The organism is Methanoregula sp., assembly GCF_050010295.1.
Lineage (GTDB): Archaea > Halobacteriota > Methanomicrobia > Methanomicrobiales > Methanospirillaceae > Methanoregula.
In genome coordinates this window covers 1-52,493 of sequence record NZ_JBEKLH010000012.1, presented here as the reverse complement: position 1 = coordinate 52,493, position 52,493 = coordinate 1, and the positions used below count along the sequence as shown (strand labels likewise).

General features: G+C 55.6%; 53 protein-coding genes, 2 tRNA genes and 1 pseudogene. 24 read left to right on the top strand and 32 right to left on the bottom strand.

Annotated features, from left to right (window positions below; translation table 11 throughout):
- Together ABSB80_RS12510 and glnA are read right to left on the bottom strand one after the other, a co-directional pair.
- A pseudogene (locus ABSB80_RS12510) lies at positions 1–131 on the bottom strand (ammonium transporter); the annotation flags it as partial.
- A gap of 172 nt (positions 132–303) precedes the next feature.
- Positions 304–1,629 carry a type I glutamate--ammonia ligase gene (gene glnA / locus ABSB80_RS12505; RefSeq protein ID WP_428370963.1) on the bottom strand — a complete coding sequence of 442 codons (1,326 nt, stop codon included), beginning with the start codon at positions 1,627–1,629 and terminating at the stop codon, positions 304–306.
- 118 nt (positions 1,630–1,747) lie between these two features.
- On the opposite strand from glnA, the gene ABSB80_RS12500 reads away from it, so the two are divergent.
- The 5 genes from ABSB80_RS12500 to ABSB80_RS12480 all read left to right on the top strand — a co-directional run bounded on the left by ABSB80_RS12500 (position 1,748) and on the right by ABSB80_RS12480 (position 8,476).
- Positions 1,748–2,797 (top strand): class II glutamine amidotransferase, encoded by a 1,050-nt coding sequence (locus ABSB80_RS12500; RefSeq protein WP_428370962.1) that lies wholly within the window; start codon positions 1,748–1,750, stop codon positions 2,795–2,797.
- Entirely contained in the window at positions 2,794–4,305 is a 1,512-nt protein-coding gene (locus ABSB80_RS12495) for a glutamate synthase-related protein (RefSeq protein WP_428370961.1), read from the top strand. The genes ABSB80_RS12500 and ABSB80_RS12495 overlap by 4 nt, the downstream gene beginning before the upstream one ends.
- Before the next feature lie 2 nt (positions 4,306–4,307).
- Entirely contained in the window at positions 4,308–5,051 is a 744-nt protein-coding gene (locus ABSB80_RS12490; RefSeq protein ID WP_428370960.1) for a GltB/FmdC/FwdC-like GXGXG domain-containing protein, read from the top strand.
- A 5-nt stretch (positions 5,052–5,056) separates the two neighbouring features.
- A complete protein-coding gene (locus ABSB80_RS12485; protein ID WP_428370959.1) occupies positions 5,057–6,079 on the top strand; it encodes a Coenzyme F420 hydrogenase/dehydrogenase, beta subunit C-terminal domain in 1,023 nt (340 codons plus the stop codon).
- A gap of 126 nt (positions 6,080–6,205) precedes the next feature.
- Entirely contained in the window at positions 6,206–8,476 is a 2,271-nt protein-coding gene (locus ABSB80_RS12480) for a PAS domain-containing protein (RefSeq protein WP_428370958.1), read from the top strand.
- A 58-nt stretch (positions 8,477–8,534) separates the two neighbouring features.
- Here ABSB80_RS12480 and cca read toward each other — a convergent pair whose 3' ends face one another.
- Together cca and thpR are read right to left on the bottom strand one after the other, a co-directional pair.
- On the bottom strand, positions 8,535–9,902 hold the full coding sequence (gene cca, locus ABSB80_RS12475) for a CCA tRNA nucleotidyltransferase (RefSeq protein ID WP_428370957.1): 1,368 nt from the start codon (positions 9,900–9,902) through the stop codon (positions 8,535–8,537).
- Positions 9,896–10,435, bottom strand: coding sequence for an RNA 2',3'-cyclic phosphodiesterase (gene thpR, locus ABSB80_RS12470; RefSeq protein ID WP_428370956.1), 540 nt, complete (start codon positions 10,433–10,435; stop codon positions 9,896–9,898). Before thpR ends, cca begins: the two co-directional genes overlap by 7 nt.
- Before the next feature lie 130 nt (positions 10,436–10,565).
- On the opposite strand from thpR, the gene ABSB80_RS12465 reads away from it, so the two are divergent.
- A complete protein-coding gene (locus ABSB80_RS12465; protein ID WP_428370955.1) occupies positions 10,566–10,835 on the top strand; it encodes a glutaredoxin family protein in 270 nt (89 codons plus the stop codon).
- Positions 10,835–13,018, top strand: a complete 2,184-nt coding sequence (gene nrdD / locus ABSB80_RS12460; RefSeq protein ID WP_428370954.1) for an anaerobic ribonucleoside-triphosphate reductase — start codon at positions 10,835–10,837, stop codon at positions 13,016–13,018. Before ABSB80_RS12465 ends, nrdD begins: the two co-directional genes overlap by 1 nt.
- Before the next feature lie 311 nt (positions 13,019–13,329).
- On the opposite strand, the gene ABSB80_RS12455 is transcribed toward nrdD, so the two are convergent.
- Both ABSB80_RS12455 and ABSB80_RS12450 read right to left on the bottom strand, forming a co-directional pair.
- Positions 13,330–13,749, bottom strand: a complete 420-nt coding sequence (locus ABSB80_RS12455) for a hypothetical protein (protein WP_428370953.1) — start codon at positions 13,747–13,749, stop codon at positions 13,330–13,332.
- The gene (locus tag ABSB80_RS12450; RefSeq protein ID WP_428370952.1) at positions 13,739–14,365 is read right to left on the bottom strand and encodes an ArsR/SmtB family transcription factor; all 627 of its coding nucleotides are present in this window, start codon (positions 14,363–14,365) and stop codon (positions 13,739–13,741) included. Before ABSB80_RS12450 ends, ABSB80_RS12455 begins: the two co-directional genes overlap by 11 nt.
- 135 nt (positions 14,366–14,500) lie before the next feature.
- Between ABSB80_RS12450 and ABSB80_RS12445 the strand changes: the two genes are divergently transcribed.
- Positions 14,501–15,460 carry a hypothetical protein gene (locus ABSB80_RS12445; protein WP_428370951.1) on the top strand — a complete coding sequence of 320 codons (960 nt, stop codon included), beginning with the start codon at positions 14,501–14,503 and terminating at the stop codon, positions 15,458–15,460.
- 188 nt (positions 15,461–15,648) lie between these two features.
- Here ABSB80_RS12445 and ABSB80_RS12440 read toward each other — a convergent pair whose 3' ends face one another.
- The 3 genes from ABSB80_RS12440 to ABSB80_RS12430 form a co-directional block, all read right to left on the bottom strand.
- Positions 15,649–17,799, bottom strand: coding sequence for a PAS domain-containing protein (locus ABSB80_RS12440; RefSeq protein WP_428370950.1), 2,151 nt, complete (start codon positions 17,797–17,799; stop codon positions 15,649–15,651).
- 124 nt (positions 17,800–17,923) lie between these two features.
- On the bottom strand, positions 17,924–19,162 hold the full coding sequence (locus ABSB80_RS12435) for an ankyrin repeat domain-containing protein (RefSeq protein WP_428370949.1): 1,239 nt from the start codon (positions 19,160–19,162) through the stop codon (positions 17,924–17,926).
- A gap of 137 nt (positions 19,163–19,299) precedes the next feature.
- Positions 19,300–19,902, bottom strand: a complete 603-nt coding sequence (locus tag ABSB80_RS12430; protein WP_428370948.1) for a HEAT repeat domain-containing protein — start codon at positions 19,900–19,902, stop codon at positions 19,300–19,302.
- A gap of 250 nt (positions 19,903–20,152) precedes the next feature.
- Between ABSB80_RS12430 and ABSB80_RS12425 the strand changes: the two genes are divergently transcribed.
- Positions 20,153–21,091: a DUF4349 domain-containing protein gene (locus tag ABSB80_RS12425; RefSeq protein WP_428370947.1), complete on the top strand. Its 939-nt coding sequence runs from the start codon at positions 20,153–20,155 to the stop codon at positions 21,089–21,091.
- Positions 21,092–21,098: 7 nt separating this feature from the next.
- On the opposite strand, the gene ABSB80_RS12420 is transcribed toward ABSB80_RS12425, so the two are convergent.
- The 4 genes from ABSB80_RS12420 to ABSB80_RS12405 form a co-directional block, all read right to left on the bottom strand.
- Positions 21,099–21,728: a PH domain-containing protein gene (locus tag ABSB80_RS12420; RefSeq protein ID WP_428370946.1), complete on the bottom strand. Its 630-nt coding sequence runs from the start codon at positions 21,726–21,728 to the stop codon at positions 21,099–21,101.
- A gap of 53 nt (positions 21,729–21,781) precedes the next feature.
- Positions 21,782–22,126 (bottom strand): hypothetical protein, encoded by a 345-nt coding sequence (locus ABSB80_RS12415; RefSeq protein WP_428370945.1) that lies wholly within the window; start codon positions 22,124–22,126, stop codon positions 21,782–21,784.
- 63 nt (positions 22,127–22,189) lie between these two features.
- On the bottom strand, positions 22,190–22,339 hold the full coding sequence (locus ABSB80_RS12410) for a hypothetical protein (protein ID WP_428370944.1): 150 nt from the start codon (positions 22,337–22,339) through the stop codon (positions 22,190–22,192).
- 300 nt (positions 22,340–22,639) lie between these two features.
- The gene (locus tag ABSB80_RS12405; RefSeq protein WP_428370943.1) at positions 22,640–23,089 is read right to left on the bottom strand and encodes a hypothetical protein; all 450 of its coding nucleotides are present in this window, start codon (positions 23,087–23,089) and stop codon (positions 22,640–22,642) included.
- 115 nt (positions 23,090–23,204) lie between these two features.
- Here ABSB80_RS12405 and ABSB80_RS12400 point away from each other — a divergent pair, with 115 nt between their 5' ends.
- Both ABSB80_RS12400 and ABSB80_RS12395 read left to right on the top strand, forming a co-directional pair.
- A complete protein-coding gene (locus ABSB80_RS12400; protein ID WP_428370942.1) occupies positions 23,205–23,834 on the top strand; it encodes a hypothetical protein in 630 nt (209 codons plus the stop codon).
- A 66-nt stretch (positions 23,835–23,900) separates the two neighbouring features.
- Positions 23,901–24,371 carry a hypothetical protein gene (locus ABSB80_RS12395; protein WP_428370941.1) on the top strand — a complete coding sequence of 157 codons (471 nt, stop codon included), beginning with the start codon at positions 23,901–23,903 and terminating at the stop codon, positions 24,369–24,371.
- Between the two features lie 51 nt (positions 24,372–24,422).
- Here the strand turns inward: ABSB80_RS12395 and ABSB80_RS12390 are convergent, their stop codons facing one another.
- Positions 24,423–25,124, bottom strand: coding sequence for an ABC transporter ATP-binding protein (locus ABSB80_RS12390; RefSeq protein ID WP_428370940.1), 702 nt, complete (start codon positions 25,122–25,124; stop codon positions 24,423–24,425).
- Between the two features lie 8 nt (positions 25,125–25,132).
- Entirely contained in the window at positions 25,133–25,843 is a 711-nt protein-coding gene (locus ABSB80_RS12385; protein WP_428370939.1) for an ABC transporter ATP-binding protein, read from the bottom strand.
- A gap of 246 nt (positions 25,844–26,089) precedes the next feature.
- On the opposite strand from ABSB80_RS12385, the gene ABSB80_RS12380 reads away from it, so the two are divergent.
- The 4 genes from ABSB80_RS12380 to ABSB80_RS12365 all read left to right on the top strand — a co-directional run bounded on the left by ABSB80_RS12380 (position 26,090) and on the right by ABSB80_RS12365 (position 29,941).
- On the top strand, positions 26,090–27,406 hold the full coding sequence (locus ABSB80_RS12380; RefSeq protein WP_428370938.1) for an ABC transporter substrate-binding protein: 1,317 nt from the start codon (positions 26,090–26,092) through the stop codon (positions 27,404–27,406).
- A gap of 48 nt (positions 27,407–27,454) precedes the next feature.
- Entirely contained in the window at positions 27,455–28,333 is an 879-nt protein-coding gene (locus ABSB80_RS12375; RefSeq protein WP_428370937.1) for a branched-chain amino acid ABC transporter permease, read from the top strand.
- A gap of 4 nt (positions 28,334–28,337) precedes the next feature.
- Entirely contained in the window at positions 28,338–29,333 is a 996-nt protein-coding gene (locus tag ABSB80_RS12370) for a branched-chain amino acid ABC transporter permease (RefSeq protein ID WP_428370936.1), read from the top strand.
- A 110-nt stretch (positions 29,334–29,443) separates the two neighbouring features.
- Complete coding sequence (locus ABSB80_RS12365) at positions 29,444–29,941, top strand: adenosine-specific kinase (RefSeq protein WP_428370935.1); 498 nt, start codon at positions 29,444–29,446, stop codon at positions 29,939–29,941.
- Between the two features lie 28 nt (positions 29,942–29,969).
- Here the strand turns inward: ABSB80_RS12365 and ABSB80_RS12360 are convergent, their stop codons facing one another.
- A complete protein-coding gene (locus ABSB80_RS12360) occupies positions 29,970–30,677 on the bottom strand; it encodes a lactate utilization protein (RefSeq protein WP_428370934.1) in 708 nt (235 codons plus the stop codon).
- Positions 30,678–30,765: 88 nt separating this feature from the next.
- The gene (locus ABSB80_RS12355; protein WP_428370933.1) at positions 30,766–33,915 is read right to left on the bottom strand and encodes a PAS domain S-box protein; all 3,150 of its coding nucleotides are present in this window, start codon (positions 33,913–33,915) and stop codon (positions 30,766–30,768) included.
- 209 nt (positions 33,916–34,124) lie between these two features.
- On the opposite strand from ABSB80_RS12355, the gene ABSB80_RS12350 reads away from it, so the two are divergent.
- Complete coding sequence (locus tag ABSB80_RS12350) at positions 34,125–34,409, top strand: hypothetical protein (protein ID WP_428370932.1); 285 nt, start codon at positions 34,125–34,127, stop codon at positions 34,407–34,409.
- Between the two features lie 272 nt (positions 34,410–34,681).
- The gene (locus tag ABSB80_RS12345) at positions 34,682–35,380 is read left to right on the top strand and encodes a DUF4352 domain-containing protein (protein WP_428370931.1); all 699 of its coding nucleotides are present in this window, start codon (positions 34,682–34,684) and stop codon (positions 35,378–35,380) included.
- 764 nt (positions 35,381–36,144) lie between these two features.
- Here ABSB80_RS12345 and ABSB80_RS12340 read toward each other — a convergent pair.
- Both ABSB80_RS12340 and ABSB80_RS12335 read right to left on the bottom strand, forming a co-directional pair.
- Positions 36,145–36,217 (bottom strand) — tRNA-Asp (locus ABSB80_RS12340).
- 13 nt (positions 36,218–36,230) lie between these two features.
- Positions 36,231–36,336 (bottom strand) — tRNA-Tyr (locus tag ABSB80_RS12335).
- Positions 36,337–36,553: 217 nt separating this feature from the next.
- On the opposite strand from ABSB80_RS12335, the gene ABSB80_RS12330 reads away from it, so the two are divergent.
- Positions 36,554–38,074, top strand: a complete 1,521-nt coding sequence (locus tag ABSB80_RS12330; protein ID WP_428370930.1) for a 2-isopropylmalate synthase — start codon at positions 36,554–36,556, stop codon at positions 38,072–38,074.
- A gap of 14 nt (positions 38,075–38,088) precedes the next feature.
- On the opposite strand, the gene ABSB80_RS12325 is transcribed toward ABSB80_RS12330, so the two are convergent.
- From ABSB80_RS12325 to ABSB80_RS12270, 12 genes are all read right to left on the bottom strand, one after another.
- Positions 38,089–38,685 (bottom strand): HD domain-containing protein, encoded by a 597-nt coding sequence (locus ABSB80_RS12325; RefSeq protein ID WP_428370929.1) that lies wholly within the window; start codon positions 38,683–38,685, stop codon positions 38,089–38,091.
- A gap of 469 nt (positions 38,686–39,154) precedes the next feature.
- Entirely contained in the window at positions 39,155–39,517 is a 363-nt protein-coding gene (locus tag ABSB80_RS12320) for a prefoldin subunit beta (RefSeq protein WP_428370928.1), read from the bottom strand.
- Between the two features lie 112 nt (positions 39,518–39,629).
- Positions 39,630–39,872, bottom strand: coding sequence for a KEOPS complex subunit Pcc1 (locus ABSB80_RS12315; protein WP_428370927.1), 243 nt, complete (start codon positions 39,870–39,872; stop codon positions 39,630–39,632).
- Positions 39,873–39,952: 80 nt separating this feature from the next.
- A complete protein-coding gene (locus ABSB80_RS12310) occupies positions 39,953–40,087 on the bottom strand; it encodes a DNA-directed RNA polymerase subunit P (protein WP_012107386.1) in 135 nt (44 codons plus the stop codon).
- A gap of 12 nt (positions 40,088–40,099) precedes the next feature.
- Complete coding sequence (locus ABSB80_RS12305) at positions 40,100–40,393, bottom strand: 50S ribosomal protein L37ae (RefSeq protein WP_428370926.1); 294 nt, start codon at positions 40,391–40,393, stop codon at positions 40,100–40,102.
- 43 nt (positions 40,394–40,436) lie between these two features.
- Positions 40,437–41,141 (bottom strand): ribosome assembly factor SBDS, encoded by a 705-nt coding sequence (locus ABSB80_RS12300; protein ID WP_428370925.1) that lies wholly within the window; start codon positions 41,139–41,141, stop codon positions 40,437–40,439.
- Positions 41,142–41,147: 6 nt separating this feature from the next.
- A complete protein-coding gene (gene psmA, locus ABSB80_RS12295) occupies positions 41,148–41,870 on the bottom strand; it encodes an archaeal proteasome endopeptidase complex subunit alpha (RefSeq protein ID WP_428370924.1) in 723 nt (240 codons plus the stop codon).
- Positions 41,870–42,364, bottom strand: a complete 495-nt coding sequence (locus ABSB80_RS12290) for an Rpp14/Pop5 family protein (RefSeq protein WP_428370923.1) — start codon at positions 42,362–42,364, stop codon at positions 41,870–41,872. Before ABSB80_RS12290 ends, psmA begins: the two co-directional genes overlap by 1 nt.
- On the bottom strand, positions 42,364–43,005 hold the full coding sequence (locus ABSB80_RS12285) for an RNase P subunit p30 family protein (RefSeq protein WP_428370922.1): 642 nt from the start codon (positions 43,003–43,005) through the stop codon (positions 42,364–42,366). The genes ABSB80_RS12290 and ABSB80_RS12285 overlap by 1 nt, the downstream gene beginning before the upstream one ends.
- 29 nt (positions 43,006–43,034) lie before the next feature.
- A complete protein-coding gene (locus ABSB80_RS12280; RefSeq protein WP_428370921.1) occupies positions 43,035–43,625 on the bottom strand; it encodes a 50S ribosomal protein L15e in 591 nt (196 codons plus the stop codon).
- A gap of 393 nt (positions 43,626–44,018) precedes the next feature.
- Positions 44,019–44,486 (bottom strand): cyclic pyranopterin monophosphate synthase MoaC, encoded by a 468-nt coding sequence (gene moaC, locus ABSB80_RS12275; protein ID WP_428370920.1) that lies wholly within the window; start codon positions 44,484–44,486, stop codon positions 44,019–44,021.
- Positions 44,487–45,896 carry an NAD(P)H-hydrate dehydratase gene (locus ABSB80_RS12270; RefSeq protein ID WP_428370919.1) on the bottom strand — a complete coding sequence of 470 codons (1,410 nt, stop codon included), beginning with the start codon at positions 45,894–45,896 and terminating at the stop codon, positions 44,487–44,489.
- A gap of 42 nt (positions 45,897–45,938) precedes the next feature.
- On the opposite strand from ABSB80_RS12270, the gene recJ reads away from it, so the two are divergent.
- From recJ to ABSB80_RS12240, 6 genes are all read left to right on the top strand, one after another.
- Positions 45,939–47,339: a RecJ family nuclease gene (gene recJ / locus ABSB80_RS12265; protein ID WP_428370918.1), complete on the top strand. Its 1,401-nt coding sequence runs from the start codon at positions 45,939–45,941 to the stop codon at positions 47,337–47,339.
- Positions 47,284–47,838, top strand: a complete 555-nt coding sequence (locus ABSB80_RS12260; protein WP_428370917.1) for a PUA domain-containing protein — start codon at positions 47,284–47,286, stop codon at positions 47,836–47,838. The genes recJ and ABSB80_RS12260 overlap by 56 nt, the downstream gene beginning before the upstream one ends.
- On the top strand, positions 47,762–48,103 hold the full coding sequence (locus tag ABSB80_RS12255; protein WP_428370916.1) for a nascent polypeptide-associated complex protein: 342 nt from the start codon (positions 47,762–47,764) through the stop codon (positions 48,101–48,103). The genes ABSB80_RS12260 and ABSB80_RS12255 overlap by 77 nt, the downstream gene beginning before the upstream one ends.
- On the top strand, positions 48,100–48,825 hold the full coding sequence (locus tag ABSB80_RS12250; RefSeq protein ID WP_428370915.1) for an rRNA adenine N-6-methyltransferase family protein: 726 nt from the start codon (positions 48,100–48,102) through the stop codon (positions 48,823–48,825). The genes ABSB80_RS12255 and ABSB80_RS12250 overlap by 4 nt, the downstream gene beginning before the upstream one ends.
- Positions 48,826–49,428: 603 nt before the next feature.
- Positions 49,429–51,078, top strand: coding sequence for a dihydroxy-acid dehydratase (gene ilvD, locus ABSB80_RS12245; RefSeq protein ID WP_428370914.1), 1,650 nt, complete (start codon positions 49,429–49,431; stop codon positions 51,076–51,078).
- A 15-nt stretch (positions 51,079–51,093) separates the two neighbouring features.
- Entirely contained in the window at positions 51,094–51,228 is a 135-nt protein-coding gene (locus ABSB80_RS12240; protein WP_428370913.1) for a hypothetical protein, read from the top strand.
- A gap of 181 nt (positions 51,229–51,409) precedes the next feature.
- Here the strand turns inward: ABSB80_RS12240 and ABSB80_RS12235 are convergent, their stop codons facing one another.
- Entirely contained in the window at positions 51,410–52,051 is a 642-nt protein-coding gene (locus ABSB80_RS12235) for a hypothetical protein (RefSeq protein WP_428370912.1), read from the bottom strand.
- Between the last annotated feature and the right edge of the window lie 442 nt (positions 52,052–52,493).

Genomic DNA, 52,493 nt, shown 5'->3' with positions numbered 1-52,493 from the left:
AGGGTGATCATGTCGATGAAGTTCTTTTTTCGTACAAGGCCGCCGTAAAATAATCCAACCCCCGGCGTCATGATCATCACGAGCGCCGTTGAGGCAAGGATCCATGCTGTTGCTCCAGAATCCAACGCCATTTAAATCACCTGTGAGAATTATCCATGATTTATGGGTATAGATTTTAAAGAAATTTCCTGTGAACACGGTGATCTTTTAGCTGGATTGTGAGCAAGAATCATTGATGATACTCACGTCCACCGATACCGTACGACAGGTCGAGGAATTGATGGCTGGGTAAAAAATTAATAATTAGTAGGTTGCCAGGTACCGGTCGAGTTCCCACGGGTGGACTGCAAGACGGAACGCATCAGTCTCCGCCTCTGAGATACGTGCGAGGTTCTCTACGATATGGCCGCCGAGTGCATCGCAGAGCACGTTATCCTTCATAAGGTATGCCTGTGACTCCGCGAGGCTTCCGGGCAGCATCTCAATCTTCATCTTCTTGCGCTCCTTGTCGCTCAAATGGTAGATGTTGACGTCAGTGCTATCCGGTGGCATGATCTTGTTCTTGATACCATCGAGACCTGCTGCCAGCATGCAGGCAAACGTCAGGTACGGGTTGCACATCGGATCAGGGCTCCGGAATTCTGTGCGGGTACCGTTGCCCCGGGCGGCGGGGACCCGGATTAAGGCAGAGCGGTTGGTGGTGCTCCATGAGATGTAACATGGAGCTTCGTAGCCAGGGACGAGGCGCTTGTACGAGTTGATGGTGGGATTTGCCACGCGTGTAATCGCCTTTGCGTGCTTCAGAAGACCGCCGATGTAGTAAAGGGCGGTCTGGCTGAGCCCTTTCTCCGAATCCGCGTCGAAGAAGGCGTTCTTGCCACCTTTTGACAGGGAGCAGTGCGTGTGCATGCCACTGCCGTTGATTCCGGCAACGGGTTTTGCCATGAACGATGCATGGAGGCCGTACTTCAGGGCGATCGCCTTTGTCGCGAACTTCTGGGTGATGACCCGGTCGGCGGTGGTGACGGCATCTGTGTACTTGAAGTTGATCTCGTGCTGACTCGCCGCGACTTCGTGGTGGGACATCTCGATCTCAAACCCCATCTGGGTCAGCGAGAGCACGATCTCTCTTCTGACATTCTCAGAAGCATCATTCGGCGCGAGATCGAAATACGCCCCGGTATCCGAGAACTGTGTCGTCGGTTTTCCATCGACACGGTTAAACAGGAAAAATTCGAGTTCGGGGCCGGTATTGAAGGTGTACCCCATCTTCGCGGCTTCCGCCATGGTCTTTTTGAGGGCATACCGGGGATCGCCTTCAAACGGCTTGTTGCCATAGGTGTAAACATCACAAACAAACCGCGCAACTTTTCCTTCGGATGGTCTCCATGGCAAAACCGCGTACGAGGCCGGGTCTGCCTTGAGAAGCATATCTGATTCTTCAATCCGAGTAAACCCATCGATGGAGGAGCCGTCGAACCATGTCCCCTCGGTTAGTGATTTTTCAGCCTGCGCTACGGGTACCGCCGCATTTTTCGGCATTCCCAGAACATCTATAAACTGAAGACGGACGAATTTTACATCATCGGCCTCAATTTTTTTGAGCAACTTGGATACGTCTGTTGACATAAGAAAAAAAGTTCCACCCAATCACATTTATATTTTCTGAACTAACTTCAATAAAGAATGCTCACATTCAATTTCCATGACGTTTTAGTACTATAGATCATTCCGATTTGTGATTACAATGTGCGGTATAATTGGTGTCATCGATAAACGCCGTCAGTGCATGGATGGCAGCAGCATACGGAACTCGCTCGCCATGATGGACGAGCGTGGCAATGGCGAAGGGGCCGGCTATGTAGCCTACGGGATTTATCCGGACTTTGCAGATTCCTATGCCCTTCACGTATTTTTTGACGATGTCCAGGAAAATAAACCGGTACTCGATAAAGAGCTCGAGAGATGGGGCAGCGTGATCCACGATGAAGAGATCCCGACGTATGATTCACGAATAAAAAAGGTGCACATACCGTGGAGATATTTTTTTAAACCTGACCCCGGACTTGCGCCAGAAAGAGATACATCAGCCGACGACCTCGTCATGCACATTGTAATGAGTGTCAACTCGGCACCCAACGGTATCCTCATTTTTTCATCCGGTAAGAATCTTGGGGTATTCAAGGCATCCGGGTGGCCGGAAGAAGTGGCTGACCTGTACCGCATCCAGGACTACAAAGGATATCTCTGGCTCGGTCACAACCGTTACCCTACCAACACCGCAGGCTGGTGGGGCGGCGCACACCCGTTCAATCTTCTCGGGTGGAGTGTTGTTCACAACGGTGAGATCACATCTTATGGCACCAACCAGCGCTATATCGAGAGTTACGGGTACAAGTGCACCATGTTTACCGATACCGAAGTAGTTGCGTATCTCGTTGACCTGCTCGTGCGCAAACACGGGCTTTCAGAAAAGATGGCAGTGCGTGCACTTGCACCCCCATTCTGGAATGAGATCGACCGGATGCCGGCAAAAGAACAGGAGTTGAACCGGGCAATCCGGCTGACCTATGGATCTGCGCTCATGAACGGCCCGTTTGCGATCTGCGTTGCCAGCGAGCATGCCCTTTTAGGTTTTACCGATCGCATCAAGCTGCGACCACTTGTCTCCGGGGAACACGGCGACCGGCTCTACATCTCCAGCGAAGAAGCGGCAATCCGCCGGATCGAACCGCACATCCGGGATGTCCACATGCCAAAGGCGGGCGAGCCGGTGATTGGGAGGGTCATTGCATGACCATCGGTAGTATCCCCCTCAGGTTCAAGGTGGAAATCGATCCCGAGCTCTGTATGCTCTGCGGGCGTTGCGTGGAGAACTGTTCGTACGGAGTGTACCGGATGGAGGGAGATAAAATACGGGTTAATTCACGCAATTGTGTTGCCTGTCACCGATGCACGGCTTTCTGCCCCCGGGACGCCATCAGCATCTACGAAAAACCCACGGACTACCGGAGCCACCCGGTCTGGACGAGGGAGATCCGGGAAGCGGTCTTCAACCAGGCCAAGACCGGTAAGATCATCCTTGCCGGTATGGGAAATGTCCTGCCATATCCCATGATCTTCGACCGGCTCCTCCTTGATGCCTGCCAGGTCACCAATCCGAGCATCGATCCACTCCGGGAGCCGATGGAGCTCCGCACCTATATCGGAAAAAAACCGATTGCGCTCTCCCTTAAGGAATATCCCAACGGTGATGCAGACCTCCTTACAAAGCTCTCCCCCAATCTCCAGATCGAGACCCCGATAATGATCGGGCACATGAGCTATGGCGCGATCAGTCTGCCTGCCCAGCAGGCACTGGCAAAAGCGGTCAGCCGCATCGGTACCTTCATGGGAACCGGGGAAGGAGGGCTTCACGAATCCCTCTACCCTTACCAGAAAAATATCATCGTCCAGGTTGCCTCGGGACGATTCGGGGTCGACATCAATTATCTTGAACGCGGTGCTGCCATCGAGATCAAGATTGGGCAGGGAGCAAAACCGGGTATTGGGGGGCACCTCCCAGGAGAAAAAGTCTGTGCTGACGTTTCCTGTACGCGGATGATTCCTGAAGGCAGCGATGCTATCAGCCCGGCACCCCACCACGATATTTACAGCATAGAGGACCTCAAGCAGCTCGTCCGCAGCCTGAAGGAAGCGACCGAATGGAAAAAGCCGGTCTTCGTAAAGATCGCAGCGGTCCACAACGCGGCCGCAATAGCTGCCGGAATTGCACGCTCGTCTGCAGATGCAGTTGTCATTGACGGGTTCCGCGGGGGTACAGGAGCTGCACCTGTTGTTTTCCGGGACCATGTGGGAATCCCGATCGAGGCAGCAGTTGCCAGTGTGGATGCCAAGCTCCGTCAGCAGGGGATACGGAACGAGGTCTCGATCATCGCAAGCGGCGGTATCCGGCAGAGCGCAGATGTGGCAAAGGTCATCTGCCTCGGTGCCGACGCGGTTTATATCGGGACATCCGCTCTCGTAGCCATGGGATGCCGGGTATGCGGGACCTGCAACCGAGGACAGTGCGCATGGGGTATTGCCACCCAGAAACCTGAACTGACAAAACGGCTCGACCCGGAGACCAACTCAGTCCAAGTCGAGAATCTTATCCACGGGTGGACGCTGGAACTCGCGGAACTTATGGGTGCAGCGGGCATCAACAGCATCGAGAGCCTGCGCGGAAACCGCGATCGTCTCCGTGGGTATATGCTGGACGAGGGCCTCCTGAATGTCCTTGACGTCAAGACCATGGGGGCGTGAAGGTGACCACGGTAACTATTGATGCGAAAGACCTGCATTACACCCCTCTGAACCAGAGGGTACGGAAGGCCATTGCTGAAGGGGCAACGAAGATTGTAATCAACAATGTCCTCGGCCAGAGATTTATTGGTGACGGGCTGAGAGGGGACGGGGTCGAAATTACCGTGAACGGTGTACCGGGAGGGGACCTTGCGATGTTCATGAGCGGCCCAACAATCATCGTTCATGGCAACGCAGACCATGCACCGGGAAATACGATGGACAAGGGCAGGGTCATCATCCATGGCAGTGCCGGTGATGCGGTAGCCCACAGCATGAGGGGGGGATGCATTTATGTACGCGATAATATCGGGTACCGGGGGGGTATCCACATGAAACAGTACATGGAGAAGCGCCCGATCGTGGTGGTTGGCGGATCAGCCCGGGCATTCCTTGGTGAATACATGGCAGGAGGGCTCCTCATTGTCCTGGGATTGGGGGGGGCCACGCCAATCTCGGAACAGGGAGTCGGGAGCGGTATCCATGGAGGGGAGATCTTTGTTCGGGGGAAGGTCGACGGCCTCTGCCTCGGTGTTGGTGCAAAACAGATGCCAGTCACTGACGAACAGAGGGCGATGATAAAACCGATCATTGAAGATTTTGCAAAATGCTATGGAATCGACCCGGCTCCCCTGATCGCATCAGAATTCACGCGCATTGCGGCCGCGAGTGCACGGCCGTTTGCAAGCAAATATACATGGGAGTGAGGGCTATGGCAGCAAAGAGTTATCTCGATTTGAAAAACGAGGTCTGGGATACCGGCAGGTGCTCGGGATGCGGTGCATGCGTGGCGGTCTGCCCTGCGGATGCATTGTATTTTGAAGAAGGGGAGATGGTGACTTCTCCAAAGAGCAACGGCTACTGCAAACAGGCAACTGACAGTGTCAGTTGCGGGGCATGTTACTCGGTCTGCCCCCGCATTGGAGACCAGCCTGCCGAAACGCTTGGAAAATACCTCGAACTGGTGAGCGCAAAAGCGTCTATCGACATTCCGCACCGGCAGAGCGGCGGTGCAGTCACCGCCATCCTTGCCAACGCACTCGATGAGGGACTGATCGATGCCGTTGTCACGGTCACCGAAGATCGCTGGACCCTCAGACCCGCTTCAGTAATTATCACAAAATCCGATGTTCTCGTGCAACAGGCCGGCAGCAGGTACAGCTGGTGGGTACCGCTCCTCGCCGCACTGAAACACGCAGTGGTTGAACGAAAGTTCAAAAAGATTGCAGTCATCGGTGTACCCTGCGCCGTACAGGCTGTTGCACGGATGCGGGAGAGCGACAACGATCTCCTGAAGCCCTACGCCCGGTCGATCCGGCTCATCATCGGGCTGTTCTGTACCGAGGCCTTCGATTATACAGCGCTTGTACAGGGAAAATTAAGAACACATTACAAGCTTGAACCCCACGAGATCCGGAAACTTGATGTGAAGGGCAAACTCGAGGTCCTCAAACAGGACAACAGCACGCTTGTCGTACCGCTCGCTGAACTGGAGACCTGTATCAGGAAAGGCTGCCATTTCTGTATAGATCTTACCGCGGTCCTCTCGGACATTTCTGCGGGTGCTGTCGGAAGCCCGGGCGGTTCAACCACACTTGTCGTTCGTACCCATACCGGTAAGGGATTCGTCGACAGCGCGATCCGGAACAAGAAACTCTCTCGCACCGGTTCTCCTGATATGGCTGCCATCGTAAAACTGGCTGAGGCCAAGATCAGGAAAAACACCCAAAAATAGTTTCATTGAACCGGTTTGCATCAACCTCGTTCTCTCATTTTCTTGCAGGTAACGGGATTCATATACTTTTATAATTGTATATTGTAGTTATACACCCTTGTCCCTGAAAATAAGGAAGATATCTCCATGATAAAGATACTGTATGTCGACGACGAACCGGTGTTGCTCGATGCATGCAGACGGTTTCTCGAACGTACCGGGCTGTTCCTTGTTGAGACTGCACTGAGCGGGGAGGAAGCCCTGCAAAAAGTGCGTACAGGGGCCTATGATGCCATCATTTCGGATTACCAGATGGCTGATATCGACGGGCTCGCTCTGTTAAAAATTATCCGTGATAAGATTCCGGATCTGCCATTTTTAATCTTCACGGGCAAAGGGCGCGAGGAGGTGGCAGTAGAGGCATTCGAGCACGGTGTAGATTTTTATGTCCAGAAGGGCGGGGACCCGAAGACCCAGTTTGCCGAACTGGCCCATAAAGTGCAAAAAGCGGTTGAGAGCCATACGATCAAACGGGAACTCTCCGCGACTGAAGAAAAGTTCCAGAATTTTGTCCGGAATTTTGAGGGAATCGCTTTTCAGATGAAAACGGATGGGACTTGCCTGTTTCTCGAGGGTAAAATACCGGATATTATCGGGTATACCCATGAAGATATTCTTTCTGGAGCAATTCCCGTCATTTCCATCATTCATCCTGATGATGAAACTGAGTTCCAGAAAGAGGTAAAACAACTCGGTATTGTTCCGGGATTCATTATTGATTCCCTTATCCGGATTGTCAGGAAAGACCGTGGCATCCGCTGGCTCCATGCTATCATCCACAATATCTGCGATAATACCGGGACCATCCTCTATATCCAGGGTGCATTGTATGATATCACCGAGCTTAAGACTGCGCAGGACGAAATTGCAAAAACCGAAGCGAAATGGCGCTCCATTCTCACAAAAGCACCCGCCACCATATCCGTTCTGGACAGGAAAGGGAACGTGTTGTTCCTCAATAAATCGCATCCTCCCAAAAAAGTGTCTGATATGGTCGGCACCACCGCTCACGAATTTCTTGCGCCCGATCAGGAACAGGTCCTGCAATCGGTACTTGACAGGGCTTTCAGTCTAGGTGAGGTTGTGCGGTTTGAGTCTTCCGTGAAACTCGGGGACACGGTCACAGAGTTGCTGTCCCACCAGGTCAGCCGGATTTTGTGGGACGGGGAACCCGCCGCTCTCGTTGTTTCAATGGTCACCACCGAACGAAAGTGGCTGGAGCAGAACCTCCGGGAGAGTGAAGAGATCTATCGTGCTATTGTAAGCGCCTCCGGAGATGGTATTGCCATTCTCGATAAATCAGGGCTCATCACCTTCGGATCTCCGAAGATATACGATATTTTTGATATTCCTCGGGAGAAGATGATGACCGGGGTTTCTGCCCTGAACTTTGTGGACCCGGCCTTCCGCCGGATGGCAACGCAGAGAATTACCAAGAATTTTTCCGGGGATTCCGGACCAGAAACATATGAATACCTGCTGAGGAAGGATGACGGGACCCCGTTCTGGGGTGAACTGATAGCTAGTCCACTGCTTGATGACGCTGGAAACGTTACCGGCCTGCTCGTACTCATCCGGGATATCACAAAACGGAAGAACTACGAGAAAGCAATAGCCGACAGCGAAAAAAAATACCGTACAATCATCGAGAACATGCAGGATATGTTCTACCGGACAGACCTCGACGGGAACATCCTGATGATAAGCCCGCACGGCGCAAAACTTGCCGGTTATGATTCGCCAGACGAGATGATTGGCCTGAATACAGCCCGGGATATTTATATGGACCCTGATGAAAGAGAACGCTTCGTCGCATTGCTTGAAGAGAAAGGATCCGTAACGAATTATATTACCACTCTTAAAACGAAGAATGGGAGACCTGTTGTAGTCTCGGCAAGCAGCCAGTTTTGCTTTGACGATTCGGGAAAAATCGTGGGTGTGGAGGGAATTCTTCATGACATCACCGACCTCAAGAGAACGGAGGACCGGCTCAGGGAGAGCGAGAGCAGGTTCAGGGCGATCTTTGAATCTGCAGAAGATGCAATTTTCATCAAGGATGCACAGAGCAGGTACACACTCGTCAACCCCACCATGGAGCATCTCTTTTCAAAAACTGCAGACCAGCTGCTGAACATGACAGATACGGATCTCTTCGGTCCCGGTATTGCGCCCGAACTCCGCGTTGAAGACCAGCGCGTCCTGCGGGGCGAGGTCATCCGGCAGGTGAACACCCTCCCAATCAACGGGGAGAAGCGGAAATTCCATATTGTGAAGGTCCCGATACTCGATGATAGTGGCATTATCACCGGTATCTGCGGGATCTCCCGTGAAATCAACGGGACCAGAGTATCCGAGTGAGAAAAACTCCGGAGAATCGTCCCCACAATCCTGCAGCTCTGCATGCAGGAAAACCCGGTTATTTTTTCTGCTGGATCCGGACGAGCGGGGAACACCGACTGAAAAACCCGGCAATAAACGAAGTGAATTCCGGGCTCCAGCAGTTCCTTCCCTCCGATACTTCCCAGTTGTTCTCCAGGGACTGGCGCACGTGGCGCCCGAGGCTCAACTGGAGAAGGGAGGGGGATACGAGCAGGTCCTTGGCTTTCGTGTATTCCCTGGGGATTTCGGTCTCATACCTTCCCTGCACAATATAGGGGCCTGGCAGAGCCGAGGTGATATGCTTTGACCGGAATTTTTCCGCATTGATGCGGTTCCAGACCGGTGGACCGATATGGGCACGGATGAGAGGCAACTGTGAGACCATCAGTTCGAAGAGCAGCATGCACTTCTCCTGCTGCATGGCAAAATGGGCATGGTGCACGCAGAACCCGTTACGTTCGAGATGTTCGTGGATCGTAACCATACTGCGTTTCAGCTGCGGAACAACAACTTCCTCGATGTAGGGTGGTGTTTCAAACGTGATCGCGTAAAGATGCGTCCCACGCTGTTCTAGCAGGGCTTCAAGCTCTCCGGCCGAGATCATCTGTTCATCCGGGATCGTAAAAAACAGGTCGGAGGGGGACTCAAGATACCCCCGGGCGAGCTCCACGAATTCAACCATCCGGTCAAGTGATACGGCAGCTGCCACGTTCCGTCTCGGGTCGACCGGATCAATCACGACAAGAGGTTCGCCAAACTCCTTAGCACCATGCTTTTCGAGATCTATGATCATATGTGGCCGCCATTCCGCGGCAGCTTCGAGGAGTTGCGTGAAGCCGCCGTACTGGAGTACCAGCAGCTCGCAGAGATAGCCGGAGAACCCCTCGGTCATCTGGTCAGAACCGTAGATCCCGCCGGCTTTGGTGAACTGCTTGAGCAGCAGCACGTCATCGATCAGGCCGTTGATCTTCTCAGTGATATACCGGGTATGAAACGGCGTGCGGTCGACAGCACTCTGGATCTTCGTGGCGCTGTCCACAGCGTAACAGGGCACAAGGTCAACATCCTCGTTGTCGATTGAGGCGCTGATGTACGGGTGCTCGGCATACTTCTCATGGAACCGGTCGGTGAAAGAGGCCGCGATGCTCCTCGCGAGGGTGAGACCTTCCGTCTCGAGCTGCTCACGCGAAAGACCTGGGTCAAAGAGCAGGAAGACGTCGAGGTCCCGGTCACCCCGTACCCACGTATCGCGTGCTACCGAACCCACAACCATTCCCTTCGCTTTCCCGCTCCGTTCGATGGCGGCCAGGAGTTGCTGTGCAAGATCGCGCACATGCTCGCGTTCCTTGCAGGTCGGGCGCAGAGATGCCAGGACTGCTTCTTCGTGGGGAAGCCGTTTCACCATATAACCTCCAGCAGGTCTTCGTAGACAGGCCCCCGGGGGGTGAGCGTGCTCTTCTTGAGTTTCATGCCACTGATGGTGCAGCTGCCATAGGTAGTATCGTATATACAACGGATCTCTGATACCAGGGAGGGGTCTGGCGATTTCACCCGCGCCACGGTTGCATGGGGGGTATACCTGCGGGTTTCACGTTCAAAGCCGAACGGGGCGAGGGCGTCCTCGATCTGCCTGAGGAACTCCCCGCCATGTCCGGCATCATCGATAACGCACCAGACCGTCCGGGGCTGCCTTGGGTTGTTCAGTTCCACCCGCCCTGCATTGACCGAGAAAGTATGGAAGTTAATCTTCTTCAGGGCGTCCATGACTGCAGGAAGGATCTTTTCATCGACTTCTCCTAGGAATTTTACCGTGATATGGATGTTCTTCGGCTCTACGAAGGTGAGGCGGGCGGAACACCCGCGGAGCTGCTCCTGTGCACGTTCAAGCCGTTCCCTGATCCCGCCGGAAAGTTCCAGCGCGACAAACACCCTGACCATTATGGTACTATTATTTCATTCCTCTACAAATGGTAATCGCTCCACGGGCAGCCAGCCATGGATGCACAAACCATGATTTTTTTATTCACGTACTTCCAAATGGATAGACAACAGAGTAAAGGGTGTTTTTGTGCCGAAAAATCCGCAACTCATTGTCTATACGCTGGAACATTGTCCGAACTGCGAACTTCTGAAGGGTTTTCTGAAAAAGAGCGGGTGCCCGTTCACGGAGCGCGATCTCTCGACCGCCGAATCACTGACCGAACTCCGGATAAACGGGGTCTTTGTCAACGAGGCCCCTGTACTCCAGAAGAGTTCGGACTTCTACACTTCCGCTGACATTTTTCCAGCGGGCAAGCTGGACGGAGACCATATATCCAGGCTGATATCAGGTGAATAATGGCACGCCGGGAGACCAAGCAGCTGACCTTCGACGGACTTGCCGTCCCGGCCCTCCCGTTCGTCAGGACCACAGACGGACACATTATCGAATGGAACCGCGATCGCATCGTCCGCCAGATCGTTGAAGAGACCAGGCTCGTCGAGACTTTCTACGGCTACGAAGGGGCGACGGAAGAAGTTGCGCAGGAAATTGCGCTCGATGTGGAGACCAGAATAAAGAACATGGGCCTGAAGTCACTTTCCGGCCCGCTTATCCGGGAGATTGTAAACATCACTCTTCTCGAGAAAGGGATGATCCAGTACCGCAACGTCTCGACTCGGGTCGGTACCCCGGTCTATGACGCGCACCAAATCGATGTGGGCAGGGGATTCGAAGCCCACGATAACGCCAACCTGCAGGAGAATGCCGAGACGTCCCACAAGAAAAAGGCGGACAAGATCTCAAAAGAGCAGTACCTTCTCCAGCTCCCTCCGGACCTTGCCGACCACCACCTCTCCGGCGAGATGCACATCCACGACCTGGAATATTTCGGCACCCGCCCGTTCTGCCAGGACTGGGACCTGAGGTATTTCTTCTATTACGGGCTGATGCCGGACGGAAACGGGACCAAGGCATCGGTTGCAGGCCCAGCCAAACGTGCGGAAGTCGCCATCCTCCACGCGGTCAAGGCCCTCGGCTCCGCCCAGACCAATTTTGCCGGCGGACAGGGGTATTACAACTTCCTGACGTTTCTTGCACCTTACGTCGAAGGAATGGCCTACGACGAGATCAAGCAGATGGTGCAGATGTTCGTCTACGAGATGACACAGATGATGGTGGCCCGGGGCGGCCAGCTCGTCTTCTCCTCGATCCAGCTCTCTCCCGGTGTCCCATCGCTCTGGCAGGACAAACCCTGCGTGTACAAGGGAAAGGTCTGGGACGGGAAATCTGCGCCGAAACGGACCTATGGGGAATTCGAGCGGGAGGTGAGACTCCTTTTCAAGGCGATCATGGAAGTGATGCTAGAAGGGGACTACTGGGGCAAGCCGTTCAACTTCCCCAAGCCTGAGATCTCCATCGAGCCGGATTTCATGACAGAACGAGAAGAGTTCAACAGGAATAACCCTGACCTCCCGACCTATCAGGAACTTTACCTGATGACCTTTGAACTTGCGTCCAAGTTTGGCACTCCCTATTATGACAACCAGCTCCCTGCGTACCGGGGGGCGGGTAAAGGCATCTCCTGCTACCAGTGCTGTGCCTACCAGTTTTCGGCCGTGGCAGACGAGGATTCCGATTTCGACAGGAAACTGGTCTTTGAGGACGGGCGGCACTTTTCCATGGGGTCGTGGCAGGTGGTCTCGGTAAACTGCCCGCGGGCAGCGTATAATGCCGATGGCGATGATGCACGTCTCTTTGCCGAACTGAAAAAACTGATGGATGTGGCTGTCGAGATCTTCAAGATCAAGCGCCGCTGGATGGAGCTGATCCGGGCCAACAGCCGGATGCCGTTTGCCATGCAGCGCCCAAAGGACCCGAACACTGCCGAACGCGGGGCGATTGCAGTCGACCTTGAAGGACTAGTCTACACTATCGGTGTCGTCGGTGTTAACGAGATGGTACAGCACCATACCGGCAAACAGCTCCACGAATCCAAAGAGGCGTTCAGACTTGCGATCCGCGCGATGACCGAGATGGAGATCTATGGCCGTGAACTGTCGAGGAAGAACAACATGACCATCGCCCTTGCGCGGACTCCGGCCGAGACTACCGGGCAGCGGTTTGCCGTCGCAGACCTTCTCGACCGCCGCTACCATGAGTTTGCAAAGAAGGTGATCAAAGGTGACCTCCAGGAGGGACTTGAGAGGCTCGGCACGAGCCGTGACCTCCCGATCTATTATACGAACGGTACCCATGTCGCACCCGGTGCGGATGTCCCGCTCACCAAGCGGATGGAGATTGAGCATGTATTCTTCCCAATCGTGGACGGCGGCAATATCTTCCATATCTGGCTCGGCGAGGCCCGTCCCGATCCCCGCGGCCTTATGGACATGGCAATGAAGCTCTGCCGGACTACCCAGATCGGGTACTTTGCCTTCACCCGGGACATCACCATCTCGCTCCGGCAGTTCCACGAGATGAAACCTGGGAAAAAATCCATCAACCAGTGGACCCCGTCGGATCTTCCGGCCAGAGCATAATTTTTCCTGTCCCGGGTCTTCTGCCGGGTCCGGGCATTGATCTCTGTAACCTCTGCCCGGAACCATACATACTTAACCCGGAAAAAGTGGTAGTGAAATGGACCGGGCAGCAGGAGACTCGCGTACCTCCTTGCATGATAGCGGAGGAAGGTTTTGAGGGAACGTTTTTGGATTTTTTGGCGCTGTAGAAATCCTGTTTTCCAATAAATTAACTTATAATTCGGAAAGTGGTGTCCCCCCCCCCAAGAGCGTCTATAACGAATACTGATAATTTCTACAAAACCGATTTTTTACCCGTTTTATAAAAAAAATCAGACCTTTTTCGCTTTTTTTAAGGAAATATCCATTACACCGCGATGAAGACGGTAATAGCTGTGGATCCGGTCAATGGGATGGTCAAGCATTATTGTTGTGGTGCGATCATCGACACAGATACGCACGCAGTTAATATCGATATCGGCAACCGGGATGTTCCGGGGATCCGCAGGCATCGTGGCAGTAATGAAAACCTGATCTTCAGACTCCATCACTTCGTACGGGATTTCCCCGTCATCTTCCGGCGCGCCGGCCCGGTAAATCTCAGGATCTCCTCCGGACGGGTGCCGGGTAATGATTGTGTATCCAACGATACGCGCGTGCTGGCTTTCCGGCATGTTTCTGACAATGTCCTCGACAATTTTTGCAAGGTTGCTGAACACATCATCATAGGGACCGTTCGGGTTATTCTGCATGAACACCTCGGAGTATATATTGTTCCTTCTCCCTTTTCACAATCCCCTGATGCTCGAATCGTTTGAGTATATCCGTAAGGGGGTCACTGGGAATGCCGGTGACATCCTTCAGCTCCGCAAGGGTCAGGGAGTCGTGCGAGAGCGCTATGATTACAGTAATCTCTCGTTCGCTCCTGAATAAATCCTTATGGTTGAGGGCAATGTCACTGATCTTTATCTCGATATCATGGTTGATCTGTTCGAGGTTCGCAAGGATCTTATCGTGTGCCTTGATCATGCGCCCGAGCATGGCGACAGAGTTTTTCAGTCTCTCGTTCTTTTCGTCGTCCTCGCTTGAGACTGCGGAAACGATACGCACTTCTTTGAGGCTGACGTCGATGAGGATGTCATTTGCCAGGTAATAGTATTTCCGGCGGCGTTCATCGATCTGGAAGGAGAGAATGGCTTCACGCTCCATCATCTGGAGATGGTCGATCACCGCTTTTGGCGAGAGCATGAGGGTATCGGATATCTCCGTAACAAAACAGGGCTTCTGCCGAAGCAGTTCAATGATCCGCCTCCGGTTGCGATTCCCAAGAATGTCGAGAAGGCGGGCAACCTCGCCAGTTTCGTTCATCTTTACGTAATGTTAGTATGAAAATATTTAGGGTTTGTTCTCATTGGTTCTGATGCGTTGTCTGGACTTGGAACGATTTTGGATAAGGTGTTGCATGGCGGGACTTTTTAGATAGTTTGTAAATCCGAAAGTAACATGAATAAGGGGCGACATTTCAATTTAATGGATTTAAATTTAATTGAAAACTTTGCTGCGGCGATAGGCACAATAGCTATGGCAATAGGAACGTTGGCACTAGCGTACTTCTCATATAAAAATATAAGACAATCAAATAAACAACTTAAATTTCTAAAAGAAGAGCTCAATCTTTTTCTCTTACAACAACAACCAGACATTCAGATTTCCCAATGTTCATTCGAAGGAAACAAACTAAATTTGCGTTTACATAATTCCGGTAACGGTTGTGCATATGATATTGCTATTTTATCTTCATTCAGCGTAGTAAAACCGTTATATCCTCAAAGATCATTATGGGGGTTGAGAGAACACTTGATCTCTCCTGAAATATCTGAATTAAGAGTACCCCAACTAATAGAAGCGATCAGGAATAGAAGAAATCTGCTTTTCAATATACTATCTAAGCCGAAAGACAAGAATATTCTGAAGGTTGGAGAATTAATCATATTTCTAAGAAATGATGAATTTTCCAATTCTTTACCAGCAGGGTATAGTAGAAATTTCCAATGTGAGCCGATTTTTAATCTAAAAACAAAAAATACACTATGGAACAAGATTTCCCAAGATATGACTTATTTGAGTGAGGGAATTAAATTTAATGACCTTAGAACACTGTTACTAAAGAATAATATAAAAGAGATTTCCGTAATATTTCACTTATTCAGCAAGGATAAACTCCAAAACCCATTATCTCATGGAAGAATATGTGATTTCGTTATTATCCTATTAGACGACGAGAATCTGGAAGTTGCTTATAAAAGAGGCAGACGGGGTCCATACCCAATAGATAGAACCGAGATCAAAACCATACTTAATTGGTTAGATCCCCACGATTATTTATATGGAAAATATATAGGATTTGACGACGTTGAAAAGGAGGATTCTGTTGCGTGGGGAGGACTTATCAGATTGAAATAAAAACTTATTTTTCTGTTGCCGACAGCCCGATCATCGTTTCCCATCGGTTCCCCATCAGATTGATTGGAATATTTGCCATCTCAGCGGGTGTCAATCCACCAATGCCCTGATGAGGTCGGATGTAGTTGTAATACGTCTGCATCCCCGCCGCGAATTCCGTTGCACTGAGGGGATTTGTACCGGGAAAATCATTTAATGAACCGGAACCTTCCCGGAGGAACGAGAATCTCAAACCGTTCACCCTTTCCCGGTTCTCCGGTTTCGGTTATTTTGATACCGGTGAAACTGAGAAGCTCCCGGATCAGGAAGAGGTCATGGGAAATACCCGTAGTATATCCCGGATCGAAAATCTTCTCTTTTTCTTCCGCGGGGGACCCGTTGCTCTCATCCTGATACACCAGGCTGAGGGCATCGTCGTCCATTTCTGCAGAGAGGCGGATCTTTGCATGGCGTGTGCCTCCCCGCTTCAGGGAATGTTCCAGGAGGTTGTAAAAGACACGGGGGAGGAGAGGGTCTGCAAAAATCTCGATATTTTCCATATCTGCAGAGATATCCAGGTTATTTCCAGGAAGCAGTTCTGCCATCTCGTAAAACGTCCGGGAGACTGATTGCCATTTCGGAGAGATGAGGCCGACTTCCTGGAGTGCCCGCATGAACGCGATCTGGTTCCGGATGGTCTCAATCGATCCTATAGTCTTGTCGAAGAGCTGCTGCACCTCATCATGCGTGTTCTTGAGCTGGGCACGCTCCAGCTGGTTCACGATTACAGAAAGGTTCTCCAGGATATCGTGGCGGGTGATGCTGAAGAGAAGGTCCATCTTGAGGTTGATATTCCCCGGGCTGATGTCTTCCGATATCCCCAGTATGTACTGGGGTGCCCCTCCAGAATCAAAGACCGGAACAATGATGGTCCGGATAATCCGCCCGCGCATGTATTTACGGGATACAATCTGTTTCTGTCCATCTTTCCCGCTTACCAAGACCCGTCGGTCTTCATCCTCAATAGCGGAAACAACCTCTGCCGGAAACAGGTCGCGGTCGGTTTTTCCAATTGCCTGCGCTGCTGCAACATGGAACAGCTCCTCACTAGTCTTGTTCCAGTAAATATATCTCCCGGTGTCAGCTCGTTTGATGAAAACCGCAATCGGAAGATTGTCAATCATCTCATTCTGGAACTTCTCGCCGTCCTTGAAGTTCCTGATCGCACCCTTGAGCGAGTCCACCATCATATTGATGCTCTGCTCGAGGACAATGAACTCACGGATCTGCGGGGTCCCGATCCGGTGTTCAAGGTCCCCGCAGGCAATTTTGTTTGCATCCTCGGCAATTCCGGCAATCGGTCGTGTCAGGCGCCGGGACACGAGGAACGCAAGGGCACAACCGAGGGCGATTGCAGCAACCGCAAAAAGAACGTGGAAGACCAAAAGACGGTCAAGGGCGTCCTGTATCAGTCCTGTATCATAGGAGATCTCGACGATCCTGCTTGGATCGGATCCGTACTTCGCGTTCTCAAGGTCGATGAACAAATAGTGGGTTGTCCGTGAATGTTCCGGGTCCGGAACGACCAGGTCCTGGCGGGACTGGATAACCTGCTGGAGGTATCCTTCAACCTGATCATCCGGCAGGCTGTTGTTGTCTACGCTACGCCCCATGGTATTGAAAATCTGGTATTGTTCGGCATAAGGATCTGATAATATGATGCCCGCGATATTATTGTGGTCGTCCAGTTCCGTATTCATCTGGTCGAACGAGGGGCTGGCGAGTCCCAGTTCGAGCACGTAGCGATGGTCCGCTGTCGGCATATAGGCATATTTCCTGAACTGGCCGGACCCGAGGAATTCGTGTACTACGCGGTCCGGAAAGAAACCCTCGGACAACCGGATTGTTGTCAGATATTTATAAAAATACGGGACCTGCCTAAAATCCTGGCCAAGTTCCGGTGCATAGGTCGTCTCGACAATGACCCCGGATTCATTGATTACGTAAATATCGAAACCCTCGCCAAGCTTGGTCTTGATCAAATCGAGGTCCATCCGGGCAGGATTACGGCCGACGCGCTCGTATTCATTATTCACTTCGTTGAGCCCGGCAAGCATCCGGTCATTCATGCTGTTGTCGAGAATATTCGCCGCGGTATCTGTAAGGCGCATCGCCTCTTCGACATTTTTCTCCGTCTGGACCTGCATATACGCGGATTCCTGATCGAACGTGTTTTTCGCATAAAAGTAGTAATTCGCCGTAAGGAGGCCGACAATAAAGACTACCAGAACGACCATGAAGACCAGCAGGTACATTGAGAACGACTGGCCTTTTTTTTCAGGAACTTCCTTCGGGCTCATGATATTCTTCCTGGGAGGTCCGCCCCCCATAGCAGAGCCACTCGTCCACAACCGGCACAGCCATGTCCGGTCCTGGGAAAATACCGAATACGAGTCATGCATTCAGGCCGGCCATGACGGGAAATTACGACGACCATTCAGCTCCTGCATCAGCGAGAAGCTGGAATATGATGTCGTAATTTTCATCCTTCTCGGTCCGGTAGCGGTGGACCGCCCAGACGAGACTTGAATCTCCGGAGGACTTGTACGGGGTGACTTTTTTTGCATGGACATTTGCCCCTTTGCGCAGGAGGAGATCGACCATCTCGACCTGCCCGTTCCATACCGCGGCCATAAGAGGAGTCTCACCGTCGTTGAGTTTCACATCGATATCGGCACCCTGCTCAAGCAGGAACTCGACAATCGTCGTATGGCCATTGATGGCTGCTGCGTACAGCGGGGTTATCCCCCGGGGGGATTTTTCCTGGACACCGGCACCGTGCTCGGCAAGGTTCCTGACAATATTGAGGTTGCCGATCCGTGCCGCGTGGGTGAGGACCGATATCCCTTTGTTGTCCCTGATCCCGAGGTCAGCCCGATTCTCGATCAGGAGATTCACGCACAGCTCTTTCTGGGGTTCGAACTGCGGTTTCAGCCTCGCTATCATAGGAGACGTCATGAAATCGGCCAGGGTCACCGAGGACCCGACGAGCCTCAGGTGGATGAGGCTCTCTATCAGTTCCCCGACAGTAGAGATAACCGCATACATCAGCGCCGTTTTTCCTTCGGTGTCCCGGAGGTCAATCGCAGTATTCTGTTCGAGAAGGATTTGGATGATCTGGTAATTCGCCATGCTCGCGGCAGCCATCAGCGCTGTCGTACCGAACATGTTGAACTCGTTTGGGTTGGCACCGGAAGAGAGGAGCATGTTGATGATCCGGACTGGATTGTAATCCGGGTGGTAGCGGGAATATTTGTACATGATCTCGATGAGCTTTTTGTAGAACTCGTGGTCAAGGTTGTCAAAAAAGATCGACGGGTTGGTGGAAGCCACGAGGAGGGGTGTCCAGCCTTCCTCGGTCTTGTGGGAAACACTTGCCTTATAAGACAGGAGCGCACGGACAGCTTCAAAATTGTTCTGCAGGCAGGCAAAGGTGAGCGGGCTGTACCCGTTCGCAGTAGTGACATTGGCATCAGCCCCTGATTCCAGGAGGACCCGGGCGATCCGGGGATCGTCACACATCATGGATTTGATCAGGGGGGTCTCACCATGGGGTCCGCGGTAATTGAGGTCTGCCCCCTGCGCAACGACGGCCCTCACCGAATTCAGATCGTTCTTTTCCACAGCTTCCATCAGCTGCATGTCCGGTGTGCGGGAAAGCATCGGTCACATCCCCGATATCTCATATTTTTCGAGTACCTTTGATAGAATTTCAGGCATTAAATACTAGATCTTTTGGTCTTTTATAACGTGAAAAATAATTTATATCTGATAAAAAGAGAGAGATATTCCTGATCGTATTATTTCAGTGCTTCGGAAATTACCTCTTTTACCTTTTCGTCCTGTTCAATCTCCATGGCATCACTGAGGGCACCGGTCGCCCGGTCCCCCCCGATTGCATCGAGCGCCCGCACCGCCATTATGCGGACGTACCGGTTTTCATCCTTCAGCAGGATGATCATCGGTTCAATTGCATCGGAATCCCCCAGTTCGCGGAGTCCTTTTGCGGCCATGTACCTGACATGTTCCCGGTTGTCCTTCAGCCCCTGGATCAGCGGCTTGACGGCTTTTTCATCCGCGATCCTTCCCAGCGCTTCCGCAGCCCGGTAGCGTGTCTCCCACCTGGGCTCTTTCATGGCGGCAGCGAGGGGTTCGATCGCTGCCTTCCCGATTGCAGACAGCGCAAGCGTCGCCTGTTCGCGCACGGATTTGTCAAAGTCGGCAAGCGCCTCGATAAGGGGCTGAATGGCCCGCGGGTTGCGCGCCTTCCCCAGAAGGTACGCGGCATACAGTCTTACCTCCGGGTCGGTGTTGTCCCGTAAGGTCCTGACCAGGCCATCGATCCCCATCTTCTCGAGCTCATCCCCGCCTTCCGGTTTTTCAGGTGCATTTTTTTCTGTCATAGTATCTCCATCAAGTATCACCGTTTTCTTATATAAGCGCGATCCAGCGGAAGGGGTGCCCGGATATGAGCGTTTGGGATCAAAAAGGTATTCATGAAAAGCTTCTTCAAACAGGTGGAGTCAGGTAATCCGGTGATCCCTCAGCTACCGGCCTGCAGCCATGCGGATGGAAAACGGGAAATACCCGATTACTTCAAATTTATTCGCAGTCTACGCTTTGTTTTTATATTTCTCCGGCCATGGTCAGTATATGAATTACAAAGTGATCGCATTCCTCATAGTCTGCATCGCGGTGATTGCAGCTGCAGGGTGCCTGGGACTCCCGTCCGGAAATTTTGTCAAGTCGTCCTCTTCACAGGAAGTTGTGACCGTCTCCCCGGATTCTGCCGGGAGTGGTCTTTCAGAAGAGAGGATTGTCTGGTCCGGCAGCACCGGTGCCCCTGCTGTTCCGATGCCTGCATCGGTTCCGACCCCATCCCGGTCCAATACCGGTTCTGGCAGTACTGACACGAAAATTATCAGGACCGCTTACCTGTCAGTCGAAGTGAAGGACGTCCCGGCTGCTGTGGATTCACTCACAGCCATAGCGACAGCCGAGGGCGGCTATCTCTCTTCTTCGAATGTCCAGAAGGATTCCAACAACCGCGTCTCCGGTACCGTTGTTCTCCGTGTTCCTGCGGCAGTATTCGATGCTGCTGTCTCCGGAGTGAAGGCGGTCGGCACCGTCAATTCAATCTCGACTCAGGGAGAGGATGTGACTGAAGAGTATGTCGACCTGCAGGCACAGAAGACATCGTACCAGAACCAGCTCGCCCAGTACAATGAGATCATGAAAAAGAGCGAGAAGGTCGAGGACATTATCAAAGTCCAGGAACAGATCGACCTGGTACAGACCGAACTGGACCGGCTGAACGGGAGGCTGAACTACCTCAACAACCGCATCGACATCTCTACTATCACGGTGAACCTTCAGGAACCCGAGCCAGTTGGCAGCCAGTCGGAACATGATTTTGTCTCCACCATCAATGAAGGGATCTCCGGCTTCCTCGGTATCGTCGACGCGATTATCGTTCTTTTCTTAACGCTGCTCCCACTTATCATTATCGGGGGCATCGGCTACGGCGTCTACCGCTGGTACAAGGGACGACAGGGCAGCGCTCCCATACGACGTGATGATAAAAAGGAATAAAACAGTTTTATTTTTTCTGCTGTTCTTCAAGCAGGACACGGATCTTTTTCAACTCGTTGATGATCAAGAGGTTGGTCGCCGTCGAACCTACCGCTGTCACATCATCCTGCCGGGCTGGAGATTTTTGGCCAGTGCCATCGCCAAGGGCACTGCACTGCCGGACCGCCGTACGGATGAGCTCGCGGAGTTCATCGGCATGCTCTATGGCCTCGATCCTGATCTCGGGCAATCCCTGTCCCGAATACCCGGCGGTCTGGATCGAGATGCTCGAAATCTTCAGCCATCGCATGACCGGCCCCTGCCTGAGATCGATATTTGTGATCCGGTTGTACGGCACAATACCGGTCGTGCGGAACCATACACCCCGTTTCCAGCGCATTTCGTCATCGTGGAGTTCATACCACATGCTGTCATAGTACAGGCGGGTCCAGAAAGCAAAAACAACAGTGATACCGAGAATTCCGGCAAGAACTGCGGCAAGGAGCAGATGATCAGGACCAGTTGCAACCAGGGCCGGGACGATCGCAACAGCGAGAATAAAGACCATAAAGAGGACAAAGTCGAGGATAAACCAGGATACAAGGGCCGGGGACGGCCTGAACGGTACATTGCGAGGGAACGGGTCGGATAGGGACATAGTAGATCAGATCTATATCAGAACAGGTTCAAAAAAGAGTATCGGGTAACCGGTCAGGATGTTTTCGTAATCGTTTGTGCCGCTGCAACCGTGGTCATGGCAGCAGTGATGCCGGCAGTTCCATTACCACTCTGGACCGCTCCCGTTATGGCGTCCGCTGAAAGGGTCACCGTACCATACCTTTTGCTGACGCTTCCCTGCATAAGCAGCTTGCCGTCCTTGTAGATCTCGACGGTAAAGACATGCGTTGTTGAACTGTCCAGCATCTGGAAACTGTCCCGGATACATCCGGTTGCATTCACTATCTCAAAGTACCTGTCGCCGGAGCTCTGCACGGTCCGCAGATCCGCCAGCATGCCGTAGGTCCCTTTGTACCCGCCAATATAGGTGACATGCACCTGAACTCCGGTCGGGGGGACGGGCTGCGTGGTGTCTCGGCAATAATAAGAATCGGGGCGCCCTCAACAGGGCTTGTTGTGGCGACAGCAGTAACCGTGGCGCTGGAAGATCATTCCGCCGCTCCCGGTCCTCCGGATGTCAGCATCGGGAGGAAGAATATGGCGTTCCCTGACCCGGTTCCCTCCTGCCTGGCGGGAGAAGGTCAGAATCATCTGCCGGGTCTCTCCGGGATTTGCCTCGATGGAGAGCGTGAGGGTCTGATCCCGGATTGCGTTCTCGCCGCTTTCAACCTTCCCTCAAACGGAATAGACTTGACAAAGATCCCCTGCGTCCTCATGAGGATTTTTCGCCACTGCGGAATTCTGGGTCGCCCATGATACCACGTTCTTCCTTCCATCGCTAGAGGGTGTATCCGTGCCTTGAAAAAGATATTTATCGAAAGAGAAGGGGATGCCCCTCTCGATCACCCGATTCTTTTGGTTATTCACCAAAAAGAGAGAATTCGTGACCTTTCATTTTGGGAATTCTATAGAGTCCGGCAGTGCGCCGTTTTGGGCAAGCACTTCCCTGAGCTGGACTGAAGCCTGCATCTGCGACTTGATCTCTGACGAGATGGTGATCCCGCATTCCTTTGAAGCGGGGTCATCGGGAATGCAATTGCAGAGGTCACCGGCAAGGCCCAGGTCGAACACGTACTTGATGATGTGGTTCTGGACAAACGTAAGTTCCGCCATCATCTTCAGGTTAGGGGTCCTTGTCCCGGCAAAGGTAAACCGGATCACATCTTCGAGAGGATGGGGGAACCCTTCCACCGACAATTTGATGAAGCATTCCACTTCAAAACGCTCGTTCTCGGTCCTTTTTACCGCAGAGTGCTCGATACTCATCATGAGGACACGGTCGGCAGGGATCAGGTGTATGTGATGATCCTTGTCGAGCATCGCTATACTGGTTACTGGCAAAATCTTTCACCCCTGCTTGATCTTCTGCTGCAGGGAATAAAGCGCTTGTGCTTGGATTTTTGGGAACGGTGCTCAGCCACCAACAATTTAAATTTCCCGTGCCCCGGTATACACTATGAGGCAAAGATTCCTCCTGTGTGCTGCGCTGATGATGCTGGTCCTCTTTTCTGTCGTTTCAACGGGGTGCACAACCACCCTGTTTGGGCCGGCGCCGCAGTATCACCAGCAGCCGGCAGCGACACCAGCGTTCGCGGTCCAGACTACTTCACCTGCCATCTCAGACCTTGCACTCACTCTCTCCGACTTTCCCGGGGATTATCTTCTCAGGGACCGTTCCGTTGTTGCGTATGAGCAGGTAGGACCAGTCTTCCGCGAACTTTCCTGGCAGCAGGGGTACGAAGTATCGTTCTACCGCATGAACCGGGCAAAAGGTGACAATACCCTCGTCCGCCAGTTGATCAGCATCTTTCCCGCGGATCGGGTCGATACAGTATACGAAGTAGAGAAGGAATCCATGCTTGCACAGCCGGATGGGACCATGCGCTATGAGGTGCCGTTTCCGACCACCGGTGACGAAAGTATCGCTTTCCGGGAGAACGACCTAAATGCGCCTGAAAGAAATGTCACGTATTCGCTCCTGTTTGCCAAAAATAACGTGTACGAAACGATCACCATGGGCGGGACTACAACCGACTATGAAACCCTCAAGGATCTCGCACTGAAAGCGGCCGGCAGGATACCGTGATGCCGGCCTACCGGAACGACGTTTTTAGTATTTGGGAAGGGATAGTAACTGAGAGGAACCATTCCGATGGTCTTCACCTGCCGGCAGTGCGGTTCGTGCTGCATGTACCTTGGCGATTATATCGTGATCGAGCGCCAGACCGGCCCCTTCACGTTCGAGTGCTGCTCGGTCTCGACAGATACCACGTTTACGGCAGAGGTCGACCCGGACAAGCGCCACCTCTTCCCGGATACGACGTTCCCGGAACGCCACCCGTCCGCCTGCCGGTTCCTCCGCCCGGACGGGGACCTGGTCCGCTGCACGATCCACCGGGACAGCCCGGCGCAGTGCAAATTCTACCGGTGTACGGTCATGCGGGTGACCGACCCCTCGGGCAAACCTGTCGGTACCGTGACCGGGACCCTCGCCCTTCATTCCGATAACCCGGCACTCAGGAAGGTATGGGAGGTGGTGGAACGGCTCCGTCCCGGCCCGGATGCTGATGCCGAGCGCTGGATCGCAGTGTTCCTGCAGGAGAGAGGCTACCGGGTGGACTGACCGGCGGGATTTTGAAAAATGGGCCTTGGAAAGGCGGGTCCTGTTCCCGCACTATATCCCAAGGTAGGCCTTCTGGATATGGTTCTCGTGTAAGAGTTCCTTTGCCCCGCCGGAGAGGACAATCCTCCCGTTCTCGAGAACATATCCCCGCTGGCACATGTCCAACGCGTTTCGCACGTTCTGCTCGAGAAGAAGGATGGTCATCCCTTCCCGCCCGAGCTGCTCCAGCGCCCTGAAGACCTGCCCGGTGATGAGCGGCGAGAGGCCGGTGGAGGGTTCGTCAAGGATCAGCAGCCGGGGCCCGGACATGAGTGCACGGCCGATGACCAGCATCTGCTGCTCTCCCCCGCTCAGGGTACCGGCCTTCTGCCGTTCCCGCTCCCTGAGGATGGGAAAGAGCCCGTATACCTTGCGCAGGAAAAGCTCTCTCCCGCTTTTTCCTGAAGCACCGAGGAGAAGGTTCTCGAGAACGGGCATTTTCGCGAAGATCTCCCGCTTCTCAGGTACGAGCGCTATTCCCTTATGAAAGATCTCGTATGGCGGAAGCCCGAGGATCTCTTCACCGAGAAACCGGACCGAGCCCGAGGCATTCCGGTTCAGCCCGGCAATTGTCTCCACGGTCGTTGTCTTGCCGGCACCGTTCGGGCCGATGAGCGTCACCATCTCCTTTTCTCCAACACGAAAGTCCATGTCCCAGACTACATGGAGGTTGCCATGAAAGACGTTGAGGCCCGATATTTCCAGCAACGCCACATCACCTCTCAGAAGATTTCCATATCGCCGAGGTAAGTATCAATGACCTGCCGGTTGTTCACCACTTCATAGGGTTTACCCTCGGCAATCTTCTCCCCGTGATCCAGCACGACAATCCGGTCGGATACCCCCATGATGACGCTCATGATGTGCTCTATGATCATGACGGAAGTCCCCTGGTCACGGATCTTTTTTATCAGGGCCACCGCTTCGCTGCTCTCCCGGGGGTTCAGCCCCGTGATGAGCTCATCCAGGAGGAGGAGGCGGGGTTTTGAGGCAAGCGCCCGGGCAAGCTGCACCCGTTTGAGTTCGATGACGTTCAGGTTCCGGTTTAGCGTATCAAATTTCTCCTCCGGCAGGCCCACGTACCCGAGAATCTTGGCCGCCTCGCCCGCTGCCTCTTTCATTCCCGGCGGATGGCTGTTGCCAAAGAGTACCCCGATCATGACGCACTCCCGGGCCGAGAGGTTCGGAAAAGATTCCGCGATCTGGAATGTCTTTGCGATTCCTTTCCTGCAGATCCGGTCTGCTTTGAGGCCGGTGATATCCTCGCTGCAGAATGTCACCCTGCCCGAGGTTGGCGGGGTGATACCGGAGATGATATTCAGGAGTGTCGTCTTACCGGCACCATTGGGGCCGACCAGCCCGACGATCTCGCCCTCCCCGACAGTCAGTTCCACACCGCTGACGGCGCAGAGCCCGCCTATCTGTTTTGTCACTCCCGTCAGGTTGAGCGTAGTACCACCCTGTGCTGATTATCGACATGCATTAGGTTGCCGGACATGATATTAATAGATGCAGGATTTACCCACGGGAGGTTCAGCCCCGTTCGGGGAGACGCCGGGAACGGGAGGCGCAGGATACAGATTCCGGATCAGGTAAAAAAGGCAATGATTATATTATTTGACCCCGGACGTTCACTTGCCGTGCTATGGCATAGCAGGGGAATATCCGTGAACCAGCACATGAAATATACAGTTCTTTTCATCGCATTCGTCGTGTTTGGTGCCCTCATTGCAGGCTGCACCCAGCAGGCTGCGCCACAGGCGCAGTCCCAGCAGAACGCGGTCAAAGTCGGAGTCATCGCGTCACTGACCGGCCCGGCCAGCAACGTGGGGACGAGTATGTGGCAGTCCGCGCAGGTCGCAGCTGCCGAGATCAACGCAAACGGCGGTATCAATATCAAGGGAACCAAAGTCCCGATCCAACTGGTAGTCGGCGACGACGAGTCAACCCAGCAGGGCGGCCAGACGGCAGCAAACCAGCTGATCACCGGTGATAAGGTTGACATCCTCGTCGGAGGGTACTCGAGCGCGGTCACCTCGTCGTACGAGCAGACCGTTGCCGAGTACAAGATCCCGTATATCGTGACCGGTGCTTCGAGCCCGATCATCACCCACCGGACCGACATCGACACCAGCTACATCTTCCACCACTGTCCCACCACCGACACCTACGGGCAGTACACTACGACGTTTATCGACCAGGTGGTCCGGCCAGCCGTCAACCAGAAGCTGAATGCCCCGGCCACGCGCCCGTTCCGCCTCGCTCTGATCTACCAGGATACCGCATTCGGCAAGGGTGTTCAGACAGCGGTGAACGCAACGATCACCAAGAACAAGTTGAACATCCTGCTCGTCTCCCAGCAGAGCTTCAAGATGGGAGAGAGCGACTTCCGGACGCCCCTGACCGCGATCAAGGCGGCAAATCCCGATGCAGTGTACATCGCTGCATTCCCGAACGAGGGCGCCCCGCTCATTACGCAGGCGCGGAGGGATATCGGGCTGAACACGATATTCCTGAATGTAGAGAACAATGACAATGCCCAGTTCTACAAGGACCTTGGCCAGTACGGCGAAGGGTCCATCATCGAGAGCCGTTTCTCACCCTACACCGCACCGGCCGGTGCGGTCGCCGATGCCCAGAACACCTTCAAGAACAGCTATACTGCGAAGTTCGGAACGTCCCCGGATATGATGGGCGCATCCACGTATGAGGGAGTTTACATAGCATCGAAGGCGATCGAGAACGCGGGCACGACCGACAAGGCCACCGTAAGGCAGGCCCTTGTCAACCTGAACATGCCCCAGATCATCGAGGCCATGAAAGACGGGAAGATCTCATTCTCGAGCGACTTCCGCGAGTCGCAGTTCGACCTGTGGATGGAGCAGTTGGCCTTCAATTCCACGATCGGCGAGTGCAGGCCGAACATCGTCTGGCCTGACAACCTGAAAGTGACAGGATTTACGCTCCCTGCCTGGTATTCCCCCGGCAGCGCGTAATCCATACCACACCTCTTTTTATTGCTGACTGACGGATTAGTGATCGGTATGGTTGACCTCGGGATTCTGCTCCAGATCCTATTCTGGGGGATATATGCAGGGTGCATCTACATCCTGCTCGCGACGGGACTGAACCTGATCTTCGGTGTCATGAAGATCGTCAATTTCGCGCACGGAGAGTTCCTCATGATCGGCGCATATATCACGGCAACCATCTTTTTCGCGACCGGGTTCAATCCCTACGCCATCATCGTCCTGTCCATGATTGCGCTCATGGCCATTGGTGCACTCGTGGAGCGGCTCTGCTTCCGTCCAATCCTTGGCACGAGCAAGCTCAACGAGATCTTCCTCTCCATCGGCCTGATCTACATCTTCCAGAACAGTGCCGCCATGATCTGGGGCGACCAGTGGCAGAGTATCCGGAGTCCGTACCAGGGGATAACTGTCCCGGTGGGGTCGCTCAACGTCCCCGTCGACTACCTCATCATCATGACGGTTACTGCCGTGATCCTCTGCCTGCTGTACCTGTTTTTAAGAAAGACGGAGACCGGCCGCCAGATGCGGGCCACCAGCCAGAACCGAAAAGGGGCGATGCTGGTCGGGATCAATGTCGAGCGGATGGACATCCTGAGCTTTTCCATCGGTTGCGCCCTTGCCGCAGCGGCAGGAACGCTCTGGGTGGTGAGCGGTCAGGTCTTTAACCCGTACATGGGCTCCATTCCCGCGGTCAAGGCGTTTGCCATCATCATCCTTGGCGGCCTGGGGAGCATCCCCGGCGCAATTGTTGGTGGCCTGCTCTATGGCATTGCAGAGAATGGCGCCGCGTATTTCCTTGGAGGGGTATGGAAGGATGCGATCTCCTTTATCATCCTGATTATCGTGCTGATCGTGAAACCGACAGGGCTTTTCGGAGAGTCCGGGGAATGACGGGATGAAAATCAGCTGTGATTGCCTGGCCCGTTACACCCCCCTTGTCATTATCGCGATAGCGGCAGCCGTTCCTTTCCTGTCCGGTGACCTCTACCTCCTCAACATCCTCACCCTCATGCTCATCTTCATCATCTTCTCCTCCGCATGGAACCTCCTTGCCTACTCCGGGCAGGGCTCGCTTGGTCATGCAGCGTTCTTCGGGATCGGGGCGTATGCCTCGACCCTGATTGCCATAAAAAGCGGCATCCCGCCGGTCATCTCGATCTTTTTTGGCGCGGCCGTAGCCGCATTCATCGGGGTCCTTATCGGGCTCACCTGTTTCCGGCTGAGGGAATGGTTCCTTGCCATGGTCACCTTCGGCTTTGCCATCATCGTCCAGACGATCACGGTCAGCCTCCTCGCCCCGATCAGCGGCGGCTGGGACGGGATGGCCTCCCCGCGGCTGGTGAGCCCCGCGATACCGGGATACCAGGTGATCGAATATTACGCTATCCTCCTCATCACGATCGGCAGTATCCTTGCTATCCATCTCATCCTGCGGTCCCGGATCGGCCTCGCCTTCTCCGCCATCCGGGAGAACGAGACCGAGGCACGGGCGGCAGGAGTAGACCCAGTACGGGTCCGGCTCCTTGCCTTTGCCATCAGCGCCTATATCGCAGGTGTCGCCGGGGCACTCGAGATCCACTCCATCGGGTACATCACTCCGGAGATATTCGGGGTCGACATCTCGTTCTGGCCGGTCACCTACGTGATCTTCGGCGGCCTCGGGACGCTTGCCGGGCCCGTGATCGGTACCTTGGTCCTCATGGCAACGTGGGAAGGGCTCAAGCTTGGCGGGTTCACCTTCGGGCGCTACATCATCGTCGGCGTCCTGCTGATCCTCGTGATCATCTTCCTGCCACGGGGGCTGGTCTCCCTCCCGGGGGAGCTCCGGCGACACTGGTCAGTCTGGAAGGAAAAACGGGGCGCTTTGCAGGAAGCAGAAAAAACGGACTGACCAGTTCACTCCGGTGGAAAAGGGAAGGCGAAGGACAGTAGGTTCTCCCGGCCTGATCCGGACCACCTTTTATCACCTCCCGCCCCCATCTCTCCGGTGAAGTGAGACTTATGAGCGGAAGCGTTGTCTTTTCAACCGTGACGATCAGCAAACCCGGGGACGTGAACGTCGTCCTCGGCCAGTCACATTTCATCAAGACGGTCGAGGACATCTACGAAGTGGTAGCTGGATCGGTCCCGGGGGCAAAGTTTGGCCTTGCCTTCTGCGAGTCCTCGGGCGACTGCCTGATCCGGATCGAGGGCAATGACGAGGAACTCAAAGACCTGGCCCGGGACAACGCCCGGGCGATCGGTGCAGGGCACTCGTTCATCCTCTTCCTGAAGGACTGCTATCCTATCAATGTCCTGAATGCGATCAAGAATATCCAGGAGGTCTGTACCATCTACTGTGCGACTGCAAATCCTGCCGAAGTCGTAATCGCCGAGTCTGCACATGGGAGGGGCATAATGGGCGTCATCGACGGGGAGAAGCCGAAAGGCGTCGAGGGGCCGGATGGGATCGCGTGGCGCACGGACCTCCTCCGTAAGTTCGGGTACAAACGGGGATAGGTCCGGGACAGGGCCCGGCCTTACCTCCCTAGTACCCGAGAGATTCCCTGATGAGGACGACGGTCACCCGTCCGGGCACCTTCTCTTGGGCAAGTATGACGCATTTCCCGATCATGCTCGGAGTACCGTAGGCATGGAGGGCCCGGCGGTTCTCGAGAGGATAGACATATTCCCTGACCCTTCGTATGGCATCGTCAACGGTCGGGACGATCTTGTTGATCCCGGATACGATGATGACGTGCCCGGCGGCAAACGGCCATGCCCCGACCCGGCTCCCGCTCGCGTCGCAGCCGAAGATCTCGCCGTTCTCCGTGATCGCGCTGGCACTCGATACAAAGTAGTCAGCAGTAACGGATTTCCTCCGGAGCTCCGCCCGTTTCGCATCATCATTTTCCGCAGTGATAACCGTATGCAGGTCTTTCCAGCCGCACTTTTTTCCCGCGATCAGGTCCTCAAACCCGATCTCGATGAGCGTGGTCGATGACCCGGTCATCACTTCAGCTCCCCGTGGGATCATCGTCTGCAATTCGGCCAGCGCCCGGTCACCGTCTTCCACCGGGGTCACGGTGAACCCGTGTCCCTGCAGGGCCTTGATCGCCCGCCCTACAGCGTCAGGCAACGGGATCCGGTTCCACTTTCCGGGGTCAACGCCGGCTTCCGGTATGAGGTTCTCAGCGCTGAATTGTGTTATCCTGCCCATATATCTCGCCGGTTGCCGGGTAGCACACGCAATCATATAAACCTGCGCCAACCGGCAGGTTCCTTTGGAAAACGAGGGGACAGCGGCCGGACATCGTGCAGCACCGGGGTCCCCTGAAATTCGCTTACTGCCCTGCCGTTTCCAGCCGGTAGGTCCCTCTGGGCACAACCAACTCAAACCGGGCCCCTTTGCCCGGCTCACCGCTCTCCCGGATGGTTATGCCGGTGATACTGAGGATCTCCCGGACAAGGTAGAGGCCAAGACCGGTATGTTTCCCTACGCCCCGCTCGAACAGGTGCTTTTTTATCTCAGGCGGGATCCCGGTGCCGTTGTCCTCAACCACGATGATCAATCCCTCGTCGGTTTCCTGGTATGAGATACGGATCGTGGCCAGCCCTTCCTGACCGTGCTTGACTGCGTTGTCGATCAGGTTGTAAAAGACCTTCTCAAGGAGGGGATCGGCATACACCTCAAGGCCTTCGCAGTCCACCTGGACCTTCACATTCCGGAGCGAGAGCGCCCCAGAGGCCATTCTGATGCTTGCGGCCACGTCCTGCCAGGCCGGCGCGTTGAGCCCCATGTTCTGGTAATCCCTCGTGAACGCGATCTGGTTCCTGATAGTCCTGGCCGCTTTCAGTTCTTTCTGCACGAACTCGGCGAGCCGCGCCTTATCGTCGATAAAGCTCCCCGACAATTCAAGGAAACCGATGAGCACGGTGAGCTGGTTGAGAATATCGTGGCGGGTGATGCTGTACAAAAGGTTGAGTTTCCGGTTGGCCTGTGACAAGGCCTCCTCAGCCCGCTTCCGCTCGGTGACATCTGACAGGAAGACGAGGACTGCCGGCCGGCCTTCCCAGGTTATCAGGCTGACATTGATCTCCATCCAGCGGACTGCCCCGTTCTTGGCAAGTATCCGGAAGATGTAGTTGTGTTCCAGCTTCTCTCCGGCAAGACGCCTGCGGTGCTGGTCCTGGAGCGTTGCACGGTCATCCGGATGGATGAACTCCAGGAAGGGTTTCGCGGCAAGTTCTTCCGGAGTATACTGGCTGATCTCTTCGGCATTCCCGTTTGTGAAACATATCCTCTCGTCCTGAATGACGAAGATGGCCTCTTTCGCGTGGTCAACCAGCGTCCGGTACCGCTCTTCGCTCTCCTCCGCTTTCCGCTGGCTGTCAACAAGGGCATCGTTATTGGCACGGAGCTCTTCCTCGAGGGTAGTCAGGTGCTCGTTCGCCGCGTTGAGCTCCTCGTTCTTCCGGACGAGGTCCAGTTCTGCCTTCTTCCGCCGGGTGATCTCATCGCAGACGACAAGGATACTGGTCTTCCCGTCCGGGCCGTTCATCGCCCGGACGTATTCTTCCACCCAGATGACGCTCCCGTCCTTTTTGACCTTCCGGAACTGCCAGTTGAAGATCTGACCGGTCGACTGCAGGCATTTTTTCAGCTGCTCAGCTACGGCTGGACGATCTTCCGGGTAAAAGATATTGAGGACCGGCATGCCTTTCAGTTCCTCAACCGTATAGCCCAGCTGGCCTGCACCGAACCCGTTGACCGAGATCACGGTTCCCTCCGAATCCAGCGTGAAGAACATGGCAGGGGTGTCACGGTACAGGGTCCGGTACCGCTCTTCGCTCTCCCGCAAAGCCCCCTCGTCCTGCATGCGCCCGGTGATATCCCGCAGGGAAAGGAGCATGGCACTTGCGCCTTTGTAGGTAAGTTTTTTGCCAATGCACTCGATCCACCGCTCGTTCTTGTTCGTGGTGATGATGCGGTAGTTCACGAGATAACTGTCAGTCCCTGCAGCAACCTGCATGAAATCGCGGATGGCGTTCAGCCGCATTTCCGGGGCGACGAAATCAAGGACGTTGATCCTCGCGGCAGGATCAAAGCCGCCGGGTAACTCGATGATCTCGAGGGCCCTCCGGTTCGTAAATAGGAGCATCCCCAGGAAATCGACGATGATGATCCCCTCGCTGGATTGTTCCACCATGGCGCGGAACGTCTCCTCACTCTCCCGCAGAGCCTGCTCTTTCGAACTGAGTTCGTCATAGTTCTGCCGGAGTTCTTCCTCGCTAGCTGTGAGCTCTTCGTATGCGGCATGGAGGTCCTCGCTCCGCCGGACCAGCGCCTCTTCGGTCTCCTTGAGATCGGTAATATCCCGCCCTACCGACTGGTACTCGGTGACCTGGCCGTCTTCCCCGAACAGTGCCCGGTTGGACCACTGCTGCCAGCGGATCTGCCCGTCGGGCATGGCGATACGGTACGTCAACGTGGCCACCGGGTGTTCCCGGGTCAGCGATGCAAGATGGTTCCTGACAAGCGTCCTGTCGTCGTCATGAATTTCCAAGGCAAATTTCCTGCCTACGATCTCCTCGCGCTGCCTGCCGAAATACCGGCAGTAGGCGTCGTTGACGAAGACATGCGTGCCGTCCGGGAGGATCCGCGAGATGAACTCGGTCTGGTCCTCGACAACGCTCCGGTACCGGGCTTCACTCTCTTTTAAGGCCGCTTCTGCCCGTTTGCGGTCGGTGATGTCCTTGAAGATTCCACGGGTATACTGGGGCTTCCCGTCTGTCATCTTGCAGTTCGCAATCCCTTCGACATAGACTTTTCTCCCGTCGCGGGCCTGGAATACTGCGTCCACAATCCCGACATTCTCTCCGGAGATCACCCGGGTGAACATCTCCCGGCAGTGATCCAAGCTGTCCTTGTGGATGATATCAAAGATCTGGAGCCCGGGGAGGTCCTGTACCGTGTACCCGAGGATGTCCAGCCATTTTTTATTCACATAGAGGAAGCGCCCGTCCGGCGCAACGCTCTGGATCAGGTCATTGGCATTCTGGAGATCATGGAACCGCTGCTCCTGCTCGGCTAGGGCAGTCTGTGCCTCCCGCATCAGGACAGACTTCCGGATCACGTGCATGAGTTCGGCGAACATGACTTTCGTGTCGCCGCCCTTCTGGAGGTAAAAGTCTGCCCCGCAATTCAGGGCCTCGATCACGACCTCCTCGCGGCTCCGCCCGGTCAGCATGATGAACGGGATGAGACTTCCTCCGGTCCTGACGATTTTTAAGAATTCGGTGCCGTTCATCTCTGGCATCTGGTAATCGGAGATGACGGCATCGTAGGTTTTCCTGCCCAGGGAGACGAGCGCCTCGCGGGCTGAGGTGACCGTGTCGACGCTGAACTCGCCACCCTGCTCAAGGAAGATCTTGCCGATCTCGAGAAGGTCGGGTTCATCGTCTACATACAGGACCAGCATTGGATATACCACGTACCAACAACTTTCAACCCGTCCTTTAAATAATTATATATTTGATATACTCACGCCCATGGAGACCCTGGGAGATATCCCCGGTTTTTGGGAACGCAAGGGGGCTCTTTAATCCATGGTTACTTCATCTCATACAACAAATAATATTCCGGTGATTTGTTCTCAACCCTCAGAGACACTTCGTATTTTCACTATCACCAGGACACCGTATGAAAGAAGTCACTATGAAAGCAATTTCCTTTGAAACTCCTGAAGTTTTTGTGCCAACTCCCACACATCTTGACATCCTCCGGGCCGTCGCAGACAAACAGAGCTGCCACATCAACCAGGTTGTCCAGAAGCTGTATCCCGGCCACAGCGAGAGCAGTGTCCGGTCCGGCGTCAGGGTCCTCCTCTCCAAGCGATATCTTGACGGGGGAAAGTCCAGCAGCGAGATCGTGCTCAGGCTCACGTCCCGGGGGCGCCTCCTGATCCTGCCGTCACCAGCCGGCTGATATCTTTTTTCATGCGTTCCGGGTCTTTGAGCTCCGGCGATTTCCCGGAAGGCCGGTAACGGTCCGAACAGGAGTGCCATGTTCTCACGGTTGTGTTGGCATGGCTCGTGGCATCTTTTCAGTTATCCCGACTCACGGATCCAGACAGGAAATTTCGCGGCAGCCGCCAAAATTTATCGAACCGATACACACATCGGTAATTAAAACCCCCTATCTGACGTATTTTGCAATATAACGAAATCATTTTACACGCAGAAAATGATCGTCTCACCATGAAACCTGTCCTCGTACTCGGAATCCTCTGTATCACCATTGCCCTGATCTTCTGCTCCGGATGTACCAGCTCATCACCTGCGCCTGCGGCGCCTGCGACGCCTGTCCCGACATCTCTGCCGCTGACCTCAACTGTCGCAACGCCAGTACCCACGGCCACACCTTATCCCGGCGCCCTGGCCCTGAACCAGCCGGCAACGTTCGGGATGGGACCCCGGACCGGCATGGCAACCGTTTACAAGGTAGAAGTCCGGTCGAATTACAACTATACGACCTCCTCCTGGGGCAGTGCTCACGAACAGTCGCAGGCCGGCGCACCATTTGGCATCCAGAACGGGTACAGCACCCAGGAGCCTGCTGCAGGCAACACTTTCCTTTTCGTCTACGTCCGGCTCACCGATACCGGGACAATGGATCTTACTGCCCCGTCCCCCAAGCAGTTCATCGTGAACTATGACGGGAAGGATTATCCCTACAGTCCCGTCGCCGGCTCTGATGTCACGGTCAATAGTATCTACGTCCCCCAGTATGATTACGCGATCGGGACTGGCGGCGTGGCCGGGTCTCTCCTGCCGGGCGACAGTAACGCAGTGGCCGGATACCTCATCTACGAAGTGCCGGCAACCATCGATCTCACAAAGGCGGTGCTCGTGATCGCGCTCGACCAGGACAACCAGGCTGCGTGGGCCCTGGCGTGAGTGGCAGGCTATAATCCCCATACTCTGTTTCTTTTTTCGCACGTGGTAGAGTGTTCCCGCTTTCGGGCGAGGAAAAACTGGTGGGAGGAACCAGTCAACACCCATACCCGATTGGGGGAAGATCTGCGGGTGGACCACCTCCCATTGGTCTTCTAACGCGATCCGACCACCCTTGTTCACCATTTGATAACAAAAGGGGGGTAGGTATCCCTCTTGTGCATGGAGAAGGGAGGGGGGGCCCATCCTCGAAAAAAAGGAAGGGGGGGTACCCCCTTGTCTGGCACTGACCGTAAAAACAGGCCTTCCGACGGAATTTCCAAACGAACAGAAGGTCATGTGGATGCGGACGAAAGGGGGTGGATACCCCTCTTGTGCCATGAGGGGCAGGGGAGGGGGTACCCCTCCGGGCATGGAATGGGTGGGTACCCCCCCTGCCCGATCATTTCCGTTCTGTGGGTCACCGTCGGACACCCAAAGGAAACGGTGGCTGGATGGATGGAACTGATGGGGGGTGGGTACCCCTTGGGCTGCGGGAGGGGTAGCTACCCATCTTAAGGCTGATGTGGGGGGACCCCCCCATCCCCTCATGCCCGGGAACCCCTATTGAAAGCGAAATAAATTGTCATCAGGGTGAATTAAAACCGGACTGAATTTACTATGTGTCACTGGAGACTCGTCAGTCGACCTTGAGGCGGACAATTGAGAGAATAGAGAAATGATTATTGAAATCACATCAGATCACTGAAAAATCTCTACAAGAATTACGCCCAGGTCGGAATTCGAATCCGAGTCGATTGCGTGACAGGCAATCATGATAGGCCGCTACACTACCTGGGCATTTGTACAGTAATCCCGCCTCCCAGATTCGAACCGGGGACATCGCGGTAGCCGCGCAGTTGCCTGAATCGGCAAACCATACTACAGCCGCGCACTCTACCAGGCTGAGTTAAGGCGGGGCACTGCGCTACTAATGTTAGGCAAGTTTGCTATTAAACGTATCGTAATGCCCGTGGATTCCATACCGTAAAAACCGCCGATCTGTGAGTGGTGCAGGATTCAGCATGAAGATGCGCAAAGCATCTTCAGCAATCGGGCAGAACGCGTTTCTACGCGTTCAACCCGCTTATTTATATAATCCGCACGCTTATGTTGTTTGTATGACTGCTCGCAAGGATGTTGCGGGGGATCGTCTTCTTCACCGATAGCTCGGCGCATGAAGATGTGACTGTTTTTGATACTACGCTCCGGGACGGAGAACAGACCCCGGGGATTGCATTCACCTTTGAACAGAAACTTGAGATCGCACGCCAGCTCTCCGATATCGGCGTCCATGCAATCGAGGCAGGGTTCCCTGCGTCCTCGAAGGCCGAGAAAGAGACGGTGACCGCCATCAAGAAGCTAGGTCTTGAGTCAGTGATCTGCGGGCTTGCCCGCTCCACGAAAGCCGACGTGGACGCCTGTCTCGACTGCGATGTCGACCTGGTGCACGTCTTCATCCCGACCTCGGATATCCAGCGGGAGAACACGATCAACAAGAGCCGGAAGGAAGTGCTCGGGATCACGGCCGAGATCATCGGCTATGTCCGGAAGCACTCCGATCTCTGCATGTTCTCCGCCATGGACGCGACGCGGACGGACTGGGACTACCTGATCGAGGTCTTCCAGACCGCTGCCGATGCCGGGGCCACGATCATCAACGTGCCGGACACGGTAGGGGTCATCTCCCCTTCCGCGATGAAGACACTCATCACCCGGATCAACAGGGAGGTCAGGTGCCCTATCGATGTCCACTGCCACAACGACTTCGGCCTCGCGGTCGCCAACACGATCGCGGCCGTCGAAGCCGGCGCCTCGCAGGTGCAGGTGACCGTGAACGGGCTCGGGGAGCGGGCCGGCAACGCAGACCTCGCCCAGACCGTGATGATCATGGAGTCGATGTACCGGATCAGGACCGGGATCAGGAAGGAACGCCTCGTCGAGACCTCGCGGCTCGTCTCCCGCTTCTCCGGCATCGGCATCCCGCCGATCCAGCCGGTTGTCGGCGAGAATGTCTTCTCCCACGAGAGCGGCATCCACTCGCACGGGGTCATCAAGAATTCGGCCACGTTCGAGCCGGGCATTATGACCCCGGAGATGGTGGGCCACCGCCGCAGGCTCACGCTCGGCAAGCACGTAGGGCGGCATGCGGTGTACCAGATGCTCGCCGACGTCCACATTGACCCTACCGGCCCGCAGCTGGACGCAATTGTCGAGAAGGTCAAGGCCGTAGCGAACAAGGGCAAGCGGGTGACCGATGCAGACCTGTACGAGATCGCCGAGAGCATTATGGGCATCGAGCTGAACAACAAGACGCTCGACTTACAGGACATCGCAATCATGACCGGCAACCACGCCATCCCCACCGCAAGCGTCCGGGCGATGGTGAACGGCAGAGAGCATGTCTTCTCCGCGGTAGGGAACGGCCCGGTCGATGCGGCACTCAACGCGATCCTCGGGATCACGCCCTCGAAACTCCAGCTCAAGGAGTTCAACATCGAGGCGATCTCCGGCGGGTCCGACGCGATCTGTCACGTCACTATCGCGGTCGAGGACGAGCACGGCAAGATCTTCGATGCCAGCGGGAGCGGGGACGATATCGTCCTCTCCTCGGTCGAGGCGCTGGTCAACGCGATCAACCTGATCAACCGGGTGTAGAGACTCGGAAAATCTCACTCTGTTTTTAATTTCGTGTTCCGGATGGTTACGAGAGTATGGAACGCCGCATCGAAACCATAGAGCGAAGCCCGCACCTCAAGTTTCCCGATGATCTCATCGGTAGAGGCAAGGTAGCGCTTCGTGAAGCCCCCGTTACGGTCCGCTGAGTCGAGGAGGTTGTCGATCCGGTCGCAGAGTTTGACGAGCGTCGCCTCCGGGGGTGCGTCGAGGATCCGGTCGAGGCTGTCGGAGAGCCGGGCCGCCTTGCCCTTGATCGTGTTCTTCTTTGTCAGGGCCTCGACGATCGCGGAAATATCGGCCCGCTCATCTCCAGAAAGCGGGAAGCCGGCGATAAGCTCGTCAGTCTGCGTAATCCACTCCGGGATGCAGTCCTCGTACACATCATGGAGCCACGCGGAGATCACCGCCACGTGGGAGCCGTGGAACATCCCGACGAGCCCTGCAACACGGGCAGGGTGCGTAATATACGGGGTCTTCCGGTCCTTGCGGAACTGTCCCCGGTGCGCCCGCGAGGCATGGTCGGCAGCCATCTTGATGACCAGGAGGCGCATCGCCGGGTCTTCGTCCATGAACCCCGGGCAGGCAGGCATGATCAATGATCTGGTGTGGGAAACGTAATGGTTTTTGGTTTTTAGCTCTGAAAGAGAGATTTTCTGTGAAAATTATCTTATTCAGAAGGGAGTAAGAGAGTTGCTGCTACTATTCCTCCAGAAAGGATGAACGCCGCCGCCCCCGGTGGGGCGCAGTCGAAGAATCCTGATGAATTCTTCTCCAATCTATCCTTGCTGAAGCAATGATTGCTTCCCCGCGGCGGATCAATTACCCTTTTCCAAAAAGAAAAAAGAAAACCGGTAATTTGCCCCGCCGTGCCTCGAAGTTCTAGCGAACTTCTCGACCTCTTTCGTCGGTCCTCGGAGAGGCCCTGAGGCGGGGAGGCCTCACAGGTATTGTCACATCTCACAATTTTCGACATCATATCCTGTTAGCAATAACGATGAAAGGACGACATATCGTCAATTTATAAAAAATAGTTCCGATAGGAACGAATCAAAAAAAGATTTACGCCGCACTCGGGGCGCCCTTGCTCTCGATTGCAGCCTTGATCTGTGCCTGCAGCTGCTCGAACTTGCCCTGGAGCATCTTCTCCTGCTTCTCGAGGGACTTGATCCGCAGCTCGAGGGTCTCGACCTTCTCGGTGAGCTTGGCGTTGATGACCTCCTTCTTCTTCTGCATCATCACGGTGCCGACACTCATGTACATGACTGCGTCCTCGGCAGCGTCGCTGATCTCCTCCTGCGCACGCTTTGCCTCGTGGACGGCCATCTCGTACTGGGCCTTCTGCTGGAGGATGGTCTGGAGCTGCTGCTGGATCTGCTGGAGCATGCCGAGCTGGTTCTGGACTTTGGGGGACAGGTTGTTCATAGTGAAAACTCCTGTACATCTATCACTCCGGGGGATAAAAAGGGTTATTCCTTTACACCGGGTAAAATGGGGGCTCAATTGCCCCGGACATCCCGCCGGGACAGGACTGCCTTCACCTGCTGACTTCCTGCATTTCGTCAGCGACGCTGACGAGCCTGAGGTACATGTTGAGCGCAGCCCGGAGGGACGCGATGTCCTGCGCTTTGATCCGGATAACCAGCTCATCCCCGCTTTCGAGTGAACAGCTGACCAGCGAGCGGGGGTTGACCTCATCGGCAAGTTCCGGTTCGAGCGAGCGGAAGATCCGTCCGGCATGTTCCGTCGTAAACCGGAAGATCGCTTCATGATCAGCCATGGGGTTCCCTCTCCCCGGAGTATTGGTAAAAAAGGTGATATACGTATGGTTCCCGAGGTTCCATGCCCGGGAGGTGCACGTTACCGTGCTTTCAGTTCCTTGATCGCCGCGCCGCGTTCCTTGAACAGGATGCGGTGCCCGCAGTAGGGGCACCGTACGTTGACATCGATCTCGACTTTCTGCTTGCACCGTGCACACTTGTAGGTACTTGCCATGGTCGTATCCGGTTATTTCCTGATCTCTTCAACGGTGCGGTCGATCGCCCGCTGGGCGATCTTCATGGTCGGGGTCTGGGGCTGGTACGCGCCGCCGGCGAACTTGTACCCGCACTTGCGGCATTCCCAGATACCGGTGCCTTTGCGCGCCACCGATTCCATATCGCACTTCGGGCAGCGGTGGAGTGATCGCGAGATCTTTTCGATATCACATACTCTCTTGCGCACGAACCGTCCGTACCTGCAGCCAAACCGCCCTGCACTTCCGGTCACTTTTCCTTTTGCCTTATGAGTTGAACTTGCCATGCTGGATGTCCACCGATCTGTCTTCTTTTATTTGTCCTCTGAATTAATATACTTGATTGAGGATTTTGACCTGTCCTTCGCCTTTGGAGAGTTTGTTGATCAGATCGTAGAATTCTCCCTGGATGCCGGCCGGGATCCGGACCACGCAGACCCACGAGCCGTCCTTCTGCCACTCGTCTTTCTCCATGGTGGAAGCTGCCGCAATGTCCCCGTACGCCTTGGCGGCAAAATCGGGAGGGATCTTGATCGCAAGCCGGAGTTCCTCGAACCGGATCGGGAGGAGCGGGCGGAGGGCCTTGACCGTCTCCTTGACCTGTTCGTCGAGATGCTTGAAGGGATCGATATTGATCCGCGCCTCTTCCATGGCCATCTCTATCCGGGCCGGGGGGTGGGGGTGGCCGGTCTGGGGGTTGATCGCGTTCCGGGCAATGAACGTGATGACCTGCCTGCGTTTCTCCTCGATCATCTGCTTGCGCTGCTCCGCAGTCAGGTGGATCTCGCCCTTCTCGATGATCTTCCGGGCGACCGTGTCGAAGTCCGTGGTATGGAAGACCTTGGTGAGCGACTCGTCCGAGGCACGGGTCCCGCGCGAAGCGTTGCCAAAGACATTCAGCGCTGCCACCACGTCCTCGATCTCGACCTTCTGGCCCTGCCTGACCAGGGCCGCCATATGTGGGTCGACGAGGATCTCGAACCGTTCCCCGAAACTCTCGAGCCGGGCTATCACGGCATAGTCGAGCGGGATCATGCGGGATCACTGCTTGAACTGCCCTACGTAGGTGGCGACTTCTTCCCTGCTCATCTTCCGGAAGACCGGTTTCTCGCGCCCGATGACACCGATCTCGACCGTGTCGACATCGAACTTGCCTTCGGTTGCGGAGTGAAGGGCTTTCAGGCCGAGAAGGATGACGTCCTTGGTCTCGGACTCGGGATTGTATTCTTCTTCGAAGACCTTCATGGCTGCCGGGCGACCGATGCCGATACCGGTCGCCTTGTACTCAAGAAGGGTGCCCGAGGGGTCCGTCTCAAAGAGCCGGCACTCACCGTCGCTGACACCCGCGATGAGGAGGGCGGTGCCGTACGGGCGGATGCCCCCGTACTGGGTGAGGGTCTGCATGTGGTCGCAGAGTTTTTTGGAGAGCGCCTCGACCTCGATCGGCTCGTCGTACGAGACCCGGTTGATCTGGCACTCCACCCGCGCCCGGTCCACGAGCGCACGGGCGTCACCGACGAGACCCGACGAGGCTACGCCGATATGTTCGTCAATCTTGAAGATCTTCTCAATGGACGAGGGCTCGAGGAGCTTGGAGCTCACGCGCTTGTCCACGATCAGGACGACGCCGTCCTTTGCCTTGATGCCTACAGCGGTGGTCCCTCGTTTCACGGCCTCACGGGCATACTCCACCTGGTAGAGCCTGCCATCCGGCGAAAAAACCGTGATGGCCCTGTCATATCCCATCTGATATTGTGGTTGCATTATGATTCCTCCAGATCTTCTCTTGTCAAGAACAATCGGTTTGTATTTTTAAATCCCTTTTCAATCACATCAACCTTCTGTACGGAGCAATCCGCGATATCGAACTCGTTCCCGCCGAACCTGCACGCTCCGGGCACGGTATCTCCTGCAGGAGGGAGGGGGATGCTCCGTATCCGCTCGCGAAGGCTCTCAAGGGTACCGGAAGCCGCGATGATCCGGAGGGCGAGCTTCACGTCACGACATGACGTAACCGTGGAAAGGGCTACTGCCAGTTCCCGCTCGGTCCCGCGCAGGCAGCGGACCATGACGTACGGGCCTTCGGCTGCCACTACTGCCTGCTGGATGAGCGAGGCCGCTGCGTCCCCCCAGAGCGAAGTGATCGCATCGGAGATGGCAAAATAGAGCTCCTTCTGTTCGACCGGTGTCCCCGCGGGGTCGACACGGACAAGGAGGTACCGCCGCTTGTCGCGCAGAGTCGGGGGCCGTACTGCCATCAGACCACCTTCACGGCAGAATCCGGGGCGCTAGTGACGGCAGCGGCACCTGCAAGTGCCTGCTCAACCTCAGAGGGTTCCATACCGAGAAGCGAGCAGAGCCCGGAGACCTCCCGCACGGCACGCATCCCGAGCACGGAGCGGGCATGGGTGGAAACCGTCAGCGGAAACCCGAACCGGTGCTGCAGCACGAGGAGGTCGCGGTAGCGGACCAGGGCCCGCTGCCGTACGATTCCGCGCCCTGCGATGAGCGGGGAGAGGTCGAGGTCGACTGCCACCCGGTTGTCGGCGGCCATCTTCGCGGCCACGTGGTCGAACGCGGTCCTGTCTGCCGCATGGATGCCGCGAAGGATGTGGACCCCTTGGAGACCGATCACGGCGCGGTTGAAACCGTTGTCCCCGCACTGCACCGAGACGACACTGCCGGAATCTTTTGCCCGCTTCACCCGGGAGATGACGTCCCGGACCGGGGCATCCCGTATCACCATGCCGGAACGCACAGACACGCCGTACAGCTCGGCGGCAGGGGTATCGATAGCAACGAGGCTGTCGAAACCAAGATCAGCCGCTTCGAGCGCCATCCGCCGCACCGAAGAGTCCCCGCAGGGAAACGGCCAGACAGCTGCATCGGTGATCTTCATACAGGAGACTTCGCAAAAAAAGGATAAGATTATTTGCCCTGGTTCGCGTGGGAGCGGATGCTCGGGCGGGTCTTCTCGGTCCCCCTGCCGCGGTAGAGCATACCGCGTCCCTTGAGACCGGCCGAGGTCTTGCCGCGCTCGGCACGCCCGCGGTGGGTCGGGTTTGCGAGCCAGGCGAGGTTCTTGTCGCTCCGGATCGACGGGTGATGGCCATCGACGAGGATGACTTCATAGTATTTCAGTTTCCCGTCCTGCCCGACCCAGTAGGAGTTGAGCACTTCCATGTTCGGGAACTTCTTTGACGCGCGCTCTTCTGCGATCCGCTGGATGCTCTTGCCGGCCGTGAGCCGGTTCTTGCCCATCCGGGCCGAGCGGCGTGCCCGGACGTACCGCGACGCCCGGCGGCCGCCGCGGCGGACCTGGACCCGTGCGACGGCGATGCCCTGCTTGGCCTTGTAGCCAAGCGAGCGTGCACGGTCGATGCGGGTGGGGCGCTCGACCCTTACGACGCTCCCTTCGCGGCGCCATACCTGCATACGGTTCCAAAGCAGTTCTGCGACCTCTGACTTTTCAGGTCTCTTCCATGCCTCCCTGACGAAGGCGTACATCGATTTTACCATGGTGATCACCTAAGGTTCGGCCCAAAGAGGGCTACATTCCTTTCAACGGGACGCATCCCGTGTGCCTGTATACATACGATGGGAGGGGTATTAAATGATGAGGGCAGTAAAAATTATCGAAGGTCATTCCAGACCGAATAATAAGTCATTATACAATCTGAAAAGCGGTATGGTCTTAAATCTCAGAAGTCGCGAGGCTTCCCCGCCTCAGGGCCTCTCCGAGGCACGGCGGGGCTAGGCGGTTTTTGCGTATTGCTTTTGGTCATTGATCCGCCGCGGGGGCGCCCCGCCGGGGGCGGCGGCGTTCATCACAATAGGGGGTATGAGGGTATCAACCCCCATCGTTGATTGAGAAAGAATTGTATTGACATTTTTACGTAAAATTGGAGATCCTCACTTCCCCTTCCTCTTCTCCACCACCCGCACATCGGTAATCCGCGTCACCGGGTATTGTCCATGGGAATCCTTCTCGGCCGACTTGACCATATCCCATATCGTCAGAAGAGCGATCGACACGCCGGTCAGGGCCTCCATCTCGACCCCGGTCCTGCCGGTCATCTTGACGACCACGGTCGCCTCAATATATCCGTCCCCCTCGGAAAAATCGACCGTGATCGAACTTATCGGGATGGGGTGGCACATCGGGATAATTGTCGCGGTATTCTTCACCGCCAGCGTAGCGGCAACCCGTGCCGTTGCGAGCACATTCCCCTTGACCACCGTCCCTTCGCGGATGGCGGCGAGCGTCTCCGGCCTGAGGTGGATCCTGCCCGAGGCGGTTGCCTCACGGGCAACCTCGCCCTTGCCGCTGATGTCCACCATCCGTGCCCTGTCATCCTGGATATGGGTAAACTCCGCCATTCACGTACCATTCCGGTTTTTTCCATACAGCGCTGCGGGGATCTTTTCTACGATGTCCGAGGCGATGAGCCCGCCGCCGCGTTCAGCGGCGACCGCCTCACCTGCCCGCCCATTGACATAAGCCGCGATGCACGCGGCCTCGAACGCCGGGAGCGTGCAGAGGAGCGCCCCGCAGATACCGGCGAGCACGTCGCCCGTCCCCCCGACCGTCATCCCGGGGTCGCCGGTGCGGTTGAACCGCACCCGCTCCCCGTCCGTGATGATGTCGATATGCCCCTTGAGGAGGATGGTCCCGCAGATGCCCAAGCCTCTCGCAGCGCGGGCGCGACCGGGGGTGTCGTCCGGGAGCCGGGTCCCAGTGATCCGCTGGAACTCGCCGGCATGCGGAGTGTAGATAGTTTCTCCCTGTGCCACCGGAAGCGGGAGCCGGAGGGCGTCGGCATCGAAGACCGCCTTCTTGCAGCTGGGCGCCAGAGCCTGCACCACCGCGTGGCTTTCCGTGCCGAGGCCATTTCCGAGTACGACGACATCGGCCCGGCGTGCAAGGGCGGCCAGCTGCTCGATATGCTCGTTGCCTACCTTATTTCCCTCGAGCCGCTCGTAGATGAGGTCCGGCACCGGTTCAAAGACCGGTGATGCGATCCGGACGATATCGGCACCGGCCCGGAGTGCGCCGAGCCCGGCAAGGTAGGGCGCTCCCTGGTACGGGCCGCCGCCGATGACCAGCACTTCCCCGCCTGCCCCCTTGTGCGCTTTCGGCCCGCGCCTCGGTACGAGAGTGAGGTCCCCGGGCCCGGTGCAGCACTCTGCCTCGACCGGGATGCCGATATCGAAGACTTCCGACCCTTCGACTTTTGCCCGGTGGAAGGCGCAGATCAGGTCGGCACGCATCCCCTGCGTCGGGACATCTGCAGCAACAACCCGGGCGGCCGAGGCGTTTGCCATGGCGATGCAGGTCGCAAGCGGCTCCTGCACCTTGCCCGAACTTCCGGTCCCAAGGAGCGCGTCGACGATCACATCAGCCCGGTCAAACAGGGGCTGCAGGCCAAGGAGATCATCCCGGCATCCGAATGGATGGAGCGGGACGCGGCAATGTGAAAGTGCTGCCAGCTGATGGGCGCAGGCACTGCTCTGCTGTCCGAGATCGAGGTAACAGACGTCCGTACCCGCAGCATGCTGGAGATGGCGGGCCGCCACCATCCCGTCACCGCCGTTGTTCCCTCTTCCGCAGAGGACGAGCACCCGTTCGGGGCCGTAGGCAAGTACCGATTCCGCGAGAGCCCGGCCGGCGCTCTCCATCATCTGGAGGGAGATCACACCGAGCGCTATGGCATTCGCATCGACAGCACGCATCCGGGCCAGGGTGATGACACCGGTCTCCAGAAACCCATCCACTTGTTCAGGCCGCATACCCAGTACAATTCATGTGTATGAACTCCTCAATAATATACAATGGGTTTTTGCGATGATGTCAAGGCAGCCGCAGAACAGATCGCGGCCGCACCGGAAATAACCATCATCTCCCACATCGATGCGGACGGCATTGCCTGCGAGGCGATCCTGTCGCAGGCCGTCTCGCGGCAGGAGATCCGCGTCCGCTCCGTTTTTGTCCGGCAGCTGGAGCCCCTCACCATGCCGCAGGTCCCGTCCGACTCCTCGCTCAAGGTCTTCTCTGACCTCGGGGCAGGGCAGCAGAACCTGCTGGAGGAAAGGGGGCTCTCCGAGAGGGAGGTCGTGATCGTAGACCACCACGTCAGCCAGCCCTGCGGACGGCAGTACACGCAGGTCAACTGCCTGCCGTACGGTTACTCCCGCATGAGTGCCGCCGGCGTGAGCTACCTCATCGCAAAGGAGCTGGACCCGGCCAATATCGACCTTGCCAAGCTCGCGGTCATAGGTAACGTCGGCGACATGATGGCCCGGGAGAAGTGCGGGCTCGTGGGCCCGGCCCGGGAGATCATCGTCGAGGATGGTGTGCGGCACCGGTCGGTCGAGGTGCGGAAGAAGGACCTCAACTGCTATGGCACGGCGACCCGCCCTGTCCACCTCTCCCTCGCGTACAACGACGACCCGTTCATCACAGGGATCAGCAATAACCCTGAGGGCGCCCGCCAGTTCCTGAGAAGGCTCGGCATCCGTCAGCAGACAAGCGACGGGCGCTGGCTCGTCTGGGAAGAGATCCCGGTCGAGGACAAGCGGACGATCATCTCGGCGCTTGCCGAGCAGCTGATGGCAAACGGCGAGAAGGTCGACCGCCTCCTCGCCGAGACCTATGGCTTCCCGGACGAACTCCCCCGCACTCCGCTGCGGAACGCCCAGGAATACGCGACCATGCTCAATGCCTGCGGTCGGTGGTCGAGACCGCAGGTCGGGAGCGCCATCCTCCGGGGGGACCGGGGGACTGCCTACCGGGACGCGGAGCATATGCTCACCAACCACCGCGCTATCATCCGGGACCTGCTCCAGTTCATCATCGATACCGGGGTGAAGGAACTCGAGAACCTCCAGTGGCTCCATGTCGGCGGGCGGTACCCGGATACCATCGTCGGGATCGGGGCCGGGATGGCCCTCTCGAAACTGAACAGCAGGAAGCCCATCCTGATCATGTGCGAGGTCCCGGAGGACAGGAACCTCACCAAGGTCTCGATGCGGACAACGGAACGGGTCGTGGAGAGGGGCATCGACCTGCAGCTGGCGCTCAGCGCTGCCTCTGCCGAATACGGCGGGGGCGGGGGGGGCCATAAGATCGCAGCCGGGGCATACATCCCGAAGCCCGCGGAAAAGGAGTTTGTGGAACGTGTCAACCGGATACTCGGAGAACAGTTCGCTGCGGCGTGTCCAGGCGATCGCTGACTTCCAGTTCGGCGGTCTCGCTGGGACGGGGCTCTTCCCGGAAGGGTGCACCTTCATCTTCTCGACGACCGGGCGGGTGCGGCAGGTGCTGTATGAAGGGACGCGTCTCGCGACCATCAGGGCATCCGACGGGAGGCTGACCCTCGGGATCGAAGGGGCAAAACGCCTCCGGTCCCTGCTGCCCGCTCCCGGCTACCGGGTCGTCATCCGCGACGACGTGGCGGAGTTCGTTGCAAAAGGGAAGAACGCATTTGCAAAACATGTGGTTGCAGCGGACCCCACCATCCGCGCGGGTGACGACGTGCTCGTCGTTGCGGGCGGGGACCGGCTTTTGGCCTGCGGTGCGGCCGTCGTTTCCGGTGCGGAGATGCTTGCATTTAATTACGGAGTAGCGGTAAGAGTACGGCAGGGGAGTGAGAAAGATGCTTCCGGGAAATATCAACCCGCGCCAGATGAAGGCGATGATGAAGAAGCTCGGCATGAATGTCGAGCAGATTGAAGACGTGCAGAGTATCATAATCAAAACGCCGAAGGGGAATTACATTTTTGACTCTGCAGAAGTGTCCGCGATGACCATGCAGGGCCAGACCACCTACCAGATCACCGGCCAGCCCCGGTTCGAAGAGGCCGCACCCCAGATCCCGAGAGAGGACGTCGCCATGGTCGCGGCGCAGGCAAACGTATCCGAAGAGAAAGCGAAAGAAGCGCTTGTCGCAACGAAAGGCGATATCGCCGAAGCCATCATGCGCCTGTCACCGTCATGATCGGGACCGGCGACCGTGTGCTTCTCGTGGGAGAGGGCAGGGAATTTTTTGTGAAGGCCGGGCCGGGCACCCTCTCGACCGACAAAGGCCAGCTCGACCTTGCCTCGCTCATCGGGGCTTCGGCAGGGGACGTCCTGACCACCCATAACGGGTCGAAGTTTGCCGTGCGCATCCCCCGGCCGACCGATTTTTTCACGTATGGCAAGCGCTCGGGCGCACCGATGCTGCCCAAGGACATCGGGCTTGTCATCGCGTATACCGGCATGAATCATAACGACGACGTTCTCGATGCCGGCACCGGCAGCGGGATCGCGGCCATCTATTTCGGTGGCGTGGCCAAGAGCGTGAAGACCTACGAGGTCCGCCCGGAGTTCTCGGCACTGGCACAGAAAAATATCACCGATGCCAAACTCGGAAATGTCGAGGCGATTGCCGCCGACTTCCTCGCGGCGGAAGGGCTCTATGATGTGGTCCACCTCGACATGCAGATCCAGCCGGAGCACGTGACCCATGCCTATTCCCTGCTTCGGTCCGGGGGATACCTTGCCTGCTATACCCCGTTTCTCGAGCAGATGGCAATCGTCGTCGACGCTGCGTCCGGGCTCTTTTGCGAAGTCCACCCCCACGAGCTGATCGAGCGGGAGATGACACGATCGAAGCGGGGGACGCGCCCGTCGACGAGCGTCTGCCACTCGGGGTACGTGACGATCGCGAGGAAGTAAGTGACAGGCAATGTCGTTGAAAGGGAAACCGTAATCAGGTCACGTTCCTTGCGAAAATCGTATTATTCGGATATCACGGGAAGATGTCCCCCTTTTACGATTGCGATGAACGCCGCCGCACTCGAAGAACCCGTTAGGGTTCTTCTCATGCCCCCTTCCTGATGAAAGGGGCACTCTACGGGCTCTGATTCCCTGTTTTTCCGGACACAGAGACAGTAATTCCGGAAAATGAGACATTAACTCATGCAATTCCGGTCATTTTTACGTCTGAAAACATGAGACGCTATTTGGGTGTATTTGGAAGGCGAAAAGCGAGGGGGGACAGGTTTTAGCCTGTCTCTGCATATTTTCTAAATCCGGATGGCTTCCTGACGGGCAATTCTGAGTACCTCCCATCCGGGCCCGTATCGGGCTCCGTTTACCCATTTCCGGAGGCTGACCGTGTCATAATTCGGAGAACTCTGATGAGTTCTTCTCCTCCTTGAGGTTCTGATGAAGCTCGTTGGACCTCGAAGTCTGAAAACTTCTCAGATTCCTTTGGTCGCCGCAACCCGGAACCAGTGGAGTTAAGATACTGGTCCGGTGAAAGTACTATGAAGGACTATGAGAAGCGACGAGATAAAGAAGGGGAACCAGCGGGCCCCCAACCGTGCGCTGCTGCGGTCGCTGGGGGTCACCGACCGCGAGATGGACCTGCCGTTCATCGGGATCGCGAACGCCTGGAGCGACATCGTCCCCGGCCACGTTCACCTCCGCACGCTGGCGCAGAAAGTGAGGGAAGGCATAGCCGCCGCCGGGGGCGTCCCGTTCGAATTCGGCGTCATCGGGATCTGCGACGGGATAGCGATGGGGCACGAGGGGATGCGGAACGCGCTCCCGTCCCGGGAAAATATTGCCGACTCCATCGAACTGATGGCGCAGGCCCACTGTTTCGACGGCCTGGCCTGCGTCGGCACCTGCGACAAGATCGTCCCCGGGATGCTCATGGCGGCTGCACGGCTCAACATCCCAACGATCGTCGTGACCGGCGGGCCGATGCTCTCCGGCCATCTCGGCGGCAAAGATCTCTCGCTCATCGATATCTTTGAAGGTGTGGGAAAACAGGCGGCGGGGAAGATGACCGAGTCGGAGCTCTGCGAGCTGGAATGTGCGGCAATGCCCGGCTGCGGGTCCTGCCAAGGGCTCTACACGGCGAACACGATGGCGTGCATGACCGAAGCGCTGGGGATGTCCCTTCCCGGCTGCGCAGCGACCCCGGCAGTGGATGCGGCAAAGCTCCGGCTTGCACGCGAGAGCGGGGAGCGGATCGTGCCGCTGGTCAGGGCCCAGACCCTGCCGCGCCGGATCCTTACGGCCCAGAGTTTTTCCAATGCCATCAAAGTCGATATGGCGCTCGGCGGCTCGACGAACACGGTCCTTCACCTCATGGCGGTTGCGCAGGAAGCGGGAGTCCCGATCACGCTTGATACGTTCCGTGACATCGCCCGCACCACCCCGCATATCTGCAACATGCAGCCCGGCGGCCCGTACTCCATGGAAGCCCTGTACTATGCCGGGGGCGTCCCGGCGGTCATGAACCGTCTGGCAGCATCACTCGATGACGTCATGACTGTTTCAGGAAAGACCGTCAAGGCCATCGCCCGTGAACACCCGGTGAGAGATGAGCGGGTGATCGCTCCATTGAATACACCGGTGCACGCTGCCGGGGGCCTGAAGATCCTGAGGGGCTCGCTTGCCCCGGACGGGGCGGTGATCAAGTGCGGGGCGGTCGCCGAGAAGATGTGGAAGCACGAGGGGCCCGCCCGCGTCTTCAACAGCGAGAAGGATGCGATGGATGCGATCCTGAAGCGGCGCATAAAAGAGGGCGACGTCGTCGTCATCCGGTACGAAGGCCCGAAGGGAGCCCCCGGCATGCCGGAGATGCTCTCCCCCACCTCGGCGCTGATGGGGCAGGGCTATACCCGCGTGGCGCTCGTGACCGACGGGAGGTTCTCAGGGGGCACGCGGGGCCCGTGTGTCGGGCACGTGGCACCGGAGGCGGCGGCAGGTGGCCCCCTCGGGCTCGTGAAGGAAGGGGACCGGATCCTGATCGACCTCTACGAAGACCGTATCGATCTGGTTGTCACACCGGAAGAGATGGAACAGCGAAAGAGAACGCATGCCGTACCGGCGAAGAACCTGACGGGCGTCCTTGCCCGCTACGCGGCGCTTGTCGGGCAGGCGGACACGGGTGCAGTGCTGCGGAACGGGTAACGGAACAGCCGGGGAATGAACGAGCTGCTCTGGGGGATACTCGTGCTCATTCCAATGCCGGGAATCCTGTTCCTGATCATGTACATCATCATCCGCGGGACCGGCAGGCAGAAAACTCCTGCTCGGGGAGTACTGCGATGGAAATCCTGAAAGAAGGGTACGTGAAGAGGGATATAACAGGCGAGCAGTTCCAGAAAATAAGCGGAGACCTGAAAAAATAGTGATTTTCGTATCCATTTTTGATGGGGACGCCCCCCAGCCCCCACAAGTCGAACTACCGCCACAGGCAGGCAGTTCTTTTTTGTCGGGAAGGCCGTAATCTATTAAAAAATTATTCTTCATCTTCATTATTATCTACAATTTTTTCCAGTGCTAATTCAGAGAATATTTGCGTTGCTAAATTTGTTATATCATTATTAGTAACTTTCAAAATTTCAGACAAATTTGACAAAGACGTTGATTTAGCAAATTCTTCATTGAATTTTGAACTAAGGAAAAAGGGAAATTTTTTCTCTCTTTCATATTCATCAACAACCATTTCTTTAAAAATTCCATGTTCATATAAAAATTTTATATCAAATTTATCATTTTTGAATGATTCAATAAACAATTCAAGTGCTATAATATCGTGAGGGCTGAGTAAATCTTTAAATTCATCTTTATGAGTGCTAAGATATTTAGCGAGATTTTTACATGAATTTACGAATTTTTCATAACTTTTAAAAAATTGAATAACAATTTCGGCAGCACTTTTTTCAGGATCAAGAGGTTCTATGAAAAAACCTGCCATATTTGCTCCACTCATTAAATAAAAAGCATAAATGAATTCATTAGTTGCTTTTTTCATATTTTTTAACGGTGTTTTTAGGGCAATTGCTAAGTCTTCCTTTAATGCATCTTGTTTTAATTTAGTTTCAAGCCCGGCTAGAATTTTAAATAGGATATTAATTCCTGTTGTTGGTTCTAAAGTCATTCTACCCCATTTAATACTGATGATTTGACTAATTCAATGCTTATATGTTCATCATACGATAAAACCATTGCATGAGAGCAAGGTATATAAATTATTAAAGTGAAGGAAAAAAACCTTATTCCTCATAGTATAAACGACTAGGAAAGGAGGATCGTCTTTACTTTGATAATATAAATGAAAGTTTACTTTCATTTATTCACTATTAAGTGAAAAGTAAATTTTTTCCAGATTTTTTAAAAGTTTATCAATAAAATAATTTTTACCATTATTCACAGTTGATTGTGCATTCCCATCAAGTTCTCCGAATTATGACACGGTCAGCCTCCGGAAATGGGTAAACGGAGCCCGCTACGGGCCCGGATGGGAGGTACTCAGAATTGCCCGTCAGGAAGCCATCCGGAGCTAGAAAATATGCAGAGACAGGCTAAAACCTGTCCCCCCT

Bases quoted from the DNA above. Each gene is read 5' to 3' on its own strand.
- glnA (WP_428370963.1), bottom strand. From the start codon at position 1,629: ATGTCAACAGACGTATCCAAGTTGCTCAAAAAAATTGAGGCCGATGAT.
- ABSB80_RS12500 (WP_428370962.1), top strand. From the start codon at position 1,748: ATGTGCGGTATAATTGGTGTCATCGATAAACGCCGTCAGTGCATGGAT.
- ABSB80_RS12495 (WP_428370961.1), top strand. From the start codon at position 2,794: ATGACCATCGGTAGTATCCCCCTCAGGTTCAAGGTGGAAATCGATCCC.
- ABSB80_RS12485 (WP_428370959.1), top strand. From the start codon at position 5,057: ATGGCAGCAAAGAGTTATCTCGATTTGAAAAACGAGGTCTGGGATACC.
- ABSB80_RS12480 (WP_428370958.1), top strand. From the start codon at position 6,206: ATGATAAAGATACTGTATGTCGACGACGAACCGGTGTTGCTCGATGCA.
- cca (WP_428370957.1), bottom strand. From the start codon at position 9,902: ATGGTGAAACGGCTTCCCCACGAAGAAGCAGTCCTGGCATCTCTGCGC.
- thpR (WP_428370956.1), bottom strand. From the start codon at position 10,435: ATGGTCAGGGTGTTTGTCGCGCTGGAACTTTCCGGCGGGATCAGGGAA.
- nrdD (WP_428370954.1), top strand. From the start codon at position 10,835: ATGGCACGCCGGGAGACCAAGCAGCTGACCTTCGACGGACTTGCCGTC.
- ABSB80_RS12455 (WP_428370953.1), bottom strand. From the start codon at position 13,749: ATGCAGAATAACCCGAACGGTCCCTATGATGATGTGTTCAGCAACCTT.
- ABSB80_RS12450 (WP_428370952.1), bottom strand. From the start codon at position 14,365: ATGAACGAAACTGGCGAGGTTGCCCGCCTTCTCGACATTCTTGGGAAT.
- ABSB80_RS12445 (WP_428370951.1), top strand. From the start codon at position 14,501: ATGAATAAGGGGCGACATTTCAATTTAATGGATTTAAATTTAATTGAA.
- ABSB80_RS12440 (WP_428370950.1), bottom strand. From the start codon at position 17,799: ATGAGCCCGAAGGAAGTTCCTGAAAAAAAAGGCCAGTCGTTCTCAATG.
- ABSB80_RS12435 (WP_428370949.1), bottom strand. From the start codon at position 19,162: ATGCTTTCCCGCACACCGGACATGCAGCTGATGGAAGCTGTGGAAAAG.
- ABSB80_RS12430 (WP_428370948.1), bottom strand. From the start codon at position 19,902: ATGACAGAAAAAAATGCACCTGAAAAACCGGAAGGCGGGGATGAGCTC.
- ABSB80_RS12425 (WP_428370947.1), top strand. From the start codon at position 20,153: ATGAATTACAAAGTGATCGCATTCCTCATAGTCTGCATCGCGGTGATT.
- ABSB80_RS12420 (WP_428370946.1), bottom strand. From the start codon at position 21,728: ATGTCCCTATCCGACCCGTTCCCTCGCAATGTACCGTTCAGGCCGTCC.
- ABSB80_RS12410 (WP_428370944.1), bottom strand. From the start codon at position 22,339: ATGATTCTGACCTTCTCCCGCCAGGCAGGAGGGAACCGGGTCAGGGAA.
- ABSB80_RS12400 (WP_428370942.1), top strand. From the start codon at position 23,205: ATGAGGCAAAGATTCCTCCTGTGTGCTGCGCTGATGATGCTGGTCCTC.
- ABSB80_RS12395 (WP_428370941.1), top strand. From the start codon at position 23,901: ATGGTCTTCACCTGCCGGCAGTGCGGTTCGTGCTGCATGTACCTTGGC.
- ABSB80_RS12380 (WP_428370938.1), top strand. From the start codon at position 26,090: ATGAAATATACAGTTCTTTTCATCGCATTCGTCGTGTTTGGTGCCCTC.
- ABSB80_RS12375 (WP_428370937.1), top strand. From the start codon at position 27,455: ATGGTTGACCTCGGGATTCTGCTCCAGATCCTATTCTGGGGGATATAT.
- ABSB80_RS12370 (WP_428370936.1), top strand. From the start codon at position 28,338: ATGAAAATCAGCTGTGATTGCCTGGCCCGTTACACCCCCCTTGTCATT.
- ABSB80_RS12365 (WP_428370935.1), top strand. From the start codon at position 29,444: ATGAGCGGAAGCGTTGTCTTTTCAACCGTGACGATCAGCAAACCCGGG.
- ABSB80_RS12360 (WP_428370934.1), bottom strand. From the start codon at position 30,677: ATGATTGCGTGTGCTACCCGGCAACCGGCGAGATATATGGGCAGGATA.
- ABSB80_RS12350 (WP_428370932.1), top strand. From the start codon at position 34,125: ATGAAAGAAGTCACTATGAAAGCAATTTCCTTTGAAACTCCTGAAGTT.
- ABSB80_RS12345 (WP_428370931.1), top strand. From the start codon at position 34,682: ATGAAACCTGTCCTCGTACTCGGAATCCTCTGTATCACCATTGCCCTG.
- ABSB80_RS12330 (WP_428370930.1), top strand. From the start codon at position 36,554: ATGTTGCGGGGGATCGTCTTCTTCACCGATAGCTCGGCGCATGAAGAT.
- ABSB80_RS12325 (WP_428370929.1), bottom strand. From the start codon at position 38,685: ATGCCTGCCTGCCCGGGGTTCATGGACGAAGACCCGGCGATGCGCCTC.
- ABSB80_RS12320 (WP_428370928.1), bottom strand. From the start codon at position 39,517: ATGAACAACCTGTCCCCCAAAGTCCAGAACCAGCTCGGCATGCTCCAG.
- ABSB80_RS12315 (WP_428370927.1), bottom strand. From the start codon at position 39,872: ATGGCTGATCATGAAGCGATCTTCCGGTTTACGACGGAACATGCCGGA.
- ABSB80_RS12310 (WP_012107386.1), bottom strand. From the start codon at position 40,087: ATGGCAAGTACCTACAAGTGTGCACGGTGCAAGCAGAAAGTCGAGATC.
- ABSB80_RS12305 (WP_428370926.1), bottom strand. From the start codon at position 40,393: ATGGCAAGTTCAACTCATAAGGCAAAAGGAAAAGTGACCGGAAGTGCA.
- ABSB80_RS12300 (WP_428370925.1), bottom strand. From the start codon at position 41,141: ATGATCCCGCTCGACTATGCCGTGATAGCCCGGCTCGAGAGTTTCGGG.
- psmA (WP_428370924.1), bottom strand. From the start codon at position 41,870: ATGCAACCACAATATCAGATGGGATATGACAGGGCCATCACGGTTTTT.
- ABSB80_RS12290 (WP_428370923.1), bottom strand. From the start codon at position 42,364: ATGGCAGTACGGCCCCCGACTCTGCGCGACAAGCGGCGGTACCTCCTT.
- ABSB80_RS12285 (WP_428370922.1), bottom strand. From the start codon at position 43,005: ATGAAGATCACCGATGCAGCTGTCTGGCCGTTTCCCTGCGGGGACTCT.
- ABSB80_RS12280 (WP_428370921.1), bottom strand. From the start codon at position 43,625: ATGGTAAAATCGATGTACGCCTTCGTCAGGGAGGCATGGAAGAGACCT.
- moaC (WP_428370920.1), bottom strand. From the start codon at position 44,486: ATGGCGGAGTTTACCCATATCCAGGATGACAGGGCACGGATGGTGGAC.
- ABSB80_RS12270 (WP_428370919.1), bottom strand. From the start codon at position 45,896: ATGCGGCCTGAACAAGTGGATGGGTTTCTGGAGACCGGTGTCATCACC.
- recJ (WP_428370918.1), top strand. From the start codon at position 45,939: ATGGGTTTTTGCGATGATGTCAAGGCAGCCGCAGAACAGATCGCGGCC.
- ABSB80_RS12255 (WP_428370916.1), top strand. From the start codon at position 47,762: ATGCTTCCGGGAAATATCAACCCGCGCCAGATGAAGGCGATGATGAAG.
- ABSB80_RS12250 (WP_428370915.1), top strand. From the start codon at position 48,100: ATGATCGGGACCGGCGACCGTGTGCTTCTCGTGGGAGAGGGCAGGGAA.
- ilvD (WP_428370914.1), top strand. From the start codon at position 49,429: ATGAGAAGCGACGAGATAAAGAAGGGGAACCAGCGGGCCCCCAACCGT.
- ABSB80_RS12240 (WP_428370913.1), top strand. From the start codon at position 51,094: ATGAACGAGCTGCTCTGGGGGATACTCGTGCTCATTCCAATGCCGGGA.
- ABSB80_RS12235 (WP_428370912.1), bottom strand. From the start codon at position 52,051: ATGACTTTAGAACCAACAACAGGAATTAATATCCTATTTAAAATTCTA.